The 57,671-nt window shown below is 53.1% G+C and carries 50 protein-coding genes and 2 tRNA genes (1 of these 52 running past the window's edge); 28 read left to right on the plus strand and 24 right to left on the minus strand.

Features of this window, described 5'->3' with window-relative positions; genetic code table 11:
• Positions 1-37: 37 nt before the first annotated feature.
• Together HOV93_RS10095 and HOV93_RS10100 are read right to left on the minus strand one after the other, a co-directional pair.
• Complete coding sequence (locus HOV93_RS10095; RefSeq protein ID WP_207396378.1) at positions 38-1,237, minus strand: ribonuclease D; 1,200 nt, start codon at positions 1,235-1,237, stop codon at positions 38-40.
• A gap of 127 nt (positions 1,238-1,364) precedes the next feature.
• On the minus strand, positions 1,365-2,999 hold the full coding sequence (locus HOV93_RS10100; RefSeq protein ID WP_207396379.1) for a sodium:proton antiporter: 1,635 nt from the start codon (positions 2,997-2,999) through the stop codon (positions 1,365-1,367).
• 290 nt (positions 3,000-3,289) lie between these two features.
• Between HOV93_RS10100 and HOV93_RS10105 the strand changes: the two genes are divergently transcribed.
• The 3 genes from HOV93_RS10105 to HOV93_RS10115 all read left to right on the plus strand — a co-directional run bounded on the left by HOV93_RS10105 (position 3,290) and on the right by HOV93_RS10115 (position 4,815).
• Positions 3,290-4,006: a (5-formylfuran-3-yl)methyl phosphate synthase gene (locus HOV93_RS10105; protein WP_207396380.1), complete on the plus strand. Its 717-nt coding sequence runs from the start codon at positions 3,290-3,292 to the stop codon at positions 4,004-4,006.
• Between the two features lie 167 nt (positions 4,007-4,173).
• Positions 4,174-4,383 carry a hypothetical protein gene (locus HOV93_RS10110; protein WP_207396381.1) on the plus strand — a complete coding sequence of 70 codons (210 nt, stop codon included), beginning with the start codon at positions 4,174-4,176 and terminating at the stop codon, positions 4,381-4,383.
• 117 nt (positions 4,384-4,500) lie between these two features.
• Positions 4,501-4,815 carry a polyhydroxyalkanoic acid system family protein gene (locus HOV93_RS10115; RefSeq protein WP_207396382.1) on the plus strand — a complete coding sequence of 105 codons (315 nt, stop codon included), beginning with the start codon at positions 4,501-4,503 and terminating at the stop codon, positions 4,813-4,815.
• On the opposite strand, the gene HOV93_RS10120 is transcribed toward HOV93_RS10115, so the two are convergent.
• From HOV93_RS10120 to HOV93_RS10145, 6 genes are all read right to left on the minus strand, one after another.
• Entirely contained in the window at positions 4,816-6,348 is a 1,533-nt protein-coding gene (locus HOV93_RS10120; RefSeq protein WP_207396383.1) for an ABC1 kinase family protein, read from the minus strand.
• 133 nt (positions 6,349-6,481) lie between these two features.
• Positions 6,482-7,087: a chemotaxis protein gene (locus tag HOV93_RS10125; RefSeq protein WP_235990120.1), complete on the minus strand. Its 606-nt coding sequence runs from the start codon at positions 7,085-7,087 to the stop codon at positions 6,482-6,484.
• Positions 7,088-7,097: 10 nt separating this feature from the next.
• A complete protein-coding gene (locus HOV93_RS10130; protein WP_207396384.1) occupies positions 7,098-10,085 on the minus strand; it encodes a chemotaxis protein CheA in 2,988 nt (995 codons plus the stop codon).
• A 57-nt stretch (positions 10,086-10,142) separates the two neighbouring features.
• Positions 10,143-10,970, minus strand: a complete 828-nt coding sequence (locus HOV93_RS10135) for a CheR family methyltransferase (protein WP_207396385.1) — start codon at positions 10,968-10,970, stop codon at positions 10,143-10,145.
• A 101-nt stretch (positions 10,971-11,071) separates the two neighbouring features.
• A complete protein-coding gene (locus HOV93_RS10140) occupies positions 11,072-12,793 on the minus strand; it encodes a methyl-accepting chemotaxis protein (protein ID WP_235990123.1) in 1,722 nt (573 codons plus the stop codon).
• A 147-nt stretch (positions 12,794-12,940) separates the two neighbouring features.
• Positions 12,941-13,459: a chemotaxis protein CheW gene (locus tag HOV93_RS10145; protein WP_315853387.1), complete on the minus strand. Its 519-nt coding sequence runs from the start codon at positions 13,457-13,459 to the stop codon at positions 12,941-12,943.
• A 526-nt stretch (positions 13,460-13,985) separates the two neighbouring features.
• Here HOV93_RS10145 and HOV93_RS10150 point away from each other — a divergent pair.
• The gene (locus HOV93_RS10150) at positions 13,986-14,348 is read left to right on the plus strand and encodes a response regulator (RefSeq protein ID WP_207396388.1); all 363 of its coding nucleotides are present in this window, start codon (positions 13,986-13,988) and stop codon (positions 14,346-14,348) included.
• Between the two features lie 97 nt (positions 14,349-14,445).
• Here HOV93_RS10150 and HOV93_RS10155 read toward each other — a convergent pair whose 3' ends face one another.
• Positions 14,446-15,585 carry an STN domain-containing protein gene (locus tag HOV93_RS10155; protein ID WP_207396389.1) on the minus strand — a complete coding sequence of 380 codons (1,140 nt, stop codon included), beginning with the start codon at positions 15,583-15,585 and terminating at the stop codon, positions 14,446-14,448.
• 120 nt (positions 15,586-15,705) lie between these two features.
• On the opposite strand from HOV93_RS10155, the gene HOV93_RS26375 reads away from it, so the two are divergent.
• From HOV93_RS26375 to HOV93_RS10190, 7 genes are all read left to right on the plus strand, one after another.
• On the plus strand, positions 15,706-16,368 hold the full coding sequence (locus HOV93_RS26375; protein ID WP_207396390.1) for a tetratricopeptide repeat protein: 663 nt from the start codon (positions 15,706-15,708) through the stop codon (positions 16,366-16,368).
• 350 nt (positions 16,369-16,718) lie between these two features.
• Positions 16,719-17,633, plus strand: a complete 915-nt coding sequence (locus HOV93_RS10165; RefSeq protein ID WP_207396391.1) for a DUF1559 family PulG-like putative transporter — start codon at positions 16,719-16,721, stop codon at positions 17,631-17,633.
• Between the two features lie 31 nt (positions 17,634-17,664).
• Positions 17,665-18,099, plus strand: coding sequence for a hypothetical protein (locus HOV93_RS10170; RefSeq protein WP_207396392.1), 435 nt, complete (start codon positions 17,665-17,667; stop codon positions 18,097-18,099).
• A gap of 171 nt (positions 18,100-18,270) precedes the next feature.
• Positions 18,271-19,848 (plus strand): glycerol-3-phosphate dehydrogenase/oxidase, encoded by a 1,578-nt coding sequence (locus tag HOV93_RS10175; RefSeq protein WP_207396393.1) that lies wholly within the window; start codon positions 18,271-18,273, stop codon positions 19,846-19,848.
• A gap of 24 nt (positions 19,849-19,872) precedes the next feature.
• A complete protein-coding gene (gene glpK / locus HOV93_RS10180; protein ID WP_207396394.1) occupies positions 19,873-21,366 on the plus strand; it encodes a glycerol kinase GlpK in 1,494 nt (497 codons plus the stop codon).
• Complete coding sequence (locus HOV93_RS10185; RefSeq protein WP_207396395.1) at positions 21,363-21,584, plus strand: hypothetical protein; 222 nt, start codon at positions 21,363-21,365, stop codon at positions 21,582-21,584. The genes glpK and HOV93_RS10185 overlap by 4 nt, the downstream gene beginning before the upstream one ends.
• 126 nt (positions 21,585-21,710) lie before the next feature.
• Positions 21,711-22,958 (plus strand): rhomboid family intramembrane serine protease, encoded by a 1,248-nt coding sequence (locus tag HOV93_RS10190; protein ID WP_207396396.1) that lies wholly within the window; start codon positions 21,711-21,713, stop codon positions 22,956-22,958.
• A gap of 65 nt (positions 22,959-23,023) precedes the next feature.
• Here HOV93_RS10190 and HOV93_RS10195 read toward each other — a convergent pair whose 3' ends face one another.
• On the minus strand, positions 23,024-24,190 hold the full coding sequence (locus HOV93_RS10195; RefSeq protein ID WP_207396397.1) for a thioredoxin family protein: 1,167 nt from the start codon (positions 24,188-24,190) through the stop codon (positions 23,024-23,026).
• Positions 24,191-25,177: 987 nt separating this feature from the next.
• On the opposite strand from HOV93_RS10195, the gene rho reads away from it, so the two are divergent.
• Complete coding sequence (gene rho / locus HOV93_RS10200) at positions 25,178-26,515, plus strand: transcription termination factor Rho (protein WP_207396398.1); 1,338 nt, start codon at positions 25,178-25,180, stop codon at positions 26,513-26,515.
• A gap of 23 nt (positions 26,516-26,538) precedes the next feature.
• Here the strand turns inward: rho and HOV93_RS10205 are convergent, their stop codons facing one another.
• The 6 genes from HOV93_RS10205 to HOV93_RS10230 form a co-directional block, all read right to left on the minus strand.
• On the minus strand, positions 26,539-27,279 hold the full coding sequence (locus HOV93_RS10205; RefSeq protein WP_207396399.1) for a prolipoprotein diacylglyceryl transferase: 741 nt from the start codon (positions 27,277-27,279) through the stop codon (positions 26,539-26,541).
• Complete coding sequence (locus tag HOV93_RS10210; protein WP_207396400.1) at positions 27,276-28,775, minus strand: radical SAM protein; 1,500 nt, start codon at positions 28,773-28,775, stop codon at positions 27,276-27,278. The genes HOV93_RS10205 and HOV93_RS10210 overlap by 4 nt, the downstream gene beginning before the upstream one ends.
• 17 nt (positions 28,776-28,792) lie before the next feature.
• On the minus strand, positions 28,793-29,089 hold the full coding sequence (locus HOV93_RS10215; RefSeq protein WP_207396401.1) for a hypothetical protein: 297 nt from the start codon (positions 29,087-29,089) through the stop codon (positions 28,793-28,795).
• Between the two features lie 98 nt (positions 29,090-29,187).
• A complete protein-coding gene (locus tag HOV93_RS10220; protein ID WP_207396402.1) occupies positions 29,188-29,661 on the minus strand; it encodes a hypothetical protein in 474 nt (157 codons plus the stop codon).
• Positions 29,658-30,311, minus strand: a complete 654-nt coding sequence (locus tag HOV93_RS10225) for a hypothetical protein (RefSeq protein WP_207396403.1) — start codon at positions 30,309-30,311, stop codon at positions 29,658-29,660. The genes HOV93_RS10220 and HOV93_RS10225 overlap by 4 nt, the downstream gene beginning before the upstream one ends.
• Before the next feature lie 76 nt (positions 30,312-30,387).
• The gene (locus HOV93_RS10230) at positions 30,388-30,933 is read right to left on the minus strand and encodes a hypothetical protein (RefSeq protein WP_207396404.1); all 546 of its coding nucleotides are present in this window, start codon (positions 30,931-30,933) and stop codon (positions 30,388-30,390) included.
• 196 nt (positions 30,934-31,129) lie between these two features.
• Here HOV93_RS10230 and HOV93_RS10235 point away from each other — a divergent pair.
• From HOV93_RS10235 to HOV93_RS10255, 5 genes are all read left to right on the plus strand, one after another.
• A tRNA-Ser gene (locus HOV93_RS10235) sits at positions 31,130-31,212 on the plus strand.
• 324 nt (positions 31,213-31,536) lie between these two features.
• Positions 31,537-32,529 (plus strand): DUF1559 domain-containing protein, encoded by a 993-nt coding sequence (locus HOV93_RS10240; RefSeq protein ID WP_207396405.1) that lies wholly within the window; start codon positions 31,537-31,539, stop codon positions 32,527-32,529.
• 56 nt (positions 32,530-32,585) lie between these two features.
• A complete protein-coding gene (locus tag HOV93_RS10245; RefSeq protein WP_207396406.1) occupies positions 32,586-33,008 on the plus strand; it encodes a hypothetical protein in 423 nt (140 codons plus the stop codon).
• A gap of 208 nt (positions 33,009-33,216) precedes the next feature.
• Positions 33,217-33,289 (plus strand) — tRNA-Arg (locus tag HOV93_RS10250).
• A gap of 774 nt (positions 33,290-34,063) precedes the next feature.
• On the plus strand, positions 34,064-34,705 hold the full coding sequence (locus tag HOV93_RS10255) for a helix-turn-helix domain-containing protein (protein WP_207396407.1): 642 nt from the start codon (positions 34,064-34,066) through the stop codon (positions 34,703-34,705).
• Positions 34,706-34,733: 28 nt separating this feature from the next.
• Here the strand turns inward: HOV93_RS10255 and HOV93_RS10260 are convergent, their stop codons facing one another.
• Positions 34,734-35,162: a YciI family protein gene (locus tag HOV93_RS10260; RefSeq protein WP_207396408.1), complete on the minus strand. Its 429-nt coding sequence runs from the start codon at positions 35,160-35,162 to the stop codon at positions 34,734-34,736.
• A gap of 141 nt (positions 35,163-35,303) precedes the next feature.
• Between HOV93_RS10260 and HOV93_RS10265 the strand changes: the two genes are divergently transcribed.
• Positions 35,304-35,690 carry a VOC family protein gene (locus tag HOV93_RS10265; protein WP_315853385.1) on the plus strand — a complete coding sequence of 129 codons (387 nt, stop codon included), beginning with the start codon at positions 35,304-35,306 and terminating at the stop codon, positions 35,688-35,690.
• 50 nt (positions 35,691-35,740) lie between these two features.
• Here HOV93_RS10265 and HOV93_RS10270 read toward each other — a convergent pair whose 3' ends face one another.
• The 3 genes from HOV93_RS10270 to HOV93_RS10280 form a co-directional block, all read right to left on the minus strand.
• Positions 35,741-37,567 carry an SLC13 family permease gene (locus HOV93_RS10270; RefSeq protein WP_207396410.1) on the minus strand — a complete coding sequence of 609 codons (1,827 nt, stop codon included), beginning with the start codon at positions 37,565-37,567 and terminating at the stop codon, positions 35,741-35,743.
• A gap of 44 nt (positions 37,568-37,611) precedes the next feature.
• The gene (locus HOV93_RS10275) at positions 37,612-39,147 is read right to left on the minus strand and encodes a mechanosensitive ion channel family protein (RefSeq protein ID WP_207396411.1); all 1,536 of its coding nucleotides are present in this window, start codon (positions 39,145-39,147) and stop codon (positions 37,612-37,614) included.
• A 126-nt stretch (positions 39,148-39,273) separates the two neighbouring features.
• The gene (locus HOV93_RS10280; protein ID WP_207396412.1) at positions 39,274-39,888 is read right to left on the minus strand and encodes a cob(I)yrinic acid a,c-diamide adenosyltransferase; all 615 of its coding nucleotides are present in this window, start codon (positions 39,886-39,888) and stop codon (positions 39,274-39,276) included.
• 96 nt (positions 39,889-39,984) lie between these two features.
• Between HOV93_RS10280 and cls the strand changes: the two genes are divergently transcribed.
• Together cls and HOV93_RS10290 are read left to right on the plus strand one after the other, a co-directional pair.
• Positions 39,985-41,421 carry a cardiolipin synthase gene (gene cls, locus HOV93_RS10285; protein WP_235990126.1) on the plus strand — a complete coding sequence of 479 codons (1,437 nt, stop codon included), beginning with the start codon at positions 39,985-39,987 and terminating at the stop codon, positions 41,419-41,421.
• Positions 41,422-41,583: 162 nt separating this feature from the next.
• A complete protein-coding gene (locus HOV93_RS10290) occupies positions 41,584-43,314 on the plus strand; it encodes a hypothetical protein (RefSeq protein WP_207396413.1) in 1,731 nt (576 codons plus the stop codon).
• On the opposite strand, the gene HOV93_RS10295 is transcribed toward HOV93_RS10290, so the two are convergent.
• Together HOV93_RS10295 and HOV93_RS10300 are read right to left on the minus strand one after the other, a co-directional pair.
• The gene (locus tag HOV93_RS10295; protein ID WP_207396414.1) at positions 43,311-46,754 is read right to left on the minus strand and encodes a serine/threonine protein kinase; all 3,444 of its coding nucleotides are present in this window, start codon (positions 46,752-46,754) and stop codon (positions 43,311-43,313) included. The genes HOV93_RS10290 and HOV93_RS10295 overlap by 4 nt on opposite strands.
• 164 nt (positions 46,755-46,918) lie before the next feature.
• Entirely contained in the window at positions 46,919-48,016 is a 1,098-nt protein-coding gene (locus HOV93_RS10300; RefSeq protein WP_207396415.1) for an FHA domain-containing protein, read from the minus strand.
• Positions 48,017-48,378: 362 nt separating this feature from the next.
• On the opposite strand from HOV93_RS10300, the gene HOV93_RS10305 reads away from it, so the two are divergent.
• Entirely contained in the window at positions 48,379-49,626 is a 1,248-nt protein-coding gene (locus HOV93_RS10305; RefSeq protein ID WP_207396416.1) for a CBS domain-containing protein, read from the plus strand.
• Between the two features lie 200 nt (positions 49,627-49,826).
• On the opposite strand, the gene HOV93_RS10310 is transcribed toward HOV93_RS10305, so the two are convergent.
• A complete protein-coding gene (locus HOV93_RS10310; protein ID WP_207396417.1) occupies positions 49,827-51,146 on the minus strand; it encodes an AAA family ATPase in 1,320 nt (439 codons plus the stop codon).
• A gap of 348 nt (positions 51,147-51,494) precedes the next feature.
• Here HOV93_RS10310 and HOV93_RS10315 point away from each other — a divergent pair, with 348 nt between their 5' ends.
• Positions 51,495-51,689 (plus strand): hypothetical protein, encoded by a 195-nt coding sequence (locus HOV93_RS10315; protein ID WP_207396418.1) that lies wholly within the window; start codon positions 51,495-51,497, stop codon positions 51,687-51,689.
• Positions 51,690-51,749: 60 nt separating this feature from the next.
• On the opposite strand, the gene HOV93_RS10320 is transcribed toward HOV93_RS10315, so the two are convergent.
• Positions 51,750-51,929 carry a hypothetical protein gene (locus HOV93_RS10320; RefSeq protein ID WP_207396419.1) on the minus strand — a complete coding sequence of 60 codons (180 nt, stop codon included), beginning with the start codon at positions 51,927-51,929 and terminating at the stop codon, positions 51,750-51,752.
• 353 nt (positions 51,930-52,282) lie between these two features.
• On the opposite strand from HOV93_RS10320, the gene HOV93_RS10325 reads away from it, so the two are divergent.
• The 6 genes from HOV93_RS10325 to HOV93_RS10350 form a co-directional block, all read left to right on the plus strand.
• The gene (locus HOV93_RS10325; protein ID WP_207396420.1) at positions 52,283-53,176 is read left to right on the plus strand and encodes a methyltransferase domain-containing protein; all 894 of its coding nucleotides are present in this window, start codon (positions 52,283-52,285) and stop codon (positions 53,174-53,176) included.
• A gap of 294 nt (positions 53,177-53,470) precedes the next feature.
• Positions 53,471-54,868 carry a PAS domain-containing sensor histidine kinase gene (locus HOV93_RS10330; RefSeq protein WP_207396421.1) on the plus strand — a complete coding sequence of 466 codons (1,398 nt, stop codon included), beginning with the start codon at positions 53,471-53,473 and terminating at the stop codon, positions 54,866-54,868.
• Positions 54,869-54,908: 40 nt separating this feature from the next.
• The gene (locus HOV93_RS10335; protein ID WP_235990129.1) at positions 54,909-55,310 is read left to right on the plus strand and encodes a response regulator; all 402 of its coding nucleotides are present in this window, start codon (positions 54,909-54,911) and stop codon (positions 55,308-55,310) included.
• Positions 55,311-55,326: 16 nt separating this feature from the next.
• Entirely contained in the window at positions 55,327-55,653 is a 327-nt protein-coding gene (locus tag HOV93_RS10340; RefSeq protein ID WP_207396423.1) for an STAS domain-containing protein, read from the plus strand.
• 18 nt (positions 55,654-55,671) lie between these two features.
• On the plus strand, positions 55,672-57,402 hold the full coding sequence (locus HOV93_RS10345) for a GspE/PulE family protein (RefSeq protein WP_235990131.1): 1,731 nt from the start codon (positions 55,672-55,674) through the stop codon (positions 57,400-57,402).
• A 14-nt stretch (positions 57,403-57,416) separates the two neighbouring features.
• A protein-coding gene (locus HOV93_RS10350) for a type II secretion system F family protein (protein ID WP_207396424.1) crosses the window boundary here: on the plus strand, positions 57,417-57,671 show its 5' portion. The gene runs 942 nt beyond the window's last position; the window shows 255 of its 1,197 coding nt (coding positions 1-255); it begins with the start codon at positions 57,417-57,419; its stop codon lies beyond the right edge, outside the window.

The raw sequence follows: 57,671 nt of genomic DNA on the forward strand, positions 1-57,671 counted from the left end.
GTCCCGCATGCTTCATCCGTTGAAGTCTTCCAGGAACTTAAGCCTGATCGGAATGCCGCTCGAATGCCAGGGGTTCGTCGGCACGCGGGTCGCCAATTTTGACAACCAACGACCCATCCAACAGGTCTTCAATCGTTTGACCGATGACTTCGGCCCGCCACCCTTTAGCCAGGGGTGGTAACTCTCCGGACTTATCTAAATGATAGGCCACCAAATCTCGCACGTCTTGAATGGTACACGCCAAGCTGGGGGCAATACGGGCCTCGCGGCAGATGCTTCCCAGTGCCGCACTGAGAAATTGCCCAAGCACGGTGTACTGCGAATTGGCGTTGCCCCGATGATTGGTGGGGCAGTCTTCATCCGGCAGTTCGATGGCCCGGCGAACGCAATCGGCCAGGTCATCGATATACGGATCGAGATCGCGGCGATTCATTCCGCGTAATGCTTTGATCTGCGAAACCTTGGCTGACTTGCGTTTGGACAGTTCCACCATCAGGTCGTCACGCAGGATGCGACGAGGTGGGACGTTCTGAGACTTTGCGTGGTGATCTCGCCAAGTCCAGATTTCGCGTACGATGGCCAGCGAGCGGCGATTCAAGTTGCCGATCCCCGAAACACTACGCCATCCGGGTCGCATGGAATACTCTTCCCAGATCGTTTGGAAACGCGACATCTCGGCTTCCATCCAACTGGTTCGGCCCAAGTTCTCAATTTCTTCGGCCAGTTGCTGATAGATTTGGTCCAGATAAATGACGTCGTTCAAGGCGTATTCGATCTGCAGCGTGGAAAGAGGGCGACCACGCCAGTTCGTGCGTGTTTCTCCCTTGGGAAGTCTTTCTCCCAATTGCCGAGTGATGAGATTGCCCAGCGAGATGGGGAACTCCATCCCGATCAGACCGGCGGCGACCTGCGTGTCGAACAGCCGCGTCGGTCTTTTGCCGGTTGCGCGAAAGCAGAACAGGAATTCTTCCCGCGCCGCATGCGCCACGACAGTCACGTCGTCACTGGTAATCAGATCCCAAAAGGGAGTTAGATCGAGCATCCCCTTGGGGTCGATGACGGCCAGCCCCGACTTGCTTGCCACTTGAATGAGACATAAGTCGGGCAGGTACACATCCTCCGAAATAAACTCGGTATCGAAGAAGATATGCTTGTCAGCGGCCAGTTGTTGGCACAGCGTTTGTAAGTCACGGTCGTGACGGACGTAGGTGTAGTCCACCGTCGTATCGCTTCTCATCCGTGGAAAGTTTGAGACTACGCGGTCCAATCCCCGCAGTTACCGCTAACTAGTATCGGATAAACTTTCGCAGGCCGCAAAGGGTGAAAGTGCCCAATGCGACGAAAACTGACAGCGAGACCGACTTCTAAAGAAGAAAGACCAGCGAGACGATGCCCAAAATGGGCAGTAAGATCGGAACGCTGAAGAACAAGACATAGCCAAAGAAACTCGGCATCTTGACGCCACTTTCTTCGGCGATGGCACGGACCATAAAGTTCGGACCGTTGCCGATATAAGTCATTGCTCCCATAAATACCGAACCCAAACTGATCGCAACCAGGTTGATGTAATGTGATCCGGAGGTGTTCTCGATAGCCGCGTTCAACGCCGCCGCATCCATATTCGGGAACGCCGTCTTGAAGAAGACCAGGTAAGTTGGGGCGTTGTCTAATATTGAAGAGAGCCCGCCGGTAATCCAGTAAAACTTCATAGGTGTGTCGATACCCAGGCTTGGACCTTGCTCGTTTAAGATCTCTAAAGCTGGTTGCATACAGATGAAGATGCCGACAAACAACGCCGCCACTTCAACGATCGCGTGGTAGTTGAAACGGTTTTCATTGCGAACTTGCTTGCTTCCCAACCATAAGCTCAGACCAACCAAAGCCAGTTGAACAATCTCGCGGAGATAGACGAACGGATACCAACCAATGCCTGGCAGCGGCTTGGTTGGATCGAGCAAAGCGACTGAGAAGATCACACCCACAAGCAATAAAGCATTAGGCCAAAGCCCTTGAATCCGCAGCGGAGTCGTCCGCACTTCATCACGCAAAACGTTTTCGGCGTCTTCTTTCGGATAGTAGTAAAACTTGTCCACCACCACATACAGGATCAACAACAATATATTGGTTAACAGCCATGGCTTCCACAACGCCGTCATCGTCCAAAGGAAGTTAACCCCTTGCAGGTAACCCAAAAACAGCGGCGGGTCGCCGATCGGCAGCAAGCAGCCACCACAGTTACAGACCACAAAGATAAAGAAGACGACGGTATGCTGTCGGAAGCGGCGTTCCTTGTTGGTTTCCAGCAAAGGGCGAATCAGAAGCATGGCCGCACCAGTGGTACCGATGAAGCTGGCCAATAAACCACCAACGAGCATGAATGCGGCATTGGTGGTCGGGTGGGCCTTCAAGTCGCCCGAGATACGGATACCGCCGGAGATCACATAGAGTGAAAACAAGAGCACGATAAATGGAATGTATTCGCCCATGATGGCATGATCAATTCGATGCCAGGCGGCGCCCATGCTGGCGCCCTCGTAGATGGTCATGTAGTAAATCAACGTGACGACGGCCAGACCTACCGAGACAATCAAGCGATTCGTATTGCTTTCCCACCAATGCTCGGTGAACTTCAAGAGCGGCAAAACCGCGATTGAACCCAGCAAGAGCACAAAAGGGGCAACCGCCCAAGGGTGAGGTAATGGATGACTGCCGTGATCGCCATGAGCTTCGCCTGCATGGGGGTCGGCATGTTCATCATGAAGATCGTGAGCAAGGGCCGCGTCGTGATGGGCCTCGGCAGCGGCATGCGTGTCCGCTGCAGCTTTCGGAGAAGTCGTCCAACCGGCGACCGATGCCACGGCATAAGCGACCAGCAAGACAACGATGCCGAGCAGCAAAGGTTTATCCGAGCCTGAGCCGCCTGAGTGATGATCGTCCACCGTCTGGTGTCCTCCGAGAATTCCGTTTATTTCGGTCGATGTGATTCCAGCTTGACCCATGCTTGGTCACCTTCTTCTTGCCTAGGAAAGGTGTTACACAAATTACCGGTACCTGCGGAGACAATCCGGCCAAATATCGCCGATTTGAGGCATGGTAAGTGTGCCAAACGTTAGGTTATGCTGGAGCGATTTAAGCTATCAGAGCTAGGTTTTCATGCCAAGGTGGCACGCTGGCGGGAACCCGATACGGATTATCACGGATTTACCGCTGATACCGTGGGACAGCCCGATTTGCAGATTTTTCCTGTTTAGCGTCGAATTCTTTATTTCCTCACGAAACGACTTGTTGCATGCAGTTACTGGTCAGCGTACGTAGTCTCGAAGAAGCCAACTTGGTCGGTGGCGCAGGGGTCGATCTCATCGATCTGAAGGAACCTCACTATGGCTCGCTGGGAGCAACGTCTTCGGAGATTTGGCAAGCGGTCGTAAGCCAATGGCACAAACGCAGTCCGGTTAGCTTAGCCCTAGGGGAGCTGTCTGGCGTTTGTTCCGTCGACAAAGTGCCGCAGGAGACCCATAGCGTAAAAATCGGCCTGGCCCACTGTGGCCGCACCCCAGGCTGGCAAGACAAGCTATCCGCCGTGATCGAGCAGCTACCCGGGAAGGTCCATCGCGTTGCGGTGCATTACGCCGACGCACACCTGGCAGAATCGCCATCGCTAGACGACGTACTGAATATGGCACTTCAGCTCGATTGCCAAACTTTCTTGGTCGATACTTTCGACAAGTCAGCGGGCTCAGTTTTCAACCATCTGTCCACAACGCAGCTAGAGAAATTGCGTGAGCGGCTGCATTGCGAAGGGCGTCAATTTGCACTCGCGGGATCACTACTTGCACACCATTTACCCTCAGTGGTGCAGATTCAACCAGACATCGTGGCGGTAAGGGGCGCCGTTTGTCATCGAGAGCGAACAGGTGAAATCGATATCAAGTTACTTCGGTCTTTCCGAGAGCAGTTGCGAGTTGCTTTCCAACACAAAACGAGAAAAGTACTTTCTCGCGGTTAGTCATTCTTTGTCCCCACTGGTGGTGGACTTACCGCGAAAGTCTCGACAAGTTGCTTGACTTTTGCATTTCGGGTTTCGATACTGGCGGATCGTTCTATGCTGCCGACTCGGCTTAGACAGAACGTAGATATATTCCGCTTCACTTGCCTTGCAAGGAGAAATCGACAGTGCCAAGTTCCGTTCTCGACGCGATTCGCCTAGGTATTTGGGATTACGAACCGGAGAAAGTGGAGTCGAATCGATTTGATTCGACGGGTGCTCTACCAGGATCGAACGAAAAGTTAGATATCTTGGCACGTCGTCTCGCTGATGGACTCCCCCTGTGGCACCCCGAAGATCGTCGCTCTTACGACGACACCATCAAGGCTGAAGAATAAGCCGGCGAACGATGCCAACAGTGCTGATCGCTTATCCACGGCTTGCATTCCTGGTTTAATCAACGAAAATTGGGCTAGTAACACCGCATTCGGAAGCCAATAACGAAGAGACACATCATGCCTGGGTTCAAGGTTGAAGTTCCCCATCCCCTTGGTCAAGAAGAAGCCGCAAGTCGCGTCAAAAGCCTGCTCGAGCACTTACGGGGACGTTTCGACGGGCAGGTCAAGGACATGCAACAAACCTGGACCGAAGAAGATGTGATGCAATTCTCGTTCAAGACAGCTGGCCTGACCATCAAAGGCGAGATGGACGTGCAGCCAAATTCGGTGGTCGTGTCCGGCGACTTGCCATTTGCCGCGATGTTGTTCAAAGGCCGCATTGAAAGCTCGATCAAAGAAGAGCTTGCCAAGTGCCTGAGCGAACCGGCCTAGTTATTCGAGCCAGACCTTCACTTCGCGATGAGGGTCGGTCAACTCGAAGACATCTCCCGGGACGTACCCTCTTCGGCGGACGTCCCTTACGATTTCGACCAGGTCGATACGTTCTTGTTTGATCCGCCGCAACGTCTCGTCGTCGAGAAACTTCTCCAGGCGATCGATTGCCGCAGCCGCTAACGTGACACTGGCTTTCAATTGACCGTCTCGCAAGACCTGCACTTTCAAGTGCTTGGCTAACGCTTTGTAATCTTGCGTGGGTAGGGACGGCAGGTTCAATTGGCCCATCGCGTGTTGGTGCGTAGCAACATGCGACTGCAGTGCGCGGCACCAAAGCACCTTGGCATCGAGCCCGGCGAGATAGGTGATCATCGCGTGGAACGAGCGAAGCAGGTATAGCAGCCCAGGAGGCCCCGCAATACGAAAGTTCATTCGTTCGTCTCCGAGCAAATCATTCAGCCGTTCGCTCAATCGCCAGTCGCTTGTGTCGTATGGGTGATCGACGCAGAAGGGCTCTAGCAGCACACGGCTCAAAGCTGGCAGACGATCGGCGATCGGCTCAAGCAGTTCGTGGCGGAACCCGAGTGCGACCAGAAAGGGAAGGGGAGCCTCGCTTTGCTGGCGAGTGGCCTGGATGTATCGTAACAGCGTAATCCGCTCGGTCACATTCATGTGGTACACCGACCCAAAGTCGTACAAAACGATCTTCGGACCATCGCTCGTTCGTAGGAAGCGAACATTGCCAGGATGCAAATCGGCGTGCAATTGCCCATGCTCAAAGAGACTCTCGAGAAACCAGAAGAGCAAGCGGCGCCCCAGCACCGTCTTCTCTTCAGGACTCCATTGCGACTGAACCTCTTGCCAGGTCTCGCCATCGATCCACTCAGACACGAGGATGTTTTCGCACGACAATTCTTGCTCGACACGCGGGACGATCACCCACGGACTTCGCCCCGGACCATCAGCAAAATCGGCTTGAGCAGTTGCTTCCTGGCGATAATCGAGTTCAGTCTTTAACCCTTCCAGGATCGTGTGGCGATATCCCTCCAGGTTAAATCCGTCTGACAGATTTCCGAACGGCTTGGCCAGCCAGCCAATCGCGGCCAGATCGGTCATGACGGCATTGTGAATGCCTGGGTATTGAATTTTGATCGCCAGTTTTCGACCATCGTGCCTCGTGGCCGCATGCACTTGTCCCAGAGACGCCGCTTTGCCGTGGGGGTCGATCTCTTGAAATAGTGTATCGGGGTCGATATCCCACGCGGTCTGCAAGATCGGCCGTATGGCCGACCAGGGCAGGGGATCGGCCGACTCGTAGAGAGAACCGAAGGCATCTTGCTCCGATGGATCGGCAGAGAAGGCCATCATCTGGCCCATCTTCTGTGGCAGTCCTCGCATTCTTCCCAGGCGATCGGCAACTAGTTTCTGGGCGGCCAGCTGGGCCTTCTCGTCGTGTGACCAGCGAACCTTAACCGCGTCTTTGGCAAGTTGTGCGTAGTTCCAGGTACGGCGAATCGACTCGACTGGCATGGCTAATCGCCCCCATTGATCATCCAGAAGAAGGGGCCTCTTCCAAGCAGGCCCTTGCCACTTCATCGTCCCTGTTTGCCTGCCAGCGTGAGCGAACAGGCGTCTGTTACGGTTATGTGGACTCTGCCGACAACTACGTGGACGCGCGGAGCGTTTCTCGCATCTTAGGATCTGGCAGGAACAAGATTTTCCAGTTCAACGTTTCTCTGCCTTGCAGGAAAGTGGTCTGACAAATCAGCACGTCGGTGGTCTCTTGAACCTGCTCCATGAGGGCCTGCTGTAGCACGCAGACACCGTAGTCTTGTAGAAAAATCGGAGGAGATGGAACGAATTCACTGTTCACTAGGCGAGCAATCGCATTGAAGTAAGCACAGCCAAGGATGTTGCCGGTTTCATTTAGGGCCGATCGCTCTAGCTCGGACCACTCTGATTCAGTCGAAACATCTTGCTTGAACAGCGATGCCGCCAGGCGTCGACCGTTTTCCTCGTCGAAGGTGAGAATCATCGTTCCCCCGATCTCTCCTTCGATCGTCAGGACGACCATCGTCAGCAAGTCCATCCCAAGATCAAACTCTTGAGATACCATCTCTATTGGTATCTCGCGAACGCAATCTAAGGACAGCGATATCTTTCCGCCAGTCCAGACGCTCATGGCTTGCGAAGCTTCTTCGGTCGCCGCACCCAGTACTTTCTGGAGCATCGGTAGCTGATGGGAATCTGCGCTAGTGATCATATCCATGAGTCGGGTCCTAACAAACAGTTGTTTCCACCTGGCTGCGGATGGCCAAATCAATGACCGCAACCGGATCGAGGATAAGAGCGACACGGCCATTGCCCAGCACACAAGCGCCGGCAATGCCTTCGACGTTCTGATAGTTCTCGGCAAGCGACTTCACGACGACATCCTCTTCACCCAAGATTCCATCCACAACTAGCCCTACCTCTCGGCTGTCATTGCGGATAATGATCATGGTGACATCCCCTTGCGAAGTCATCCGCTGAGTTGGCTCGCTCCATTGGAACGTATTGTGCAGTTCAACCACAGAAACGGGTCGTCCACGAACCATAGCCGTTTCTTTGCCATGAACCGTTCGTAGTTCATCGCGTCGGAAGCAAACAATCTCCACGATCGATTCGACAGGAATCGAAAACAGATCGTCATCAATTCGAGCCATCAGGCTCGGCAAAATTGCCATGGTCAACGGCAGCTTAATGGTAAAGACGGTTCCTTCGCCATGCTTGCTATCGACTTCGACGACCCCATTGATCGATTCGATCTTGGCACGGACGATATCCATCCCCATGCCTCGGCCAGAAATCTCGGTGATCGCCTCGGCAGTACTAAAGCCTGGCTCCCAGATTAACTGGTAGATCTGTTGGTCGGTCATGCGGTCGAGATCTACCTGCGTGACGAGACCTTTCTCGATAGCCTTTTTGGCAATTTTTTCTCGGCTCAATCCGCGGCCGTCATCGTTCACTTGAATGACGATACTGTTGCCGCGATGAAATGCATTGAGCGTGATGGTGCCACAGGTCCCTTTCCCGGCGGCGATTCGATCTTCCGGCAATTCAATGCCGTGATCGGCCGAGTTGCGAACCATGTGAATCAGCGGGTCTCCTAACTCATCGATCATGCGTTTATCGAGTTCGGTCTTCTCCCCGTTAATTTCAAGCGCGATCTCTTTGCCGTTGGTTCGTGAAATGTCTCGCACCACACGGCGAAAACGCCCAAACAAAGGACCGATCGGGACCATTCTCGTATCCATGATCGTCTTCTGAATGCCATCGGTAACGCGGTCTAACTGGTGAACGGCATCAAAGAAGCTGGTCATTCCCGAACGAATGGCATCCATTCGTCGCATCTCTTTATTGATAGCTTCAAGATTCTGCTGAATCTTCCGAACCTGAGCATAGACTGCTCCGATCTCCTTGGCTTCCCTTTTCGCTTTGCCACCACCCGTTTCCCCCAGCAACTTTTGGCACATGAGGTCGGTGGAATCGAGCCACTGCTGACATTGTTTATGCGGGACGGCATCTCGCAGGTTTTCGCCCAACTGATTGAAACGGGCTTTGCTAATTACCAATTGTCCGGCCAGGTTCATTAACTGATCAAGTCGTTCGATATCGACTCGCAGTGTTTCAGCTGGCTTGGCATGGGATGATTCTGCAGGCTTGCCAACGTTTGCCGCAACCGGCTTGGCTTCAAGGACCTTGGCTTCCGGCACCTTGGGGATCGCAATCTCCTGCTTCACAGGCGGTGCAGCGACCTTATCCGTTTCCAATTCAACATGCGGAGCTTCCCTCGGCAAATCGTTCTTCTGCTCTTCTTGCGTCTTAGGAACAACGCTTTGGTCGCGTTCGAGTTGCGTTATCTGAACTTCCATGACACCAGAAACGTTCAACAGACTATAAATCGCTGTGTCTTCTAGTTTTGTAATCAGGCCGATTACGATTCCTGATAGCTCGCTGATGGAATCAAGCTCGCTCCTCTGAGGACTCGTCAGAAGGACTTTGCCATTTCGGGCCAACTTCTCGCAAAGCAGTTGGGCCTTGAGACCGACTAAGGGGACGCTGCTCGCCAACTGAACTTTTGCAATCAATAAGCGATCGGCATCATTTTCGAAGTGGTCGCCGGCAAGTTGCAGAAGCTCTTGCGGATCTAACATATCCGGCTCGTTACTCGGTTCTTCTTCGCCGGCACTTTCGACAGGTTCGCTGACCGACTCGCATTCGGCTTCCGCAGCAAGCAATTCACTGGCACACGTGGCAAAATCAACTTCCACCTGCTCGCCACTTCGAAGACCTTTTAAGTAGGCACGCAGGGCATCGGCGCAACTCAGCAGGGCATCGATCAGGAAAGGATCTAAGCCTTTTTCGGCATCTCGGTGACGTTGCAAAACGTCTTCCATCATATGAGCCAGCTTGGCAGGTCGATTCAGACCGATGGAAGCCGCTGAACCTTTAATGCGATGCGATGTGCACATCAGCGTGCGTACCGACTCTATCTGCGATGAAACATTCGATTCGAGCAACAAGTCGGCCATTTCATCCAGCGACATCTCGGACTCGTCAAGGAAGATCGCCATATATTTCGCGGGAACTTCGGCCTCGTCGATAACATCGGCGAACATTTCCGTGCAATCAAACGCATCAACTTGCGGCGAAGTAGCTGGCAGATCAGAGGCTGGTTCCATGATTGCTTCTTTTTCAGTCATTGGTTTTGGCTCAGTTTCCACAGAGGGTACAGGACTACCAAACGCATCATCGACGTCTCCTTGTGCCCCTTGCTCTTTCAGGGCTCCGCCTGCGACGAGCACCTCAGTGATTGCAGCAATTTGCGGCTCGCAGTCCAAATCATCGGATTGCGTGTCGCGGAGGTGGTCGATTAATTCACTCAAGCGATCTACGGATGCATAGACAACACCGACCACATTTCGTTCGATGGTCAGCTGACCACGGCGGGCAGCGTCGAAGACATTCTCGATGTTGTGCGTCAACCCATTGATACGAGGCAATCCCAACATCGCGGAAAGGCCTTTAATGCTGTGTGCTGAACGAAACATGTCGTTCAGCAATGCCTCGTCGATGGCGATGCCGGAGCCGGCTTCATCCTGAACCCATTGCTCCAATTCCATCAAACGGTCGTTGATTCGATCGATCAGTTGCGTCGACTCATCGAGGAAATCTGTCAACAAATCGTCGGAACAATCATCTTGCATCGCAGTATCGCTGTTCATTATCTTGCCCCAATTTTGCAAAACCAAGTTTTGCGTCTGCCGTTACTCTCGCATCTGCTATTTCCGCAGATAAAGCCAGGGATGAATTCGGTCGAATCCACCCATCAGATCGCCGATTCCTTCGGCTGCACCGGCGACTAAATAGCTGCCTGGCTTCATTACTTGTTCCACATTGTGCATGACGCGTTTCTTAGAATCGGCATTGAAGTAGATCAATACGTTCTTCAAAAACACGAGATCAAACGACGGCTCTGCAAGTCGATCCAGCAGATTATGTTGCCGGAATTTCGTCATCGACCGGAGCTTCGCATTGGGCTCCCAGATCGTTGCTCCGCCTAGCTGGCTGAAATACCGACGCTTCAAGGCGTCCGGTACCAAACGCATCGCGCGTTCGTTGAATTTCGCTTCTTGGGCATCCTGCACCGCTCCGACACCAATATCGGTTCCCAGTATCTGCACCCGCCAAGCGGCAGGATTCCGAAGGCCATCAGCAATACATGTTGCGATCGAATAGGCTTCGTCACCGGTACTACAAGCGGCCGACCAGATACGCAGTGCATTTTTGCCCGTCTTTTGAAACTCGGGCAAAAACGTTCCGCGAAGCCAATTCCAGTTGGAATCGTCGCGAAAAAGGTACGTCTCGTGCGTCGTTACTTCCTGCAGAAACCCATCCCACTCGGCGTGCGAGATAGGAAGTTTCTTCAGAAAGTTGTAGTACTGCTCGAAATCGGTGATTCCCGACTCTTTCAACCGACGGCGAATGCGGTTGGAAAGTAATTGTTTCTTCGCCGGCGAAATTTCGATCCCGGCTACATCGTAGATCATTTTTGCATAACGCCGCATCTGATCGTCGGTGACCTGTGCGGTGGCGGTTAGTGAGCTCATGCGTTGTTTCCTTAGTCAATCGTTCCTGCCCAAAACGGGTGTCAACTCGTCTCGCGGCATCTAGCCACCGGCGAGACGAGTGACAGGGTTTGCTTACTCGCTTAGATACGGAAGCGGCTGACCAATTCGCGAAGCATGGTGGCTTGAGCACCCAATTCTTCGCTGCTCGACGCCATCTCTTCCGAAGCGGCTGCCGATTGCTCGGTGACGCCGGAAACCTGCTGAATTGCTCCAGCAACTTCGTTGGCGTTCTGAGCTTGTTCGACGGTCGCGGTCGCGATTTCCGAGATCTTGTCGGCCGTCGCACTGACACCGGCGATGATCTTTTCCAGAGCAGCACCAGTTTGGGCACTCAGAGTGGAACCATCTTGGACTCGCTGGGTCGACTCTTTAATCAGCGAGGAAATTTCCTTAGCGGCTTCACTCGAACGCTCGGCCAGCTTACGAACCTCGTCGGCTACGACAGCGAATCCCAGTCCATGCTCGCCGGCACGAGCAGCTTCGATCGCTGCATTGAGTGCCAACAGGTTGGTCTGGCTGGCGATTTCCGAGATCACCTGAATAATTTCACTGATCTGTTCCGAAGAAGTCTTGATCAACTCCATGGCTTCGATTGACTTCTGAACGGCGTTGCCACCTTCTTCAGCCATCGTGCTGGTATCGCCGGCCATACGATTGGCTCCACCTGCATTGTCTTTAACCGAGTCGATGCTGCGGGTCAGCTGTTCTATCGAAGCACTCATTTCTTCGACGGAAGCACTTTGGGTTTGAGCACCCTGGGCCAGGTTCTGCGAGTTCTCGGCGATCACCGAAGCACCTTCAGCGAACTGCATACCGCTATCGACGACCTGGCTGATGATGTCCCGCAGGTCAGCGATCATACGATCAATCCCTTCGGCCAGTTGGCCGATTGCATCATCACGGTTCAAGTCGACTCGTTGCGTCAAGTCGCCTTCGGAAGCGGCTTGAACAACAGCCAGAATTTGATCGACGTTGCGTCGCAATTCAGCTTGTTCTTCGCGTTCGCGTGCGGTTCGTTCCTCTTCGGCCTGTTTGGCTTTGACCTGTTCGGTGATCAGCGACCAGGCAATCATCGGACCGGTATAGTTACCATCCTTGTCGTAGATCGCACTGGCTTGCAGGTCGAGGTATTCGCCCTCGATTTCAATTTCCGTGTTTACCGGCAGATTGCTTGCATCGGCCAAGATACGACGCTGATGAGCTGGGTTTTTGTGGAAGATGTCGTACGAAGCGCCAACGATCTTGCTAACTGGAGTCGGCAAGACGTGCTCGATGCTACGCAATGTTTTTTCCGAGGCCGGGTTCATGTAAGTGATCGTGCCGTTCAAATCGGCCAGTAAGATATTGACCGGAGCGTTTTCGACGATTGCGGTCTTTTCTGCGGCCGAAACTTCCAAGCGCAGTTTTTCGGTAACGACTTCCCAGGTAACCATCGGGCCAAGGTACTCGCCCGATTCGTCGTAGGTAGCCGAAACCAGCAAGTCGGCAGTTTGATCGCCGAGTTCAATGTTGGTGCGAACCGGCAGATTTTGTGGGTTGCTGAGAATGCGACGCTGGTAGGCCGGATCCTTGTGGAAGATGTCGATCGACTGGCCGATGACTGCTTCCGGCTTACAGGGAATATGAGCAGCGAGTGAACGCAGCGTGTCCAAGCTGGCAGGATTGACGTAGGTGATCGTCAGGTCCTTATCGGCCATCATGATATTGATGGGCGAGTTGTCGCTCATGGCCTTCGCTACCGAAAGTTCGTTGCGAAGGTTTTGGACGTTTTCGGTCGACTGAGATGTTTTATTAGTGGTCATGGTTTTGTAACTCGTTGATTTGATATTCATGTAGAAAAACTGCCCCTCCGGTGATATCCGCGTGCTCCTGCTAAGTCGGTCAGCCGCTTCACTGGGGAAGCTGGACTTTCCTGTTGACATTGAACCGAGACGATGCTCGGAAGTGGCTTAGCCGATACGCGTTTCGAGTTGCTCGACTTCTGCTTTACCCAAGATCTTGTCGATGTCGAGCAAGATCAGAAGTCGTTTATCGAGCTTTACTAAACCTGTGAGGTACTCACGACCGAGGCCGGCCACGGTCGGGGGCGGAGAAGAAATTTGGTCCTTCGAGATGCGGAGGACTTCGCTGACTGCGTCGACAATAATGCCGACCGTCTTGCCACCGACATTCATGACCATGATGCGGGTCTCGTCAGTGGAATTTTGTTCTTGAAGCCCGAACCGCAATCGCAAGTCCACAATCGGAATGACCGTATTGCGGAGATTGATCAGGCCCTTGATATAGCCTGGGGTCTGAGGCACGCGGGTAATCTCACCCATCAGGATGATTTCCTGAACGCGGGTGATCTCGATTCCATACTCCTCCTTGGCCAATTGAAAACTGACCAGTTGCATGGAATTAAGCCCCTCGCGACGCTGCGACTCGTGGTTCGAACGCTCTTCCGACTTAAGATCTTCAGTTGTCACGGACAAAACTATGTCTCCCGATCAGTGCTGGAACGATTTATCGATCCGCTGCCCCGAGATACTCGGGCGGGACGGCCTTGTCCGCGACTTGTTATCCTTCACCTTCGGATAAACGCCGTAAGCCAGGTGCATCCAGCCGACTGCAAGCCTGTGGCGTTCTCGTATAAAGGTCGGTTAATAAATACGAAAAAGTTTGCTCAGGTCGTAAATTTTTACTCACTGTTTAGGACTTCCTCTCTGACCTAGACGTAACAAGCGGAACAACCCCACCTAATTTAGGGATTCAGCTGCGATACGCGTGAGCCTGCTTCCGCTAAGCCACCAAGATGAGGCGAAACCCTACATGGCAACCATGAATTCCGCTCGAAATGCGGCTGAGCGTATTGTCGAGAATTTTCCCACGTGGGACTTGCCCCCCTAAGAGTGCGACCTATTGTTCGGTAGAAATTTTTAATTTCCCCGAGACCATTCTCCACCGGTCAATCCAGGCCGAGCGGGCAGGCGAAACACAGGAGCATTACAGAATATGTCTACACGCGTACTTGTTGCCGACGACTCCAGCACCATGCGAAAGATCATTCTCCGTTCCCTTCAAGCTGTTGGCGTTCCGAACGCTGTCGAAGCTGCGGACGGGGAAGAAGCTGTCAAGATGTTTAAGCCAGGCGAGTTCGATCTCGTGCTGACTGACTGGAACATGCCCGGTAAAAGCGGCTTAGAAGTGATTCAAGAGATCCGCAAGATTGATCCCGACGTGAAAATCATGATGGTCACGACCGAAGCAGAAAAGTCGCGCGTCATGGAAGCAATTCAGGCCGGTGTTTCTGACTACCTGGTCAAGCCATTCACAGCCGATACGCTTCGCGAAAAGCTAGAAAAGCACGGTTGCTAAGCTCCGACAATCGCGGAACGAAGATTCAATCAACAAGACGACAAAGCCTAACAAGGGTGATGTCGTCTTTTTTATTGTCTCACCTGCGCTCTTATGACTATGGCTTCTTCGAGACGACGATTTTGTCCTCCCGAATCTCGTAGGTGAAATCAGTACCTTTGAAGACCGCATCCAGCAGCCCTGTCATGCCGACGGTTTTCACACTGAACGAGACTCGCTGAGTCAACGCTTCCTTCACACCATCGGGCACATCAAACTTCATGCCCAATTGTTGCTCTAACGCGTTAAGAACCGGGCCCAAGGGAAGTTGTTCGACGTTCAGTGTGTAACGCTTCTCACCTGGCATAACCACGGTATTGCGTGCTGTGCTACCTCGCAGTAATTTGGCGATCTGCTCTTGAACCTGCTGCGGGCCTGTCACAGCCAACTGACGCTTGCCGTCGGACTGCACTTTGATTTCCGGAAAGAGATGCTGGATCTTCTCGATGGCCTCGTCATGGTTGCCTGCATACTGATGCACACGCGTGAGCGAGAGGTCGTCTGGAATGGAAACCAGTTGCAGCTCAACGCCGTCATCGGTTTTGTTGAAACGGTACGATGCGTGGTAGCCAGCCAAAACGATGGAAAGATACTCGGTAGTCTTGAGCGGCGGAAAGTCGACCGCTGGCCATAGGTCGTGTTTGATGACCGCATCCAGATTGCTCCAGCGCAAACCGTGATGGGTGGCTACCTCCGTCAAAATTGCTTCCGGTGTCGATAGTTTGGGCCAGCGATATTTCTTTCGGTCGAGCAGTTTGACCGCTTTCGGATATCCACTCGACTTGGCAAACTGTGCCTGCAGTTCGGCCACTGTCGGCAAGCGACTGGCCGTATCTGTCGGGCCGAGATAAATCACGTCTCCGACACGTGCCATGCCGATGCCAAGCTGGGCGGCGATGCGCTGCAGGCCAAGCTCTAGACGCTCGTTGGTAAATGCCATCTTCATTGTCTGATCGGGATCGACGCGGCGATCCAGGAAAATGGCTACCCGCTGCGTTTGACCGAGGCGCATCAGACCATCTCGAAGAGGGACTTCCTCCCATGTTAAGTCAAACGTCAATTGGAGCTGTTTATCGAGATCGGCCTCGGTTCGCCAATCGATAGTCTCTTGCGCATGAACCTGGGTTCCTAATAGCAAAACTTGGGCTGTCAAGACTCCAATGAGAAGCTGGGTAAGACTGAGCGATGACGGTCGCATCGATTATTTGCTCCGGGGTTACCACGTGATTACACTCGGACATTGTTCAAAGGATTGACCATAAAGGATTTTCGATCTCAGGACGAGAGAAAAGCACTTTGATTGCCGTAAGGCCAACTTGTGAGCGACTCCCCCGATCGTCAACCCGTACTACTTTCCATCTTCCAGAAATACCTTTTGGAGGAGAATACTGCTACGTATATTCACCGCGTAGCAGCCATCTATACGTGCGGAACGCTAGAGCGTCTTTCCCAACATGGTGCAGCCGAAGTACGTCGCGCGGCGGTGATGGCACTTTGTTTTGTCAGTGACTATTCGTCGAATCACACCGTGGGCATGGCACTCAACGATGCTGACCGGGGTGTTCGTCTGATTGCCGAGAACGGCATTCGATCTCTTTGGATTCGTGCCGGCACGCAAAGCCAACGCCATCGCCTAAAGAAGGTGATGACGCAGATCCAAGGGAACTCGTTAGATTCTGCACTGCAGGAAGCGGATTCACTGATTGTCGACGCTCCGTGGTATTCCGAAGCCTACAATCAACGAGGCCAGGTTTACTTCAAGCAGCAGAACTTTGAACGATCTCTCCGCGATAGCCACCAAGCGTTGGAGATCAACCCTTATCACTTTCCGGCAGCCATCTCGATGGGGCAGTGCTACCTTCGCCAGGGTGAAAATGTCATGGCCCTGGATAGCTTTCGCCGAGCACTGCGGTTGAATCCCAACCTGGAATCGATTCGCACTCAGATTTCCTATCTCGAGCGACAGCTGGAAGAAATGTAATCGCAACGGCGATTAAAATTTCATCTTTTCTCTAAGCGCCTCTTGTAAGTCAGAAGTAGTTGCTTAAACTGGACCTCTGCCTGCAAATGAGACTGAGTCTCGCTCCGCAGGCAGGCAATCAGCACGCCAGCTCTTTCCGGGCAAGCCAGCAAACTTCCAGCACCCGTATGCCCCCTTATCTTTCGTCTAAATCCTTAGGCCCAGGGCAGACGGAGCTCTCGAAAACAAATGCTTTGTTTGAAAAGTGCTATGAAAGCGCATTCCAAGCAATCAAAAAAACTGGCTTTAATTTGCACTTATTGCGCGAGAATTACTTCGGTGATTCGACCGATCTTCCAAGGAAAAGAGAAATGAGACGTAACAGCCGATCCCAACCTGCTGGCTTCACGCTGGTCGAACTGTTAGTCGTGATCGCGATTATTGGCATTCTGATAGCGCTGCTTCTGCCGGCCGTACAACAGGCTCGCGAAGCGGCTCGGCGGATGCAATGCTCCAACAACCTCAAGCAAATTGGGCTCGGCCTGCATAACTATCTGGATACCCACAAGCGTTTTCCACCTAGCCGCGTTCGCTGGGGAACTTCGCCAGATCGCATCACCCATGGCTGGTGCATTCTGGTCGCTCCATTTTTGGAATTAGGGACCGTTCAGGATCGATACGATTTCAATGTTTCGTGGTTCGACCCGATCAACGAAGAAATCAGTCAGACATCCCTCGACGTCTTCCGTTGCCCTTCCAGCCCCAGTGGGGCACAACTCCTTTCCAATGCACCGTGGGGAGCGAGTACCGAGAGCATGGTGGGTGAATACCAAGCACTCGCAGGCTACTTTGACAACGTTCAAATTACACCGAACTCCGCCAACGGGATGCTTCACGATTCCAACGGAAAGCCACGTGACGTGACCGATGGATTGACCAACACCCTCTGCATATCAGAACTAGGTGGGCGTCCTGACTTTTTCGCTGCAGGAAAGAAGGTCGGCGCATTCCCGAGTTCTTTTGACTACGTTCAAGAGTGGGGCGTGTGGGCCGCTCCTCAACGTATTTTCTTCACCGGCTACACACACGATGGTATGACGAATTTCGGCCCCTGTGCTCTGAATTGCGCTAACGCTGAAGGCATCTATTCATTTCATCCTGGTGGGGCCGAAGTGCTGATGGGCGATGGCTCGGTTCAGTTCCTCGCTGAAACAGTCCCCGTGCAGAATGTATATCGCATGATCGATCCACAAGACGGAACCGTAGTCGACTCTCCGTTCAACTAGTACACACCCAGTTGCACCGGGAGCAATACTTATGATCCAGAGAATTTCACGTGCTACCGTTTGCATCATGCTGGCGGGATGCTTGACAACCTTTACGGCCTGCTCGACCAAGCCCAGTTACCAAGAGGTCGAGATTTACCCTACCTCAGGCAGCGTGACTGTTAAGGGCGAACCAGCCTACGGAGCGGTAGTCATCCTGCATCCGCAGGGAGACGTGGGTATGACTAAGGGAAACCGCGTGTTTGCCAAGGTCAAAGAAGATGGCACTTTTGCCATGACCACCTACATAACCGAAGACGGAGCACCTGCCGGAGAATATCTGGCCACCGTCATATGGCCATTAGACCCGAACGCCCGTGGCCCAAGTCCCGATCGCCTTCGTGGCAAGTACGCCACGGCCAGCCAATCGGACTTGACGGTCATGGTCGAAGAAGGAGAAAACCAGATTCCCCCCTGGGAACTATAGTCGATCTCGTTTCTCAATACGAAACACTCCGCAAGGACGAGCCTTTCTTTCGTGAAATGGTTCGTCCTTTTTCTTTTGCGGATTCACTTCCTGGGCTTGCACGGTGGAAGTTGCGGCGATTTAGCTCCATAATTTGAGTTACCACTCGCACAACCTCATCGAACGGATCCCATGGAAGACAACCTAAAGCCCATCCTGATCCTGGGAGCCGGCATCAATGGCGCGGCTCTTGCCCGGGAACTACTGCTCAACGGCGTACCGGTCGTCCTAGTCGACCATGCGGACATAGCCTCCGGCACTACCAGTTGGTCGTCACGTTTGATCCATGGTGGGCTACGGTATCTGGAGCACGGCGAGGCATCGTTGGTCTACGAATCGCTCAGTGAGCGAGAACGCTTTCTGAGCAACTCGCCGGAACATGTGTCCGCACTCGAATTGATGATCCCGGTCAAATCGCAGTTCGCCGGACTGCTCTCGTCAGCAACCGGATTCTTTAATTTACCTTTCTTCAAATCCAAGAATCCTTCTCGTGGTGCCTGGGCCATCCGCAGCGGACTCACCATGTACGATTTTCTGGCCGGCAGCCAAAACCTGGGATCGCACAAGCGGATGCCCCAGAAACAATGGCAGCCCATCGGTTTCGATACAAGTTTCATCGACGTCTTCAGTTACTACGATGGCCAAATCGAGTTCCCTGAGTTGTACGTCTCGACACTCATTCACGATTGCCAGCAGATCGCCCAAGAACAGGGGATTCGTTTCACCCTTCGCACGTATCGACGACCCAAACTCAACGGCAAGCATTTCGAGTTCGAGAATCTCCTAGGCTTCGACGCCGCGATCGATCCCTTGGAACCGTCCGCATTAGTCAACGCATCCGGTCCATCTGGAGATGAGACCCTTCAGGAGCTAGGGATTCGCTCGGAACGTCTCTTTGGCGGAACGCGTGGCTCGCATCTGATTTCCCACAAACCGGCGTTGAAGGAGGCCCTAGGCCCGCGTGGCGTTTATGCCGAAGCATTCGACGGACGCCCTGTTTTTATCTTGCCTTGGAACGGAGGCGTATTAATCGGCACGACCGATATCCGACACGAAGGAGATCCTGAAGTAGCGACTGCCAGCCAGGAAGAAATTGATTACCTGTTGCGATGCGTCAATTCTGTCTTGCCAGGGGTCGACCTAAAGCACGAGGACATCGCTCAGCACTATAGTGGCGTTCGTCCACTACCTTTCGTGCCAGAAAGTTCAACAGCTTCCATCCCACGTGGTCACTGGCTGCACGAACACACTTCGGCGCCATGGCCTTGCTATACGGTTGTTGGCGGCAAGCTAACGACCTGCCGTTCGCTGGCCGAGCATTCGGCGAAGACCATTCTAAAACAGCTCGGTCGTGAAGTGGTTGCTGACTCGAAGACTCGCAAGACGTACCAGGGTGATCTCCCGCAGATCGAGCCAGGGCAGAGAGCTCGATTCATTTTGCAAAACCTCACCGGTGTAGACAGTGCCGCCGATGTCCAAACGCTTGCATCGGTAGCCATTGCTCAGTTGCATGCCAAAACGATCGCCGACATCGTCGAACGTCGCTTGATGTTAGTCTTCGATCCTGAACTATCGCGTTATCATTTAAGCGCGATCGCCGATGCCCTGATTGCCGACGGCAAGCTTTCTGCCGACGTGAAACAGGAAACACTTGAAGCGTACATCCAGAGACTACAATCGCGGTTCGGAAAACAGGTTCTTCCTGATTAAACGCCCTTTGCAGGACACCTCAGCATGCCCCAGTACCTATTAGCCATCGACCAAGGCACCACCTCAAGTCGATCAATTCTATTCGATCACGATGCTCGCATTGTCTCGTCTGCCCAGGAAGAGTTCCGCCAGATTTTGCCTGCACCGGGGCATGTCGAACATGATCCGGAGGATATTTGGAAGAGCCAGCTGAATACGATCCAAGGAGCCTTGGGCAAAGTTGCTCTGAAAGAAGTCGCCGCGATCGGAATCACCAACCAGCGTGAAACGACCTTCGTCTGGGACAAAAGAACCGGCAAACCGATCCACAATGCTATCGTCTGGCAAAGCCGCGTTTCGAGCTACTTATGCGATCGACTTCGCAAGCAAGGACTCGAAGAGACGATTCGCCAAAAAACAGGGCTGGTGCTCGACGCTTACTTCTCTGCGACCAAGCTGATGCATCTTCTCGAAACCGTGGATGGTGCTCGACAAGCGGCCGAAGACGGACATTTATTATTTGGTACCGTCGACTGTTATCTGGTCTGGAAGTTGACCGGCGGAAAGCGACATGCAACCGATGCGAGCAATGCTTCCCGCACGATGATGCTTAATTACGAAACGCTTGACTGGGACGACGAGTTGCTTGCCGCGTATAACATTCCTCGGCAGATGCTTCCCGAAGTGGTCGACTGTAGCGGTAAGTTTGCGGAAACCGATCCGACGATTTTGGGAGCCGCCATTCCCATCGCTGGCATGGCCGGAGACCAACAGGCCGCTTCTTTCGGCCAGACCTGCTTCGACCAAGGGATGGTTAAAAACACCTACGGCACCGGGGCTTTCGCGTTGATGAACATCGGCGATAAGCCAGTCCTTTCCCAAAACAACTTGCTGACAACGGTCGGGTGGAAAATTGGCGATCAGGTAAGCTATGCGTTAGAAGGCTCAATCTTTGTCGCCGGGGCGGTCGTGCAGTGGCTACGCGACGGACTGGGCATCATCGAATGCTCGTCAGAAGTCGAACCGTTGGCAGAAACAGAAGAAGACAACGGTGGCGTTTACTTTGTGCCTGCGTTTGTCGGACTAGGGGCACCTTATTGGGATCCGAATGCACGCGGAACGATCGTGGGCATCACGCGTGGAACAACCGGAGGTCATCTAGCCAGAGCCGCGTTAGAGGCGATGGCCTATCAAACGCGTGACATGATCGAAGCCATGCAGCGTGATGCAGGCGTCCCCCTGCAAGTGCTTCAGGTCGACGGCGGCGCCAGCGTCAACAACGCGTTGATGCAATTTCAAACCGACCTCTTGGGAACGACCGTCCGTCGCCCAAAAATCAGTGAAACAACAGCTTTGGGTGCGGCTTTCTTAGCGGGACTGGCCGTCGGTTTCTGGGAGTCCCAAGAAGAACTTCGCGGGCTTTGGAAGTTGGATAAAGAGTTTGCTTCGGTCGCCGATCGCAGCAAGATGGATCAGATGTATGCTCGCTGGAAAGAAGCGGTCGAGCGAAGCCGGAATTGGGAAAGAGCAGGGGAGTGATGGAGCTAGGCCTCTGGATCATGACGATCTTTACCGGGCTGATGGGCATTGGCGGCATATGGGCGGCAATTTCCGACGCCCCATCGGTATTTCAATCTCGCAAGATTGCGTTTCTGGAACATCGCATCGGTCACGCGAGTTCTCGATTCGTGGTTGGAATCGGCGGGCTGCTGTTGATATTGCTGGCGATCAGCTTCGTCATCTTTCCTCCGATGTAAAACCAAAGCGATCAATACGCAGGGCGATTGTGGAGCTAGAATTTTTTGCATGCGACTCAATATTTCGAGTTGGCCAGCGAATAACGTTTCATTCACGCCCTATTCATTCGCTTCCCCTATGGTGAAATGTTTATTCCGCACGGAACCGATGCTCCCATTTATCACGTTCCTGCCGTTACCATCACGGTAATACTCCTAAACATTGCGATCTTCTTCGCGCCACCGGTGGTCGAGCACTTCCAGAATCCGGAGCCTAGCGGCGTACGCAACCGATTGCCTTTGTTGTCTTGGTTTGTCGAAGGAGGCTATCACGGACCAGAACATTACAAGCTTCAGTTCGGCGACGGCATCAAACCCTGGCAAGGGATCACAGCTTCGTTCCTGCACGCCCATGCGATGCATTTGCTAGGCAACATGCTGTTTCTATTTCTGTTCGGGTTCATAGTCGAAGGAAAGATCGGCTGGTGGAAGTTCCTAGCGATCTATATTGGAATTGCATTCATCCGAGGGATTCTCCTGCAGGTCCTGGTCATGCTATTCAACCCGAGTCTGCAAGCGGCTGCTTTAGGGGCATCAGGCGTTATCTTCGCACTGATGGCCATCGCCATAATCTGGGCACCGTTGAATAACATTCAGGTGACTCACGTCGGCTGGCGTTATCGCATTAATCATGAAGTCGAAGAGATGGACGTTCCCGTCTATGCCATGGCCGGCATCTTAATCTTTCTCGACCTTTTTTTCACTTATTTAATCATGAAAGACAGTGCAGAATTCGTCCCGTACACGCCCGTGTTGCATACCTTTGGTGCACTGCTTGGAGCTGGAGTCGGCGTTGCAATGGTCAAGCTCAAGCTCGTCGACTGCGAGAACTATGACATCTTCTCGGTCTGGGCAGGGCGTCACGAAAAGCCTCGCGATGAACCCACAGCCGAAGCGGTAGCCAAGACCGAGACAAAGCTCGTCCAGCAAGGGCTGCAACAGATTCGGCAGATTCTGGATGAGGGAGAAAACCCACAACTGGCCTACCGAGCCCATGTCAGCATGACGCAAAAGTATGCCGCTTGGCACCTACCGGAGCGTGAGTTTCTGACCATCATCAAGCAGCTTTGCGATCAGCAACGAGACAACGATGCGGTACTTGCCATGGAAGAATACCTGAAAGCCAGTCGCCCTAAACAGAATCAGGTTCGATTGAAACTGGCATCGCTATTAACCCGTTCCATGCGGCTACCAGGGCAGGCGCTGAGCACGCTTCTGCCGATTCGCTTCGAATCTTTGTCGCCGCGAGAGAAGACGCTGTACGAAAAGATCGCCACAGAGGCCAAGGCCCTCCAAGCTTCCGGTGTTGTCGATTCCGTCTTGGACGATTGGTAAATAAAAAAAGGCGACCGCTATTAGAAGCGATCGCCTTTGTGTTTTGGTGCCGTATGGCTTGCGTTCTAACGACGCATGTTCTGCGAGGCCATGGCCTGTTGAACCATCGACGAGTATCGCTGCGGATCGTTCCAGAACGCTTGCAAGCTTTCTTCGCTGCTGAACAGGTAAAGCGTGCCGCGGTAGGTCAATCCGAACCGTCGATCACCAGGCACAACCTGACCTTTGCCCAGATACGCAACCGGGTCAATACCCGACATCACTGGGCTGAACTGGTTTGGGTTGGCCAGAAACTTCTGCTGTTCGTTCTGCGACGAGAATAGGTAAACCTGCCCCTGATGCTGAGCACCCCAGCGAGGATCACCCTTCTGCCACTTCATCTGTTCGACCAACGTTACGGGGCAATAGCCATCGATTGCAAACTTAGGCTGCTGCGGTTCAGGCTGCGCGGCAGGAGCTGACGGGGCTGCAGAAGCAGCTGGCGGCTGTTGGGCAAACTGCTGTGCCGGTGCTTGCGAAGGTGCCACGCTTTGCTGTGGTGCATTCGAGTTGAATCGGCTTTGGCCAGGTGCCTGGGTTGGAGTTACCTGCTCAGGGCTCGGTCCACTCGAAACAAAACGCGAACCAGAAGGTTGTTGCGGAGCTACCTGTTGCGGCGGATCCGCTTGTGCCGGAGCAGGATTCGACGTGAAGCTTGAGTAACGCGACCCCTGGGACTGACTAGGTGCGACTTGCTGAGATGCTTGCGGTGCGACCGGTGTGGTATTGGCAGCCTGAGCAACCATACTAGCACCAGGTGCAGCTGGGCTGGAACTGGGATTCAGTTTGGCCGAAACCTGAGCCAGAATACCAGTGTAGCGATCTTGATCCTGCGGGCTGATCATGCGGTACACGACCTGACCGCTCGGAGCGACCACGACGTCTTGCGGCCAGCGGTCGACGCCGAATTCTCGAGCGATCGCTGGCTCGTCGCTTGCATTGATTTTGACTGGAATGTAGTTTTGCTCGACAGCCTGAGCGAAGCTGGTCTGCGAAAAGACATTCGCATCCAGTCGACGACATGGCGGGCAGTTGTCGGCAAAGAAGTGAATCAGAACCAACTGATTCTTAGATGCGGCAACACGCTTGGCGGTTTCCAAGTCGGGGGCCCAGCGAACAGCGTCTTCAGCGAAAATCATCGACTGAAACGCCAGCAAGAGGCCGACTGCGGAGGTACGGATAATAGACGACATGAATGAACGAGCCCCGGTAAGCGAGTTCCAAAAATCAGCTTGGTTCGGTTTTCCATTGGTTGGTATCGGGACAGCCGCTCGTACGAATGCATCAAAAGTAACGAATTTGCGGAATTTACTGGACTATATTACGCATGAGAGTCGTATCGGTCGTTCCCATTAGGCAAATCATGTTAGCGTTAAGTCGCTTGCAGCCAACAACTTGCTTCCGATACTGCTTTTCGCATGTAGAAAATGAGAAACTCTGTCGATTGAATGAGAATGATAGCTTGACACGACCGGGTAAATCCTTATGATGCCAGTAGTTTGATCGCCAACGATCTGTGAGTTGACCTCGCGTTTTTCAGAGTTGTTGGCCATCGTTTCTGCTCAAAGGCGTCGGACTGAAATCTTCAGCAAACGTCAAGTTCTTCGGGCAGTAATGGTTTTCTTTGAGAAGTCACAGTAAGTAGTGTGACACGTTTGAGAACCAAGGAAGCTTCCAGTTCTTCAGGGAACTGTTTCGGTTACCACAAGACTTCACTAGGGTAACTAGTCTTGCCAGAGGACGCTCGATGAGCCGAGGCAAGGGACTTGGGTGACCACCGATTTTCATTTGTGACTCGATTGGTAACGGAATTACCTTTCAGCCTTCATAAAACACCGAGCAGTTCGCCCTCGGCATACTGTTCGGCCAATGTTGCCATCCTCAGGGCATCGTCGCTTTCGGCGAATGGCAACCCGGAAACCTCTCACACATCAGGCATTCTCGTGGGATGCCTCGTCCCTTACGTGCGTGAGGTTGAGCTAGATTCAGCGCGATCGGTTTGCCTGCTTTGGCATCGTTTGTGCTAGTTATTCGCTCCCAAAACACTTAGGAATCTTACAACCCCGTTCAGGTAGAAACTCCCACTGGGGAGTACAACCTCAGGAATCTGTTAACACGATCCAGTGATCTTTCTGAAGACACCGGCTCGAACCTGACTTCTGCGATTAGGTAGTTTTTCAATGTCAAACAAACGGCAGACCCGCTCGAAATCTGGCGGGCGACGACGTGGTAACAGCGGTGGCACCCAAAACGGACCAGGTCCCAAGGGACGCGGTCGCTCTGGGGGCGGTGGTGGTGGTGGTCGACGCCGATCTTCTCCTCCTAGCTCTAACGTGCCACGCAACAATCTCGATAATGAAGAATTTGAACCAGGGGAACCAATTCCTTTGGATCCCGGCTTTGGTCTTCTCGAGATGCACCCCAACGGCTACGGCTTCTTACGCAGCCCCGACAACAATTACGCCCGCGAACGAACCGATCCTTTCGTGCCCGGCACAATGATCGAGCGTTATGGTCTGCGTGAAGGGGTTATGATTCGCGGCATGATCCAGCGTTTTCGCCGTGGGCAAGGGCCTCGCCTGCGAGACGTTTTCGACATCGACGGCTTGCTGCCCGAAGATTACCTGAACGTGAAGTCATTCGATGACCTCACGCCTGTTAATCCATCCGAGCATCTCAAGCTGGAATACGATGGCGGTCCGCTGACCAATCGCGTTGTCGACCTACTATCGCCATTAGGCAAGGGGCAGCGTGCGTTGATCGTTGCTCCTCCGCGTACCGGCAAAACCATGCTGCTGCAAAATATCAGCCGTGGTATTTCTACAAACCATCCAGACGTGAAGTTGGTGGTCCTTCTGATTGACGAACGTCCTGAAGAAGTGACCGAAATACAGCGCAGCGTGAAGGGTGAAGTCATTGCAAGTAGCTTGGACCGCGATATCGAAAGCCATGTGCGTCTTTCGCAGTTGGTGATCGAGCGTTGCAAGCGTCTGGCGGAAGCCGGCCAGGATGTTTTCCTTCTTCTAGACTCGATTACCCGCTTAGCCCGTGCGTTCAACAAATGGGTCGGTGACAACCGCGGGAATAGCGCCATCATGTCTGGCGGTATCAATGTCAAAGCGATGGACATTCCCAAGAAGTTGTTCGCCACCGCTCGTTCCTTCGAAGAAGGGGGCTCGCTTACCATCGTCGGCACCGCACTGATCGACACCGGCAGTCGGATGGACGAGGTGATCTTCCAAGAGTTCAAAGGTACCGGCAACATGGAACTGGTCCTTGATCGCAAGTTGGCCGACCGTCGTGTCTGGCCGGCGATCGATATCTCGCAATCAGGTACCCGTCGTGAAGAGCTTCTGCTATCGGAAGAAGCGCTCAACGCAGTGGTAGCCTTGCGTCGCACGTTGACCTCGATGCATCACATCGAAGCCATGGAGCAGTTAACGCGGCAGCTAGGCAAATACGAGAACAACGAACAGTTCATCAGCTTGATTGCCAACAGCCGCGATCGTTATCAATAACGGCATTGCCAATCGCAGCAAACTCATTCGGAGCCGCTCGCTATCGACGGCTCCGTTTTTGTTGCGCTGAGCTGTTTTTGGTCGCGCCAAATCAAGAATGCAAACAGCGGAATCGCAGCGAGTGCCGCCAGCTGATAAGCAGTGAGCCCAAATGCGAATGTCGGTTCCGGGCGAAGCCATTCGGTAAAAAAGCGGTACGTCATATAGGTAATCAAATAGATCTTGAACAGCTGTCCGGGGAACATTTTCTTTTTCCACAGCACAAAAAACACTGCGGCGCATGCCAGGTGAAAGATCGACTCATAAATCTGGGCGGGATGCCGCAGCAGCTCGCCACCGTCCGGAGCACTGGGAAATGCCACCCCCCACGGCACGCTGCAGGCCTGACCGAAACAGCATCCGGCAACAAAGCAGGCCCATCGTCCGATACCGATAGAAACGGCCACCGGCACGACATAACTATCGCCCGTCTTAGTGCGGATATCGAGGATCCACTTGGCCAACTCCACGCCGAAATAGCCGCCCAACAGGCCGGCGATGATGGTCTTGCCGTGCGCAAACCATGCCGTTCCACTAAGCAGTCCCTCCCAGTCGTAAATGGCGAAGGGGAGTTTCGCGCCAATCATCGCCCCACAGAAGCCGCCCAGCGCAATACCGACCTTTTCCCACCAGGCGAGTTCTAGCTTCTCTTGGAATAGACGCAGCAAGATAAAGCCGACGACAATCGCCGCCAACATGATTGCCATGTAAGCCAAGTGCGTCATCGAGTACTTTCGGCTGCTGTCTTCAGCGGAGGTAGTTCCACGTGTCCATCGCGATACAAAACATTGTAGGCGCAAAACGGCACGACATGACCGCTCGGCAGCAAATGATGCACGCAGCATTTCATCACGCGGCGGACGTCAAAATTGTACACGTCTAGGAAAGAGGTGATCATGATACGAAAAACGTCTTCCGCCCCGATGTCTTCCTGCATGGCCCTGGTAAAGAAATCGACGGCCGCCTCGGCATGCCGTGGATCAGAAGTATTCAACGCTCCGATCAGTTCATTCATCGGACTGTTACTACTAAGCACCGGCAAAGATGAGTCGCCAGAGGAGGGCGGGGGAGCACAGCTTCCGCCGGGGCAGCATGCTTCGCGAACCAGATAGCGTTCCAAGAGTTCCTTGACGGCACCTCGCTGAAAGGAGATGCCCCCGGAAAGCAGATCCAAATGCTCGGCTGCTTTGATGAAACGCATTAGCGGAACGAGTTCCCCATCGCGGCGATAGGCATACGACATCTGATGACAGTTAGGATGGGCACAAGGAAGCGGCATAAAATCAGCCTCGGTGTACATGCCGGAGGTTTGATCGACAATCCCTTGAATGACATCTGGAAACGTAATTCGGTTTTCCAGTTCTTCCGGCAACACATGCCGGCCAGAATAGGTTGCCGGCTGCAAGCTGAGCCCTGTAATCCAACGACGCGATGCACAGTATCGAATCAGGTCGCCTAGTTCGTCATCATTCACACCCGGCTGCAATGTCGACACCAGGTTCACATGCAGCCCGACCTCGCCACATCGCTCGACGGCCTTGAGCTTGGTCTCGACAAGTGCTTCCCCTCGCAGTTGCAGGGAAGTCTGGTCTCGAAACCCGTCGAACTGCAAATAGATTTCTACTCGATCGCGACGTTCGGCCAGGAACTCGAGCACGTCCCGGTCGTTTGCCAGACGAATCCCGTTGGTGTTGATCATCACGTAGTCGATCGGCCGCGACAAAGCGTAGTCAACAATCGCCCGGAACTGGGGGTGGATGGTCGGCTCGCCACCAGAAATCTGCAGCACTTCCGGATTGCCTTCGACCTCGACATATCGATCGATCGTTTGCTGGCACTGCTCAAGGGTTAAGTGCTTCCCGCCAGGGCCGCTCGACGCGTAACACATTGGGCACGAAAGATTGCAGCTCGATGTGATCTCCAACAGGCCAATGCACGTGTGTTGTTCGTGCTCGGTACAAAGCCCGCAATCAAGCGGGCACCCCTTGTTCGGCTCGACCCCAAACTCGCGCGGAATCTTGCCAGGCACATTGAATTGAGCTTGGTCGTACCAGGCAACGTCCGAGCAAACGTAGTCATCTCGACTTCCATGTACTTCACAGCGTTTGCGAAAGTAGACGCGGTTACCGCGGGTAATGATCTTCGCCGGGACCACGGCATGACACTCGGGGCAAAGACTTTGTGTCATGCCGAGAACGGTATAGTCACGAAACTTGGCCATCCAAATCCTTCCGGCAATCAGCGATGAATTAAAACTTTAGGCAATACGGTCGAACAGTAAACAAACGAAACCACAGCTGCCAGAATACTAAGACCAATCGCTCCGATGGCGATCAACGCAACACTAAGTTTCGACAAGCGTTCGGCCAGTTTGGCATGCCGGTTTTTGCTCAGTTTTCGTAGCAGCACGCCATTGACCAATAGCATGGGAAAGACCAGCAGTGCCCAGGTCACGAAGGAACGCCAACCTGCGTCCATCATCAATAAACCACCGACGCCGATAATGAAAAGAGCAAGAGCAAACGCGGCAGTCACGCGTGCTGTTATCTCTATGACTCTTGACCGACTGGCAAGCTTCCCCTTGTGTTTTTCGGACGTGGTCGGCCCCGGCCCTCCTTCAAACGGCTCCATGCTCAATAATCTCCAGTAGCTGCGATCAACATGAAACAAAACACGATGAGCGAGATAATCAACGCGATCCCCAGCATCACCAGAGCGCCTATCGAAATGATCAGCGCTGAAAAGGACATGGCAATTCCACGCAGCCAGGGATTTTCACTTTGATTCCCCTTCAATAACAACACTCCGACACCAATGGAAAGCGGCATCACCACAATTAAGTACGGCAGCAAGATGCCCGGCTCGTCGACATAAATCCCTAACCCAACGATCACAGCCCCAAGGGCTAAGAAGATAAACGCCCAGATTCCAAAAAGGCTACCCAGGTAGCCCTGTCGAGGAGTCGCGACCGGCATGACAAGTTCTGCATCTACCATCTCGTCCCCTTCATAGAGCGGGCGTCGGCAGATCCAACATGCGTTGGCAAACGAATTGTTTTCCGCACCGCACTCAGGGCAAAGCACATGTGGCAAATCGGAACGCGTCATTTCGTCTCCTTTGCCTGGGCATGTGTCAGCCGATCGTGGTACTGTTGAGCAAGTGGCCTGGCCAGCCGAACAATCTGCCCGATGACAATTCCTGTCCCACCCAAACAGGCTAGCGACACCCCTTGTTGCACAAGTGGGACGGCATGGTCGGCATCAAACCAGCTATCATCCACCATGCCGACTGTTCCCAAGTAGGCCGCCATCGCCCCCAGCGTTGCCAACCAGACCAACCGTAAGTCAAATCGCAACCCAGCCATAGCTATGACCAGATATAACGCTCCGACTAGCGATGTCGCCATGGGACCGCCGGCAATACCGACAAGCAATCCAATAGCGAGCAAGTCGACCATTGTGGTTAAAAATGGCAACCAGCCCGGCAGGATGCGTTTCAGCACCAGAAGCAATACGAGCAAGGAAACCACAATCAACAATACGGCGGTGCCTGTTGCGACGCGCTGAAAGGAGAGATTCGCGGCCTGACCTTCTTCACTCTGCGAGAGAAAGTGAGCGACTTGGCAGCCGTAAAGCACAACGACGGCGATCACTCTTAGCAGAAGAACCCGAAGCTCGCTCGCGTAGGTTTGCCAACGACGGACAATAAACCAGTGGCGATCCATAGCTGGTGAGCTGTTTTCTGGAGCAGGATTCATACAAAACTATTTCTGAGTGCCAATTCGTAACAAGACGTTCGCATCTCAATATAGCGGGCAACTAGAGATATGAGCATTAAGTTCTCGACTCCGGCTTGTCATCGGCATATTCAACCTGGGTGCGTGAAGTTCGCAAGGTGAAACGAAAGCAAAGCACGAAGGAAATCAAACCAGTGATCAACCCGATCGGTACGCCTCCATAAAACATGTTCGAGATACCATATTCATCCCCCTTGGGGAAAACGGAAACAGCGATCATTGCTCCTGCCCAACAGACGGCGGAAAAAGCAATGCCGGTAGCAATCCAGATCGGAATCATAATTAGCGCAGACAGAAAGAGCGCACTTGCCTGGTCCCAACCTTCCGGCCATGCACCGGTGGCATGGAATTCTCGCCGCATATAAATAATCGCACGAAGGTTTGCCGGAACCAAAACGAGGGCAGTCAACACCGCAATTCCCGGAAGGAAAATAAAGAGGGCAACGACAATCAGGATCGAAACACCAGCCGCGGCAAGTATGCCAGCATAAGCGGCCGGGGGAATCCCTGTTCGCTTACTCGACAGCGCACTTTCCGTATCGGGTGACTCGTAAGGGTTCGGTTCGTTTTCCGGCTCTGACATTACCTCGCCTGACTCTCCGTTTAGGAGCATGACCACGGGCAGGGTTGGCCCTCGCCCATGATACGCGATAACGGCCCCCATTGCGGTCAAAATCCTGGGCAGCTATTCTCTAGATCCTCACGATCAGTTAAGATGCACCGTGAACCAAGAGCCCCCGTCAGGCCTCCCTTAGGGAAGCTTTGCGGTGCATCTGACTGGAGGGTATGCGAATGGTTAGCGGTCACATTGGAAATGTGATGCCCCCTTGTGGGGTTGCGAGTTCGAGTCTCGTGCCCTCCGCTTCGAGCCGTGATGGTTAGCCCCTCACGGCTTTTCTTTTGCGCTGAGCTCTGCCCCCCCCTAAAGAGCCGAACACTACCCCTAGGGGTGTCACCTTCAAACTGAAATAAATCTTTTTATTTAAAGCGAAGTTAACTATACTCCATAGTGTGCCGGAGATTTTTTGCACGAAGGGTCCCTAACTCATCTAATTCCCTTTCTGTTTCGGCTGCTTAGTTCTTATCTCGTAACCATTTACTGCTTTTCTTTCCTATTGTGCGCACGGATGTCGACACACTTATCTTTTCTCATCTTCCACAAAGCATCTTTTATGCGAGTTCCATTATGTCCTTATCTGTAAGTCCAAATCGTCGTTCAGCTTTCACATTGGTCGAACTCTTGGTGGTGATCGCCATCATTGGAGTGTTGATCGCTTTACTTTTGCCAGCTGTGCAGCAAGCGCGCGAAGCGGCTCGGCGTATCGAGTGCAATAACAAGATCAAGCAGTTGGGCTTGGCGCTGCACAACTATCACGACACCTATCTCAAGTTCCCTGCCGGCGCGCAAATGGGCGACGGCAAGACAACCAGTTGCACGACTTCAGGACGTGGAATTCCATGGACGGTTGCAATCCTTCCATTTTTGGAACTCAACAACCTCTACGACCAGGTCGATATGGCAAACACGTTCGTCTGCACGAAACAAGAAGGGGGAGATGCCGATAATGTTACGGTCTGGGAGACCTCGGTGGAGGCATTCCACTGTCCTTCGTTCCCCGCTGAATCAACCGAAAGGAACCATACAAACTACTATGGAGTGATGGGGGGCGGAGATAGCAGTAAAGGCAACTGCCAATCCAGCAACATAGGCCGACGTTTTTACATTAATGGTGTCTTGTTCCAAAACTCTCGCACGAACTTCGCGAGCATTGTCGATGGCTCTTCCAACACGTTCCTGGTGGGTGAATCGCGATATCAACTGCTCGATGGTGGACGCGGAGACAATCACTATCTGGGCTGGGCATCAACCAATCGTGGTGGCGGCTCATCCGTAACCGGCACTCTTGCGGCAGCCCAAATTCAAATCAACAGTTGTGGTAGCGGCTGCCATGGCGACAAGTACGACACAACATTCGACAGTGCAGGCGGAAGCTACGCAGTGCCAGGCGGCTTGGGGCAAGGTCTGCATCAACGCACCTTCGGCAGTTTTCATCCCGGAGGCTGCCTCTTCTTGCTGGGAGATGCCTCGGTGCATTTTCTGAGTGAAACAATGGACCTGACCGTTTACCAAAACCTTGCCATTCGAGACGACGGTACTGTGGTTTCGGTCAAGAACTAACAGTTCTGCTGCTCCCCATTAGCTCTCACCTTAAGCTCAGCTACCGAAGGACTGTAATGCAATCACTTTTTTCAATTCGTCTCTATTCCGGAAGCGTCATTGCTCTGGCCATACTTTTGATAACCGGATGCGGAACCGAGAAATCGTCGGATGTCTACTCGGTTTCTGGCAACATCACGTATGACGGCCAGCCACTTCCGAAGGGAAATATTTCCTTCGCCCCAGATGCCTCGCAGAATAATCAAGGCCCCGGTGCGACTGCCGAAATCAAGGATGGCGAGTACAAGATGATGCCCGGGAAAGGAATCAGCGGAGGCCCGTACGAACTCGTCATCAGCGGTTACGACGGCGTGCCGATCACTAGTGGTGAAGGGGGGATGGACCCGAACGGGAAAGTCTTGTTCGAGTCTTACAAAATGTCCCTCGATCTTCCTCACAAAGACACGCAACACGATATCGAAGTGCCCAAACAAAAGTAATTACGTCGGGTCAAGCATCCAACCACGCTCAGCAGGCCTCCCTGAATGAATGAGGCCTGCTGACTTGAGTTAAGAGTAGGCACGCTTTGCTTCTAGGCCAAAGTTTCGCATGATCCTTAAGCTCGAAATGAGTATCAAAACCCTATCCCGCAAGCTGGCTCTTCCGCTGGAAAGCCGAATCACGTAAAACTGGTCTCTGAAACGATTTGCCCTCGTAGCTCAGGGGATAGAGCGACGGTTTCCTAAACCGCAGGCCGGTGGTTCGATTCCACCCGGGGGCACTGGACTATCTATTGTCCCGTCCAGCCAGATGATGCAATCTGCTTCAGAATAAACTCTGGTTGGAACTTAGCACGAATCTTTGGATTTGCCGGGCAAGCTAATTCAACCATGGATAGGTTGGGATTTTGGCCCAGCCCCCCTCTGAAAGCGGTCTTTCTGTGCGTAACGAAAAACGCTCCCGGCGCACGACACACAGCATCGCTATCGTGCACCGGAAGTGTCCTTGGAGTCGGCCCGCTTCAGTCAAAAGTTGATGACTGCACGTCTGCCCTCGCCCACTCATTCCTTTTTTACCTTACTGACCATTCGCACAATCCAACAGGAACGCAACCTGCACTCGCGTACGCACATATTCTCTTTAGCGCAGCGAAATGTAATTTTGCGACTATTTCTGAGAAATGCAGAAATTCATGTCAGTTAAGTCACCGCTTTTACGCTTCTGTATTTAGAGACTGAACGCCAGATCGAAGATGGCTCATCGTTTGTGAATATTAGCCAAGTGGCTGATTTCGGTTTCAGCGGTGGCGAATATCTCGTTACGCCTCGTTATGGGAAACGTCGATGCAACCGCATTCCATCGCGAGAAGATTGATTTCAGCAAGTGCTAATAAAAAGCAAAACAGCTACACCACGACTGGCCTATGTCAGCCCCCACTTGGCAGGTTGTCACCATTGGGGACCATGAATAAAGTAAATTCTAACATCGAGAAGATGCGGAATGATGAACTCGCTTCGCTCGATTGATGGCAAATTAAGAAAGTGCACCAAGAACCATGAATCGAGCTTTCGCGTGTAATCGAGATTTTATGCGTCATCTTCGTCTTCAAAACGGATGGACGCAGGCCGATTTAGCCAAACGAGCAGGCTATAGCGAGCGATTGATTAGTAAAGCCGAAGCGGGTGTGCCAATTGCGATGGACACCATTGTTGACCTTGCTGACGCATTTAGCGAGATCAATGAAGTACGAGTCTATTGGGAAGATTTGGCAAGCGACCCAATTAAGCTGGCTCATCGGTATCTCGAAGCGCTCCATTTTTATCAGAAAGACGTAGTCGATCATCTCTCCGACTTCATGCACGAAGACGTTGTATTTCGAATTGCCGGAGAGCCCTCGAAGATTCCATTTGCTGGTGAACATGTTGGAATTGATGCCGTCCGCAACTCATTTAACATCTTCTTTTCCGTATTAGAGGTTCCTGAAAACTACGACTACAGCAATGACTATCAAATCATTGGACAGGGCCCTAACGCTATTATCTGGGGCGAGTCGTGGATCCATCCCATCGGCAAGCCCCTTGAGAGGCCCATACGCGTCTCAAATTTACTTATGTTTCGCCGCGGCAAATTAGTCTTTTTAGATGACTGCTTCGACACAGCAGCCGGGGCTGCCTGTTTGAATGACGCCTCAGTTTGATGACATAGCCTTACTCGTAACGGCGATATTACTCGCGTTCAAGTTGGGCCCGCATCTTGTTTTCGGCATCGCGAATTTCACCCGTTGGGTCTTGCTCGGCAAAGTCTTCAGCTTCAAAGATCGGACGAATCTCAATCTCCGAGTCTTCCCCTTCGGCCGGACAAGGACAGCGCTTGAGCCAATCGATGGCTGTCTGCAGGGAGTCGACTTTCCAAATCCAGTAACCAGCGATTAGTTCCTTGGTTTCGGTGAATGGGCCATCTATAACCGTACGCTGATCTCCTGAGAATCGCACTCGAACCCCTTGAGAACTGGGCTTCAAGCCTTCGCCGGCTTGCATCACACCGGCTGCAACCAACTCTTCGTTAAACTTTCCCATGGCCTGTAAAAGTTGGGGGCTAGGCATGATTCCAGCTTCCGACTGATTTGACGATTTGACGACTACCATAACTCGCATGGAAACTTCCTTTACTTTCAGGATGAAAACCTTACCGGAAAATTCTAAACTCACCCGGTAGTCGAGCGACAGCCTGGCAATTCGACCATGAGTAACAAATTTCCGGCAAATGTTTTCCTCACATTACAAGGGACTTCCATCGTGACCCAATTCAAGCCCGACGGATATAACTCAGCATCTCCCTATTTAATTGTCAAAAGTGCCGACGCCACCATCGAATTCCTGCAACAGGTTTTCTCGGGACAACCGCTTCGGCGTATCAATCGAGAAGATGGAAGCGTCATGCATGCGGAAGTACGACTGGACGATACTGTCATCATGATGGGGGAACCCGCCGAGCATTGGCCGGCGATCGGCTCGCATGTGCATGTCTATGTGCCGGATGTCGACGCGACGTACCAAAAAGCTCTCGCAGTAGGCGGAACTGCAATCATGGAACCGGTTCAGAAAAGCGAAGACGACGACAAACGGGGCGGGGTGCTTGATCCCAACGGCATCAGTTGGTGGATCGCCACAGAGCCCAACTAGTCTGCCTGCCTCACTTGTCATCATGGATACTTTGGCGATCGCAACAAGCTTTACCCGTACCACCACGGGATGAGTATCACGCACAAGATCAGCACCAGAAATGTGAACGGTGTGCCGATTTTCAGATAGTCGCTGAACTTATACTCGCCAGGCCCCATTACCAAAGTATTCACCGGTGAAGCGACCGGCGTCATAAACGCGGCCGAGGCAGCAATCGCCACGGTCATCACGAAAGGATAGGGGGAAACATCCAACTGCTTGGCAATACTCATGGCAATGGGTGCCATGAGAATCGCGGTCGCGGTGTTCGAGATTACCAGGCTGAAGCCAGTGGTTAACACAAACAGTACCGCGATCAGCACATGTGTTCCGGCCCCGTTCAACGCACTCATCAAGAAGTCGACGGCCATCTCGATCCCATGAGTTTTCTCAAGGGCAACCGCGAATGGCATCATGCCGACGATCAGGAAAATACTTTGCCACCGGATCGACTTGTAAGCGGTTTCGACATCTAAGCAGCGAAATAATCCCAAGAACAGACAGGCAATCAAAGCAGCAATCGCATTGGGTACGATGCCGGAGACCATCAGCACGATCATGACCGCTAAGGATGCTACCGCCCATGGCGCTTGCGAGAGGGCAGGCGCGACATCATCACTTTCCACCGGTAACGAGAGCACTAAAAAGTTCTGCTTTTGTGTCCGCAGATAATGTATCTGTTTCCAAGGTCCGATCACTAGCAAGATATCGCCTGGACGCAGTTTTTCGTCGGCAACAGCCCCTTTGATCGCTTCCCCTCCACGCCGTAAGCCAATCACGCTCAGCCCGTGTACGGTACGAAAGTTCTCCTCAACAATCGTGCGACCAATCAGGCCCGACTCCGGCACAACGGCGACTTCTGCCATGCCCACATTTTTAGACTGATGGCTAAAATAGGAGTCGTCAATCGGCAGCACGTTCAGCTCTAAATCGTCGACAAACTTTTCCAATTCGTTCTCTGGGTGAACCAAGTCCACCAGCATTACATCGCCAGGACGAATCTCGGTCTGAGAAATCGGATTGAGCAGATACGTCTTCCCACGTCCCTGACGTTCGATACCAATCAAGTTCACACCACTGCGTTGCCGCAAGTCGAGTTCCCCCAAAGTTCTTCCCACAAGCTCAGAAGAGTAGGGGACCTGCAATCGAAAGGCGCGCCCCTGAAGTTGATACTCGTCGATAAACGATTTGAGCGTTCGACGACGAGCACGGTTCGATGTCGTGGGACGAGAATTCGTCAACCAATGTCTTGTCAAAAGCATATAGCCGACGCTGAACACCAAGACCGACAATCCCATGGGAGTGAAGGAAAAAAAGTTGAAGCCGCCGAGCCCTTCGCTTTTGAGTGCACTATCGACAATCATATTGGGCGGGGTCGCAACAAGGGTCATCATGCCACTGATCAACCCCGCCACGCTTAGCGGCATCATCATTCGCCCAGGGTGAATATTAAGACGCGACGTCACGTTCAAAACGACCGGGATGAAGATCGCCACGATGCCGGTAGAGCTCATCACGCTTCCCAGCAAGCCGACGCTCAGCATCAGCAAGACAACCAGTTTTGCTTCGCTGCTGCCCGCACTACGAGCAAGCCATTGGCCAACCTGCAGCGCGATGCCGGTCTGGGTAATCCCTTCGCCAATGACAAATAACGCAGCAATCAGCACGACGTTCGGATCGGAGAAGCCTGCGAAGGCTTCCTGCACGCTTATAATGCCCAGTACGGGTAGCGCCACCATAGCCGACAAGGCCACGATATCCATTCGTGGCCAGTCGATGATGAACAGCACGATGCATACCAAGAGCAACCCTAGTACGACCGCCAAATCCCATGGCATCGCTTTTTACCCTTTCCCGCCACCACTTGTCGAAGCTGTTGGATCTAACCTTCCTGCTTGACCGGATGTCCTTCTTTGTTGACGGTATAGAAGTGCACATCTTGCTGCGGGTATGGAATTGAGATGCCAGCTTCATCGAAGCGACGTTTCACCTCTCGCGTGACTTCTGTCTTCACTTGCCACCAGTCCGCGGTCTTGGCCCAAGGTCGACAAACAATATTCACTGACGACTCACCAAGATCGTGCGTGATCACCTGCGGGTCAGGTTTCTTCAGCACTTTTTCGTGACTGGTCACGGCCGCCATGATGATCTGTTCGGCCTTCTCGAAGTCGTCGTCGTAGCCTATGCCAAACTCCATGTCCACGCGGCGGGTATGATTGGCCGTGATATTTGTAATCACGTTATTCCAGATCTCGTTGTTGGGAACGTAGATCGTTTGGTTATCGAATGTTTTAAAACGCGTTGAAACCAGGTTCATTTGATCAATCACGCCGGTGGTGCCCCCAGCGGTGACCACGTCGCCGACATCGAATGGGCGATTGACCAGAATCATCAAGCCGCTGGCAAAGTTACTGAGAGTGCCCTGAAGCGCGAGACCAACGACTAAACCGGTAGCCCCAATCGCCGCGATGATGGGCGTAATATCAACTTCCAGTGCGGTCAAGGCGATCGCGAAACCAACAACCAGAACGATATTCTTGATCATCCGTGCAATCAGGTTCTCAGCGAGCCTACTCAGTCTTAGCTTCTTCTCGAGAAGCCAATTAGTCACCCCCTGAATGAATTTGGCAATGATCCAACTGATGAACAGAATCAAGAGAAACTTGCCGACATTCCAAGCCAACCGTTGACCACCTTCCTTTGAGGCCATCCACCCAACTACTGCCGCGTAGGTAGCCGTGGCGTCGGACGTATCAACTTCGATCCCCGAAACGGCAAGGATATACTTGCGATACTCCTCGACGTCGCCTCCCTTTTTCTCAAGCGACTGCAGGACAATTTCCAGCCGTTCGCTCAGCCCCGCTCGTTCCTCTTGCAGCGTATTTACATCTTTTAACAATTGGTCTTTCTTGGTATTGGCTGCGGTATTTACATCCATGGGGTCCCCGTCGGGCATCGCTTCTTCTGATTGCGGCTCTTCCGATTTCGGACCGGCATCCTCTTCGGGCTTTTCTTTCATGCCCAATTCGGCCTGAGCAGCGTCGGTAACTTCTTTCTCCGTTTCCTCTGCTTTCGCCTTGGCTTTATCCTTTACCTTCTGGGCTTGATCCAACGAATTCTTCGCCGCGTTCTCGTCGCCGGCTGCTATCGCTTCGTTGGTCTTCTTCACCCCCAAACGTACCGCAGAGATTTGCTTTCCCTTGGCAACCAAAAGCTTGAACCACGTTTCCGCTTCTCCTTCAAGCTCTTGTTTGGTTAGCGGCCTGACCAATGTCCTGAGTTGATCTAGGGGGATGGCGAGATTGACGGTGGTCACCGGCACGTACTTCGCTTCCGCCGGCTTTTCGTCTTGTGCCCCCAGTGGAATCGTGGTGGCCGTCGCCAATATCAAACCGATTGCCATGCTTCGAAACGACATACAGCATTCCCCCTCAACACGTTTTGGATGTTTGCCCCGGCAGCGTTTTCGCGAATCCAAGATATTTCCGAGGCATCTCTTCATCTTCGGAGTCTTCGCATGGCGTTGCAACCCATGGCATGCGACTCAACCGTCGCTCTCGGGGCGGGCACCCTTCCAAAGTTCTTCTTTGGTTGATAAATGAGCCGTTATCCATCGTGTATAGGCGAAGAGGTAATCGCTCAAGCGATTCGAAAAAGCTAAGACCCACGGCTCAATCGGTGAAAGTTCATGCCGGCGAACCAGGACACGCTCCCACCGGCGGCAGACGGTTCGTGCGACATGAGCATGTGCGCCGAGCATGCTATCACCGGGGATGGTGAACCCGTCGATCGCATCAAACAGCTCTCGATACTGGTCAATGCGATCTTCCAGAAACGTCACCCGGGAATCGGTCGCTGCGTCATAACCGTCAGCATCAGTCGATGGCGGTTTCGCACTCGCCAGGACAGCACCCGCATCGTACAGAGAATTCTGGATCTTCCGAAACATTTCATCTGTTTCGGCCGCGATCTTAGCACTAGGACGCGTGCTAGGTGCGGTCGCATAGGCTCGGACCACTCCCAAAAAGCTGATCAACTCGTCCGATTCACCGTACGATTCGACTTCGAGCGATGATTTTGATACCTGAACTCCGCCGGCCAACGCGGTCGAGCCTCTGTCGCCGGCTCGCGTATAGATTCGATGGATGTGAATCGACATGGAGTTACTCCGCGGGTAAAACTGAGGACCTGTCCGTATCCCCATCATCGCAAATGGGCCCGTCTTAGAGAATGACGGCCACCTAGGAACCGTCGCTTGTTCGATCTGCACTCCTTTACGATGGTCAGTTTACTTCTGACTTTGATCCATATTCTGGGTCTATTTGCCGCGATTGATGCGATCATGAAGTCACGGACTTCTCAAGGCGCGATTGCCTGGATGTTGCTGCTGATTCTGGTCCCCTACATTGCATTCCCCTTCTACTGGATCTTTGGCCGCAGCAAATTTCAGGGGTACGTCAACACGCGACGAATTCGAGCCAAGGATATCAAGAACCACACTCAAACGTTTCGTGCGGTCAACCCCGACGTAATCGCGGATTTTCATGGGCAGCCGGGAAAGCTCGTCTTGGAACGCCTGGCCGACTTTCCCTACACGCATTCGAACTCGATCCAACTGTTGGTCAACGGAGAAGCCACTTTTGATGCAATCTACGAGATGATGTCGGCGGCGACCGAGTACATTTTGTTTCAGACTTATATCTTTCGCGACGATGGGGTCGGCAAACGGTTTTCCGAGTTGCTTACGCGAAAAGCGAAAGAAGGAGTCGCCGTTTATTTTTTGTACGATGAAATCGGCAGCTATCAACTGACTCATAAGTTCCTGCATGAACTGCGCGAGGCTGGCATCAAGGTTCGTGCTTTCCATACCACCCGCGGCAAAGGAAATCGCTTTCAATTGAACTTCCGCAATCATCGCAAGATTGTCGTGATTGATGGAAAAGTTGCAGCGGTCGGGGGAATTAACTTCGGAGACGAATATCTCGGCTTGTCCAAACGTTTTGGTGCCTGGCGAGACACCCATCTCAGGATTCACGGTCCAGCCGCACAAGCGGTGCAGTGGTCGTTCCTGGAAGATTGGTACTGGGCTTCCGGCGACACCTTGAACGTCAATTGGGAAGAAGAACCGGCGGAAGATGGCAACGAAGTCGCGTTGGTTATTCCTATGGGGCCGGCCGATCCCATCGAGACGTGCGGGCTATTCTTTGTTCATGCGATCAACTCAGCCCAGCGACGAATCTGGATTGCCTCCCCATACTTTGTCCCAGACAAGCAGGTCATCTGCGCCTTGCAGCTAGCAGCACTGCGAGGTTGCGACGTGCGGATCATGCTGCCAGAGCGGCCAGACCATTTGTTGGTTTACCTTTCCAGTTTTCATTTCATATCTGAAACGGCAATTGAGGATCGAATCACCTTCTACCGCTATCAGCCTGGCTTTTTGCATCAGAAGGTATTACTGGTCGACGATGAGATGGCCGCAGTGGGCACCGCCAACCTCGACAACCGTTCGTTTCGTCTCAATTTCGAGATCATGGTGGCAGTCGTTGGCAGCCATTTCGCTCAATCTGTCGAAGCGATGCTGCTGGAAGACTTCAAGCATTGCCGAGAAGTCGATCCGCAAGAGATTCAAAAACGCTCGTTCTGGTTTCAACTTGGCGTAAGTGGCTCGCGGTTGATGTCGCCGATTCAATAGCTTCTGCTAGCAGCACTATTAACCGCAACATCGGCAAAGTTTACTTAACCGGAACCCATCTAACGTCCGAAAACGAGAAGGACGCTTTGCCTGCATCACCAGAAGCAGGGCAAGCGAATCGTAGCTTGTGGACCTTCCACTTAGATTTTGCGGACAGATATCATGCCAGCATCGCTTCGCCCCAACTTGCTCGCGACTCTGACCCTCGCGACAACCGTCAGCGTGACCGGGTGCATTTTCCCGTTTACACGGTCAGGCGATACCAAACTGGCAGAACTGGTCACCGAAGATTCGCAGCCACAACCCAAACAGGAAGTCACCGTCGCGTCTAAGCCAGAAGGGGATAAGAAGATGCCCCCGTTCGCGCGTTTTATAGGGGGAATGTTTGGTAGTCACGACGCTCCCCAGGCCGAGCCTGAGCCCGAGCCAATATCCGTGAACGGCTCTGTGACAACTCAGCAAGTTGCAGAGGTCCCGGTCCGAAAGCCTTCTCCTCAGCCGAGCGTAATCCAGCCAGCTCAAGACCTAGTTCAAGCGGCACCGAAAACGCCCATTTTCAATCCCCCAGCTAACCAAATGCCGGTTGTGGTGACGCCGGAAACGAATCCCATGGTAGATAAGCCGGATGTCGTTTCCAAATTCACCCAAAAGGCAACGCAGCTGATCGAATCTCCGTGTCCCGAGGTCGTCGTCCAACCGGCCTCACAGCCGCAACCGCAAGCAAAGCCGGAGATGACCCCAGAAGTTACACCTGTCCCGCAGGTCGCCCAGTCAACACCAGCGCAATTGGGAAATGAAGCGTTGGACTCTCATGCACGTGTACCATGGGCAGAGAAAAAGCTGCTTGAAAAGGCTATGGCCAACAGTTCGACTAGCAGCGTAACGCTTGAGCACTCCCTGGAACTGGCGTTAGAAAACGTGCGTCGAGAACGTCTTGGCCAGGCCCCAGCCCCGGCGGAGAAACCGGTAACTCCCCAACCAGAAATGACCGCCCACACCGATCTCAAAGAAGAGCCCTCTGTCTCCTCTCAACCCGAGTCCGCACCCAAAACGCTGAATGTCGCCGCCAACCCGCTTCGATCTAGTCGTAATACGGACTGGTCGGGAAGCTATCTCCGTGATAATAAGCCGCAAACGGTTGTGAACAACACACATGCAAAGTACCCGCAGACCGACTCGAAATGGTCGCCAAAGCTGGAGCCCAGCCAAGCCGCTTCGGAAGAAGTCGCCAAGCAGGAAGAACCTGCTGTCGAGCCCGAGGTTACGGTCAACCCTTATGCGAAAAGCTTGAAAGAAGCGATCACGGCAATTCCGGCGACTGGCCCTCAACTTGTCGAAAATACGACCGCAGCCGCTAAGACCGCTGAAGAGCAACCGACAACAACCGACGATATTCACTTTCAATCGTCGCTACTTAACAAGTTGCAAGCAGCCAATCGCCAAGCGAAGTGGGATTTCGATACCGCGCCTGAGCAAGTGAAACCAACCGCAGAGGTTGCTACGACACCTGAGAATGCTATGCCGCTAATCGTGGAAAAAGATGCTGTAGATCCGATGCTGCCTCTTGTTGCCGCTCAGGAACCAGAACCGCCCACTGCGGAACCGAAAACGACCATCAATCCTTCGGTAGCCCAAACGGAAACGAAAGACGAACCTCAGGCGATCAAGCCATTCATCATTGCGGCCCCCACCCAAGCCACAAAGGTCCGAGGTGGTTTCGTCCGAGCAGTCGAGCCCAAACCGCTGGTCGTCGAGAACCAAGACAGTAACTGGCAGCACGCTGCCCCTGCACAGGCCAAGCAATTGCCCAAGCTTGCACCTGTGGTGCGAGCGAGTGACTACCAAGACCCAGCACCGGAAGACAACGGCGCCAAGACATACATCATCAACTAAAGCTCAGCCCAGTGCACATCCGCGCGGGTAAGCAAACGATCCGCGACCGGAACGTAATCGGGGCGGTTTTCTATCAGCAGTCGGGCAGCATCACGCAAAGGGATATTGCCGCCGGACTCCATCCAAATCACCTTAGGAAGCTTAGTTCCCAGCGGAGAACTGCCGGCCAGGTGAGGCGCCGAAGTCGTCACGTTACTATTGTCGGCCACCGACTCCGGCAAGAACATTAAACGCGAGACAGCCGGGCCTAACTGTGTAAGCCGACAGTTGGACGCGGCGACTCGCTGTTTCCAGTCGGGACCGTCTTGCAGTGAATTGAGGAACTGATTTTCGCTTCCTTCTTCCGATGCACTGCGACGTGCCATGTCTTTACCGCATTCCATCATGACGTCGATAAGCTTGTTGACACCATTTCGTTCTTCGTGCAACAGGTTACTGAGCCCGCCATGCTCGGCATTCAGGACATTATCGATTTGATGCTCCAGGACCAGCAGCTTTTCCAATAGCTTTGGGTCTTCTGAGACGGATGTATCATCGAGTGCTAGCCGTTCGCAGACTTTCGTCTCGGCCATCTCCAAGCTGACGATCGTGTTCTTGATCCACATGTTGTCACGCATAATGGCCGTTCGCAGATGCTGAAACACCTGACAGGTTGCCAGTACCGTAACGCCGTGCGTTCGAAGCAAAGCGTAATTGAGCCATTTCGCACGAAGTTCTGCCAAACTCAACTCACGATCGCCACCGCGTCTGTTGCGTTTTGTCGCTTGATGAATTACGGGAAAGAGAGACGCTCTTACCTTTTCAATCTCTTGCTCGGTTCGATCTCCCATCGCTCGAACCTTGTCTTCCAGTTCGCTCAAGCGTTGGTCAACAACGCTCGAAAGCTGCTTCACCCCACGTACCCGGAAGGATGGCTCGTTGAGAATATCGTGAATCTGATCTAGCACTTTCGTTTGGTAATGTGCTGCAATTTGACGGATATGCGGGGCGATTTCAGAGTGCAGAGAAACGGCGATCAGCTTGCCAGGCTCAGCCTCCATGTTCGAGGCACCGATCAATTGATCGAGCGAGTCGAGCATCTGAATGGTCATCTCGGCAGACGTCGGTAGAATGCGTGAATCGCTAATTTCGTTAGCGATCCGACCAATGCTTTCGCTGAAATAGTCTTCCGGTCGCCCTCCGATTTCGTCTTCCACGACTTGAGTTACCATATCGATCACGGTCTCGAGACGAAACTCGCAGTCTTGAAAGATCTTAGCCGAGCGAAGGTCGAGAATCTTTTGATACTGGTCTGCACGATTGTTTGCCTGTTGATCGGTATCGTTCAAGTGAGCGAGCTTTCGCTGCTCTTTCTCGTTATGACCAGATCCATGCCAACGATGCAGTAGTTCCATGGAATAACGCGCCGCCGCTAGATCGAGATGCCCGCTGGAACATAACGCCTTACCGGCAAATGCCCATGCTGAAACGGCCGGACCTACCTCGCTTCCGGATTCTTCCGAATCTCGGCAACGCTGGGCCGCTTCACGCCCTTCATACACATTCATGTACAACAGGTCGGCAAGATCATGGATATCGACCGGTAAGTTTCGCATTTCTGGTGAACTGCCGGTCTCGAACAAGGTGATCTGTTTCGAAATTTTGTTGGCCCAGCGCTGCGGAGGAATTTTCGTCACAGCATCTCCGGGATACTCGCCGGTCGCCTGGAAGTGAAATAGCTCGCGCAGACAAGCATACGTATTACAGCGTGCAAGATCTTGTTGCTCGGTTCCGTTAGGCGTTGCATGAATCAGCCAGAGAGAGACATCGTCTGCACTGCCGCCAAACTCTTGAATGACCTCTTGTGCGAGAGCAAACGCATCCCAAACCATGCCGCTACCTGTGCCTCCGCTACTGCTCATGACAAGCACGATACGCGGTTTTTCCTGCCAGGCGAAGTGTTCGCTATTGGGGTCGATGTTGCCCCGAGCCAATTCCACCGCATCGGCAACCGCATCGCGAACCTGTTCACGTAAACGGCTCGCATGATCGGCAAAGGCCAGTCGCCCCAAGGGACGCATGCCTTCGGTTTTCAATGACAAAGGAATGTTGTAGAGCCAGCGTCGACTCATTGACTTGGTCAACTGACGCGAGAGGTTGCGATACGCTTGAGGGCGTCTAAGCGGCATTTCCACAGTGGAAAGAGAAGGGGTTCCAGCCGCGGCACCAAGTTGCCCCGTGCTTTGCACCAGGTCGGTCGTATCCGTATCAATCGCTACGCACCGACACCAATGCTGTTCGGCTTGTGGACCGACAAGTTCCAACCGGCGGTCGACGAAATGACGGATAACACGGCTTCCCAAACCACCAATTCCAAGCACCACACTCGGACGCAGCTCTCGCTGGGCGCGATCGTCTGCCACCGGTGGCAGGACATTCTGCTTGCGAGGAGCGATGTCCTCCCAGACATGGCTCGAACGCGCCTGCCACTGCTGACTGTCGCGATCCATCCGGATGGTTTCTGGATCGAAATCGCCAGACGACTGCTTGGCGCTGCTTGACTTCGTGTCGTTGCAGTTGATGGTCTTCGTGTCGGTCTTGGAGGACTCGTCCTGCCCGACCGCACCACTGCGTACCTGGGGAAGGTGAGCGATGCTATCGGCCTCAATCAAGGCCTTGACCATTTCCGCACAGCTGCGATAGCGCTCGGTCGGCTTCTTTGCGAGTGACTTGGAAAGGATGTCTCTATCTCGCGGTGGAAGCGTGTTTAACCGTGGCGGGCTGTTGAGATGCTGGGCAGTCAATTGGGCCAGGTTGCGACCCGGGAAGGGCAGGGTGCCGGTCAACATCTCTTGATAAACGATAGCCAGGCTGTATTGATCGCTCTGTCGCGACGGCTGGTCGTTGAACACCTCAGGCGAAGCATACAATGGCGTAAGGCCGGCCATCATCGAGGCCGTCACATCTTGAATGGATTTGACCAAACCAAAGTCGGCCACCTTAGCATGTTTGCCGATAATGAGCAGGTTTTCGGGCTTCACGTCCAAATGCTGCAGCGAATGGACTTCGGTCATGTAGTCCAATGCTTCCGCCGAGTCGGCCAAGTAACGCAGCAGTTCTTCGCGAGGGATACCAGGAAGCCCCTCTTTGCGACATTCATCGAAGCGATCCTTCAAGCAACAGTCTGCCAACTCGGTAACGACCACCAGTTGCGACTCGATGACTTCGATGCGTTCCAAAGAGAGTAGGAACGGATGACGAAGGTCTTTAATACGGTTGAGCGCCTTCAGCTCGCGCGAAGCGCGCGCTTCGTCATGGAAACCGAACACCAACTTGACGGCCTTGGAAAGACCGCCGGGGGCATCGGCTCGCCATACCTCACCGTAACCACCTGCTCCGATTCGTTGTACGAGACGATATCCGTCTATTTCCCGTACGGTTGCACTTGTCTCAATCGACACGATTAGGGACCTTATCTCGGGTCTGCGAATGCGATCATCGCAAAGGGACACCCAGTTGTATATTGGCACGCAATACTGCGTTGAGCTTTTGCAAGGAACCTCGCTTCCAAGGAAGCGAGGTTAGTTAAATGGACATCCTGTCCGACGAACAACCCGGCATGGCATTAAGCGGGAAAGCGTACTACCGCATGGAATCCCATCTGCTGCAATGCTTGGTTGTCCGGTCCACTGGAAGCTGCTTGGGCAAGTGCCTGGCAGCCAGTGGACGTGATCTCCTGAATGAATTCGTGAATATTATTAGCGACCGCCGGACTGCGCGAGGCTGCCGACAGAGCACTCGAGGATACGCCAATCATCGAACAGTGCGCAAGTACTTCCGAAACGATCGGTGGTTTGAATTGATCGATCCCCACCGCCGCAAGTTGTACGCCCATGCCGCGAAGACCTTCGACAAGCGTGTTGTCGAACAAGTTGGCCTCCCAAACGTCGACCTTCGCTCCGAGAATGACTTTGAGCGAAGCTCCGAAGGTTGTTCGCATCCAGCCAACTGTTTCCAGCAGATCTTGCCGCTGAAAATCAGTTGAATCGAGTTCCAATAGCAGGAACTCGCCAAGATCCTGGCGTTCCTGCAGGGCGAACATCGCCGAGACATGCTGGAGCAGACGCAGTGGATTCTCTAAGACAAGTGAATCTTTCAGCAGGCGAGTCTCTTCATGACTTTGATATGCTTTACGGAAGAGCGGACACCAGTGGCCAACCGTCTTCTGGTCTTCAATCGCTTGTACGGAGGTTAAGCCGGGATCGATGCGATTGAGCCCTGACCATTGATTTACGGTCCTGAGGGCCTGAATCAACATCTGCGGATCTTGAACTGGTCGGGCAGCTTGGGCGCGATCTTCCATCGCCAGCGTTACTGTCTGACGCGTTGTCGCCGAAGCAGGGCAGTGAAAGTCGAATTCGAAGTCGGCGATCGAAACCGTATCTCCGTCGACCATGACATGTTCGTCAATCTGCTCGCCGTTGATGTAAACGCCATTGGTGCTGCGCAAATCGCGTATGAGATAGCCGCTTCCATGACGGACGACTTCGGCATGTTCTCGAGAAACGCGACCAGACTCGACTGTCAGATTACAGGTCGCGTTGCGTCCGATGATGAAGGGAAACTCATCAATCACCGACTTAGTTGACCGCCCGGTCACATGATCGAGGTACTCGAGAAAGATCGAGTCTTTTTCAATTTGAGGAAGCAGCTGCGTCTGCATTCGTCCTACCCTAATGCTGGCGTCTACTCGAAAATCGACGTTAGACTTCGCAAAGTCCGTACGTCGAACGGGACTAGTCTTGGGAAAAGCTGCCGCGTTGCGCTAATTGCATCACTCCGCGGGGGTTGGTGGAAAACTCACCTGCAAAACAACCATAGGTCACGATTGCTCGGCGTGACTGTGAATTCCCTGCGTGTGATCGGCAAAATTTCCTACTACGAGGACAGGGTTCCTCGTAAAAAAAAGTATCTGGAATTGATTTGACCTCTTCTCGGGCGGAATTGAACTATGTTTTCCATAGCCGCGCGACCACCATGCGCCGTCGGCTTTCATTTTTTCTTCTCTGGGTAGCAGGTAGTTTCATGGTTTCACGCGCACTGCGAATCGTCGTTGTCTCTGAGGACCGTCAGCACCTTCGCGATTGCTTTGACTTCTTTGTTGCCTGTGGATACGAGGTCGAAACTCGCTGCGATTCCGTTTACCGTGAGTCTGATTCTCCCCAGAAGAAAGATGTCCTGATCTACGATTACGATGGAAGCCAATCGACCATCAGCCACAACAACTTATTCAAGATCGCGGTCGTTCCGGCGGATAAGCCAGAGCTTGTAGAAAGAGTCATTTCAGAAGCCGCCGATGACGTTGTCCTGAAGCCGGTAACCCCAGCCAAACTGCTCGTACGGGTAAGGGCCGCCGCGGCAATTTTGGAAGCCCGAGTAGCCATTTCCCAGCAATTTGGGCGCAATCCGCGCAATACCCATCCGAGCGAGGGCGCTTTTCTAGGAACTTTGCAATACACCATCGAGCAGATAGCCGTTCATGGCCATTGCGTCTGTGCAACGCTGTTCTCTGTCTCTAATACGCATTCCGAACGTTACCGGGAATGGCAGGCAAGCCTCGAGGCAACGGCCCTTCCCGATTCGCGCATTTTCGAGCTCTCAGGCAATCGGGTCGCCGTGGTTACTCCCGCTTCTTCGCCTGATCAGGTCACCCACTGGGCGGCCGATCAGATGGCGCAAGCATCGGTCCGAGACACCTCGCAGGCTGATATCTCGCCATTGAGTGTTTCGGGGAGCTTCGTGAGCACACGCAACGAGTCTTCTACCAGCGAGCAAGTTTCGATGCTGTTGGCCGACCGGCTGAACCTGGCACTAAGCCTCGGCGAAGGGTTACTTGTCGACGATTCACTGGAAAATCAGTGGCTACCACATCAACCAACCGGAAGCATCTTCGACGGCATGACCGCTGAGGATATCATGCAACCCACCACGGTCCGTCTGAATGCTTCCGATAACGTTGAAAACGCGCTGGAAGCGATGCGTCTGTGGAATGCCGACATTGCTCCGGTCTTCCAAGCCGATGGTACACCGTGCGGTCTGATCCGTACCGATGATCTTGTGGAAATTGAAGACAAGCAACAGGCCATCGGGCGATATTGTCTGCCGAATGTTCCCCACGTTCGCTGCGACTCGACATTCAACGAATTTGTAGCGTTGTTTTCCTCGAACGATTCCTCTTGGCTGCAAGTCCTTCGCAGTGGCAATCCGGTCGGCGTTATCCATTGCGACGACTTGACCTCGATGAATTCGCCTGTGATGGTTTCACTGCCGTAGTCGCGTTATTCAAATCTCAGTCAATGGCGTCGATCAAGCCTTCGGCGGCACGCTATACGCGTAAGCCTTTTCAGCAGAAGTGACCACGGTTCTACCCGCCATGTGTCAGCACTGCGCTGAGTATCTCTACGATCGTCGCAAAGTCAGTCAGGCAAATCCCAGCAGTGCGGTTGCTCTCGTATCGCTTAACCACTGGCCGCTTAATCGTCACCGGCAACCACGGTGAAATAGCTACCCACAACTAAGTCAAAATACTCGGGTCGCATCTCCATGGGAAATCCTTTGTAGACGCAGTAGTTTCGGATTTGCGTCAAAAGATCACGCGGCTGGCAGCGTCGTAGTGGGCGATTCTTGGGCGTGTAATGCTTGTCGATCAGATGCGTTACCGACTCTTCGTCGTAGCGGCAGCCAAACTGCTTGGTGAAAATCTGAAATAGCGTGTGAAATTCCTCCTGCGAAGCATCCTCGATTTCAATTTTGTAAGGAATACGGCGTAGAAAGGCATCGTCCGTCAGGTCCGAAGGCTCTAGATTGGTCGAGAAGATGATCAACTGCTCGAACGGTACCTGGATCTTTTTTCCATTGGGCAACGCAAGGTAGTCGACTCGGTTTTCCAGGGGCACAATCCAACGATTCAATAGTTCCTGTGGCTGCATGCGTTGGCGACCAAAGTCATCGATTAGCAGACTGCCACAGTTGCTTTTCATCTGCAGCGGAGCTTCACAGATGTTATTGATCGGGTCGAATCGGATCTCGAGGCTGTCCATCGTCAGCTCACCACCAACAACGACCGTCGGACGCTGAATCTTTATCCAGCGATGATCGAAGTTATCGTTCTTGATGATGCTGTTTTCTGCTTGATCGACCGTTTCATGGAAAGCAGCGTCGAACAACTTGATGAACTGGCCATCCTCCACGACCGTCCGCGGAATCCAAATCTCTTGCCCATAACAGGCCGTAATGCGTTTGGCGAGCGTTGTCTTGCCGTTGCCTGGGGCACCATAGAGGAAAAGTCCCGCCCCAGAATTCACAGCGGGCCCCAATCGATCGAACATCCCAGGCTCGACAGAAAGTCCCTCGAAAGCGCGTCGCAGGTCCTCTTCCTTTGGCGTCTCGTTACGTACCGACTGGGCTTCTACCGAGGTAACGTAGTCGTCCAAAGAAACCGGTGCCGGTCCGAAATAGGCACACGAATGCATGTAGGTTTGTGCCCGGGTACGGCCTTGGTCGGTCAGGGTATAGGTGTAATCGTTCAGCGGAGCGGAACCGCAATGGGTGATCAATTGACGCGTACGTAGCGAAGTGAGCAGGCCTTCGGCAACGCCAAATGGAATGCAGATGTGTTCGGCCGTCTTACGACCACTCATCGATCCGATGTTCAGATAGAGCTTCAGGATAATCGACTCGACTAACGTCGGTGATAACTGAGTGTCCTCTAATGTCTTGGGTTCTTCGGGACGAAATCCATCATCCGCTAGCAATGCAGCAAGAAGACCTGACTTGAGTTCGGTACCGGACATAGTATGACATCTGCAATGTTCGAGGGCGGAGACTGCTTCGCCCGCTGGGGGCGCGTAGCACTCAAAAGTCTAGGACGTAAGGACCAATTGGCCCGTTGGAAACGAGGTTTTTGAGTTATTTTCCAAAAACACGAAAATGCTCATCCGCCAGCTAGCGCCCGCCGTTTTTACGTCTCATAACAACATCCCAAGCAAATCTCCGCGCTAGCAATCAACATGTGGTGTCCTATGACCTAGACTTTCTTCTGTGACGATAATAATAGGTGCAACGGACGCGCAGGTTCATATTTCTTGCCGAGCCTATTCATGGTAGGGTCTGCAAATCACTAACTCACGCGAGTCAAAGCCATGGCCAACGAAAAAGCCAAACTACTCCTAGAAAATTCGAGCGACTACTTCGAGCGAATTTCCGCCGTCCAGTCCGCCTTGCAATTGGGCATGCCGATGGAGGAAATTGAAGACTACCTCGATTGGCTGAGACTTCTTCGTGCCGAGAAATGCGACATGGCAGCTGCTGGTTCGGCGGGCGCGCCGGGAATCTAGCCGCCGGGGGCTGGTAGAAATGGCCCCGAGAGAAAGACCGTCAGCAACTTGTTTCGCTGGCTACTGCTCTAACTTCTTCAACATCTCGATTGCTTGTCGAGCATTATGCACGCCACCGATTCGCTGGATGAATAGCTGAACTCCGAGAAGTTCACTCGGCGATAGCAGGTCTTGCCCGAACTCCATCAAAATCTCGAGTTCATGAGCAGGCAGGTTTTCGATCTCGACTCTTGAAAGCATGAAAGTATCCGTTCCAAATCCACAATTCTTAGCAGCAACTAACGTGATGTATCGGAACGAAACTGTTCGGTAGTTAGCATCGGGAGGCCAGCTTCGGCCTCGAAACGCCAGATTCTCGGGGGGTGATGACCATTTATCGGACTGATCGGTAAAACCTGTGCTTCCTGATAGCACGCCTGCAAAGCTCTAGGACGTTCGGAGCCCCTTGTATTCGCTGTTTGCCGCTTTTATGGCTTGTCCTGCATCGTTGAATTAACCACTCTAACCCGAACTTTTCCGCCTTGCGGCACCTTGGCGGGGGCACTACGATTGCCGCCCGCTAGTTCTCTCCGTTCTGAAAGGATTCCGACGCAGTGAGTTCCCCTGAAATCCTCGGCCAGTTTATTCCGCTGCACTATCACTACGACATGCTTCGCGACAACTACCGCATGACCTCGTTCCAAGAGGCGATTGCGGAAACAGTTCGCCCCGGAATGACCGTGGTCGACTTAGGAGGGGGTACCGGTGTGCTGTCTTACTTTGCGGCCATGGAAGGCGCTAAGGTCTACTACGTCGAGCGAAATCCCGAACTCGTTGAAGTTGCACGGCGTTTTCTGCGGATCAATAAAGTCGAAGATCGAGTCACCATCGTTCACCAAGATGCCTCCACGTTTGTACCTCCCGAGCCAGTCGACGTAGTTACCTGCGAGATGCTGCATGTCGGGCTTGTCCGAGAAAAACAAACCGAAGTAATCGAGGCCTTCAAGCAGAATTACACACAAAAGCACGGAACAAAGCTTCCTCGCTTCATTCCCGAAGCCACGCTGCTGGCAGTTCAGCCGGTAATGCAGACCTACCAATTTGCAGGCTTCCACGCTCCGGTTCCGCTGTTTCAGCCACCGTCGGCCGAAGTCGCCGGCACCCAGGAACTCGGCTCGCCAGAAGTTTACCAGACGGTGATCTACGACGAGCAATACGCACACGAGGTCTCCTGGAAGGGGATTCTTACCATGCAGCAGGGGGGAACGCTTAACGCCTGGCGATTGGTCACTAAAAACGTGCTATCGATCTCCGTTGAAAAGCAATCAGAAATCTGCTGGCACAATCAGTACCTTGTCGTTCCGCTGCACGAACCGCTTGAGGTCGAACCTGGCGACCGAGTGGAACTGCAAATCCAATACGCCTACTGCATGGAACTTTCTGATCTCTGGAACGGTATTTCTCAACGAATCGTTCCACAAACGATGGTCCGACGTGTTTCGGCCTAGGCCAAAGTTGGCCTGGTATCGATTATTTCGATTATGAAGGGGATACGCATCGCTCGATGTAACGATGCGTCGATGGACTTCGTGTTGATCTGACCTAGGTTTTGTTAGCTTTCCCGCTCTGCGGACCACTCTGAATTGCGCAACAGTGGCCAAGAAGCGATGGATATGAGCCGCAACCCTTTCAGATTGACGTAAACAATGACCGCGAATCGACCAGGAATATTCGCCCTCTTTGCCTGGTTAAGTCCCCTCGTATTGGGACTGACTCTGGTAGCTACATCAGTAGCAATCGCTATGGATCCTGCCGAAGCTTCCCTTTCGGTGGTACTGGCTATCGCTGGCATTATTGTTGCGCTGGTATTGGGCATCGTCCAGAGAACCTCTTACCGCCAACTTTCTCAGACGCTGTTCGACCAGCTCGAAAAGCTGGCAGCAATGTCCTCAGACGACTTGGACCTCGAGCGTTTTCAACAGCAACTCGCACAGGCTAATCTTTCTGCACGGGCTCAAAGGATTCTGACGGAAATATATCAGTGTATTGATCACGACCGAGAAAAGATCTTCGACTTCCAGCAGAAATCTGCCAGCAGTGAAGTCAAAGCACATTTGGCGGAAACACGAGCCGCACAAATCAACTGGGTCATCGAAGGCCTAACCGAGCCAATCTTGATGGTCAATCAATATGGTGAAATCACTTTGATGAATCCTGCGGCAGTCAAGCTGCTAGGGCTCGAGGACGTGACCGAAGGTACGCCACTTGAAAAGGGGATAAGCTGCGATTCGCTCGTTCAGCTATTGCATGAAACCAGACGACGTAAACTAAAATCGACCCGTCTGGCAGAGCTAGAACTGGAAGATCCTGACAGTGAAAGGCACTGGTACCGTGTCACAGTAAACACTGTCTCAGAAGGAGAGCACGAAGGGGCTGCGGAATCGGGCTTCGGAGCAGTCGCCGTCATGCGAGACATCAGCGGTTACAAGGCAATCCAGCGACGAAACGCCGAATTCGTCTCAGCGGTTAGCCACGAAATGAAGACCCCCCTTGCCGGCATCAAGGCCTACACCGAGCTTCTCGCCGATGGAGAAGCAGAAGACGAAGAAACCCGCGACGAATTCCTCGGCGTGATTAGCGGCCAGGCCGATCGCCTGCAACGACTGATCGACAACCTTTTAAACCTGGCACGAATCGAAGCAGGCGTGGTGAGCGTCAGCAAGAAGCCTCGCTCTTTAAACGACTTGCTCGAAGAGGCCGCCGCGATCGTTCAGCCAACGGCCGAACAGAAGCAAATCACCCTCAAGGTCGAGCTTAGCCCGATGTACTTGGGCGTCCTGGCCGATCGCGACATGATCCTGCAAGCAGCGATCAATCTGCTGTCCAATGCAATCAAGTACACGCCCGATGGCGGCACCGTGAAACTACGCAGCCGGATGTCCGATCGTGAAGTTCACTTCGAGGTGGAAGACACTGGAGTGGGACTCAGCACGGAAGACTGCGAAATGGTCTTCGAGAAATTCTATCGAGTGAAGAAAGACCAAAAGATGGCCTCGGGAACCGGCCTCGGACTTCCACTCGCCAAACATATTGTCGAAGACGTCCACAGCGGGACACTCACCGTCAAAAGTGAATTAGGCAAAGGAAGTACCTTCATGATTGCCTTGCCCACCGTTCAAGTGATCGAACACGCGAGCTAATTGCAAAAACACCATACAAGCAGAGAAAGGAATGATTCCCATGCCCGTTAAAGTCTTGATTGCCGACGACGAAATGCACATTTTGCGTGCCGCTGAATTCAAGCTGAAACGAAGCGGCTTTGAAGTTACGTGCGTGGAAGATGGACAGGAAGCATGGGAAGCCATTCAAGCGGAACGTCCCGATATCCTGATTACTGACTTCCACATGCCGCGGATGGACGGCCTGGCGCTTTGTCGAACAATTCGCACCCATAGTGAAACAGCCGACCTGCCGATCATTATGCTGACGGCTAAAGGATACGACCTTTCCGGCGACGATGGAACGTCCGAACTCGACGTCGCAGCTGTTTTGGCCAAGCCCTTCAGCCCCCGCGGTCTGGTCCAGTGCATTCAAGAGGTCCTTGAGACCGGCAAGTATGTCCCCAGTGTCGCCACCTTTTAGTAACACCAACTAACGTATGAATCTGTCGACTGAAATTTTTGGTGCCGTCATGGTGGTCCACACTCCCGAAGAACTGGGAGAGGACCAGTCCGACAACGTGCGCGCGTTTCTCGAATCACGCGAACGCCAGAAGCTGATCGTCGATCTCGACGGAACGGAAACAATCGATAGCATCGGTCTGGAAACCCTTCTCGACGTGCAAGATACGCTGCGTGAAAAAGGGGGAGATCTGCGAATTGCGACAACAAACTACGCCAATCGCAAGATTCTGGAAGTCACGCGGATCGATTCGATGCTGGAAGTTTTCGACAGTGTGCTCGATGCCGTCAAGAGCTTCGCTTAAGCGAAAAGGAAGGATGCCATGGAATCGATGATGAGCACAACGTCAAACGCCCCGCCTCGGCTTGGTAATCTTTTGATTCGCCGAGGGTACGTAACCGTTGAACAGTTGGAACAAGCGCTCGCCTATCAGAAATTAAGAGGCCAGGGCAAACTCTTAGGTGAAATCCTCGTCGAGCTCGATTTTTGCTCCGAAGATCACGTCATCGAGTGTCTAGCAACCGAATACGGCGTGCCTCATGCGCGGCTAGAAGCACGCCTGTACGACCCGAAGGTGGTCGACCTGCTTCCACGAGAGTACATCGAAAAGCACGGAATCTTTCCGCTGTTCAAAATTCGTGGTGTACTGAGTGTCGCTCTCTCAGAACTCTCGAACCTGTTTCTGATTGAAGAGATCAAGACTCAGACCGGCCTGCAGGTGCAAATTGTCGCGGCGTCTACCAAAGACATCCGCCGCATGATCTCGCAACTGCCTGACTCGCGTGTGTTCGTGATCGATGACATCATCGAAGACAACAACGAGACCGAAGTCACGCTGATCGAAGATGCGATCGAAGATATTGGCGACGTCGAGGAAATCGCCGGTCAGTCTCCGGTGATCCGCCTGGTGAACTATGTCGTCTACAACGCGGTCAAAGAAGGGGCGAGCGATATCCACATCGAGCCTGCCGAACGCTGCATGCGAGTGCGTTACCGCATCGATGGCAAGCTCCATAAATCGCTCGAGGTTCCAATTCACTTGCTCAACGCCGTGAGCAGTCGTATCAAAATCATGGCCGGGCTAGACATCAGCGAACGCCGCTTGCCGCAAGACGGCCGCGTGAACGTGATGCTCGACTCACGCAAGATCGACCTTCGTGTGAGTACCTTCCCCGGCAATCGCGGCGAGAAGACGGTGATTCGTGTTCTCGACACAAAGAAAGTCACACTCGTTCTTAAGAACCTGGGTTTCGCGGAAGACATTCTCACGCGACTCTCGTCCAATGTGCATGCCCCCAACGGCATCGTCCTGGTTACCGGACCGACCGGTAGTGGTAAGTCGACGACGCTTTACGCGGCACTCAACGAGATCGCCACCATGGAGAACAACATCTGCACGGTGGAAGACCCGATCGAGTATCACTTGCCACTGATCAACCAGTTTCAAGTTCAAGAGCGTGTCGGGCTCACGTTTTCGGTTGCCTTGCGTACGTTGTTGCGACAAGACCCCGACGTGATCATGGTGGGTGAAATTCGCGACGAAGAGACAGGACGAACAGCCATTCAAGCGGCCCTTACTGGTCACTTGGTGCTCAGCACGCTGCACACCAACAACGCTCTTTCGGCGGTTACCCGACTGGTCAACATGGGCGTCGAGCCCTATTTGATTGGAGCCGCGTTAAACATGGTTCTGGCCCAACGTCTCGTCCGACGTATCTGCCCGAAGTGCAGCGAATCGTACGAGCCCGACCGCAACCTTCGCCGAGCACTCGACCGCATGGGATTCGAGGTCGACTCCTTCCGCCGCGGTGTCGGCTGTCGGGCCTGTCGCAATACGGGGTACAGCGGACGTATTGGCGTTCATGAACTACTGACCATCTCGGACGAACTGCGCGATGCAATCGTCAATGGTGCTTCGCTCGCCGAAATGCGTAAGATCGCTCAACACAATAATTCATTGATCGGTATGCAACTGGACGGCTATCGCAAGGTGAAAGAAGGAATCACGACGGTAGAAGAAGTGATTCATGCCACCGGGGACATCGTCTATTAAGTAAGCAACAAGCTATGCAAACCTTCGCCTATCAAGCCAAAGACAAGCTCGGAAACATTCACGACAGTTCCATCGATGCCGATAGCGTCGATGAAGCACGCGGCGTGCTAGCCGGCGATGGTCTGCAGTTAATCTCGATCGAAGAAGAAGCTTCCGGCGGGTTTTCGCTCGGCGGCAGCCGCATCTCGAAGCATGACATCATTTACATGACCAGTCAGCTTTCGGTGATGGTCGAAACAGGCATTAACCTTTCGACCGCTCTCGCGGGA

The organism is Bremerella alba (genome assembly GCF_013618625.1).
Classification (GTDB): domain Bacteria; phylum Planctomycetota; class Planctomycetia; order Pirellulales; family Pirellulaceae; genus Bremerella; species Bremerella alba.

Excerpts from the sequence above, each read along its gene's own strand:
- HOV93_RS10095 (WP_207396378.1), bottom strand. The coding sequence starts at position 1,237 with ATGAGAAGCGATACGACGGTGGACTACACCTACGTCCGTCACGACCGT.
- HOV93_RS10100 (WP_207396379.1), bottom strand. The coding sequence starts at position 2,999 with ATGGGTCAAGCTGGAATCACATCGACCGAAATAAACGGAATTCTCGGA.
- HOV93_RS10105 (WP_207396380.1), top strand. The coding sequence starts at position 3,290 with ATGCAGTTACTGGTCAGCGTACGTAGTCTCGAAGAAGCCAACTTGGTC.
- HOV93_RS10115 (WP_207396382.1), top strand. The coding sequence starts at position 4,501 with ATGCCTGGGTTCAAGGTTGAAGTTCCCCATCCCCTTGGTCAAGAAGAA.
- HOV93_RS10120 (WP_207396383.1), bottom strand. The coding sequence starts at position 6,348 with ATGCCAGTCGAGTCGATTCGCCGTACCTGGAACTACGCACAACTTGCC.
- HOV93_RS10125 (WP_235990120.1), bottom strand. The coding sequence starts at position 7,087 with ATGGATATGATCACTAGCGCAGATTCCCATCAGCTACCGATGCTCCAG.
- HOV93_RS10130 (WP_207396384.1), bottom strand. The coding sequence starts at position 10,085 with ATGAACAGCGATACTGCGATGCAAGATGATTGTTCCGACGATTTGTTG.
- HOV93_RS10135 (WP_207396385.1), bottom strand. The coding sequence starts at position 10,970 with ATGAGCTCACTAACCGCCACCGCACAGGTCACCGACGATCAGATGCGG.
- HOV93_RS10140 (WP_235990123.1), bottom strand. The coding sequence starts at position 12,793 with ATGACCACTAATAAAACATCTCAGTCGACCGAAAACGTCCAAAACCTT.
- HOV93_RS10150 (WP_207396388.1), top strand. The coding sequence starts at position 13,986 with ATGTCTACACGCGTACTTGTTGCCGACGACTCCAGCACCATGCGAAAG.
- HOV93_RS10155 (WP_207396389.1), bottom strand. The coding sequence starts at position 15,585 with ATGCGACCGTCATCGCTCAGTCTTACCCAGCTTCTCATTGGAGTCTTG.
- HOV93_RS10165 (WP_207396391.1), top strand. The coding sequence starts at position 16,719 with ATGAGACGTAACAGCCGATCCCAACCTGCTGGCTTCACGCTGGTCGAA.
- HOV93_RS10170 (WP_207396392.1), top strand. The coding sequence starts at position 17,665 with ATGATCCAGAGAATTTCACGTGCTACCGTTTGCATCATGCTGGCGGGA.
- HOV93_RS10175 (WP_207396393.1), top strand. The coding sequence starts at position 18,271 with ATGGAAGACAACCTAAAGCCCATCCTGATCCTGGGAGCCGGCATCAAT.
- glpK (WP_207396394.1), top strand. The coding sequence starts at position 19,873 with ATGCCCCAGTACCTATTAGCCATCGACCAAGGCACCACCTCAAGTCGA.
- HOV93_RS10190 (WP_207396396.1), top strand. The coding sequence starts at position 21,711 with ATGTTTATTCCGCACGGAACCGATGCTCCCATTTATCACGTTCCTGCC.
- HOV93_RS10195 (WP_207396397.1), bottom strand. The coding sequence starts at position 24,190 with ATGTCGTCTATTATCCGTACCTCCGCAGTCGGCCTCTTGCTGGCGTTT.
- rho (WP_207396398.1), top strand. The coding sequence starts at position 25,178 with ATGTCAAACAAACGGCAGACCCGCTCGAAATCTGGCGGGCGACGACGT.
- HOV93_RS10205 (WP_207396399.1), bottom strand. The coding sequence starts at position 27,279 with ATGACGCACTTGGCTTACATGGCAATCATGTTGGCGGCGATTGTCGTC.
- HOV93_RS10210 (WP_207396400.1), bottom strand. The coding sequence starts at position 28,775 with ATGGCCAAGTTTCGTGACTATACCGTTCTCGGCATGACACAAAGTCTT.
- HOV93_RS10220 (WP_207396402.1), bottom strand. The coding sequence starts at position 29,661 with ATGACGCGTTCCGATTTGCCACATGTGCTTTGCCCTGAGTGCGGTGCG.
- HOV93_RS10225 (WP_207396403.1), bottom strand. The coding sequence starts at position 30,311 with ATGAATCCTGCTCCAGAAAACAGCTCACCAGCTATGGATCGCCACTGG.
- HOV93_RS10230 (WP_207396404.1), bottom strand. The coding sequence starts at position 30,933 with ATGTCAGAGCCGGAAAACGAACCGAACCCTTACGAGTCACCCGATACG.
- HOV93_RS10240 (WP_207396405.1), top strand. The coding sequence starts at position 31,537 with ATGTCCTTATCTGTAAGTCCAAATCGTCGTTCAGCTTTCACATTGGTC.
- HOV93_RS10245 (WP_207396406.1), top strand. The coding sequence starts at position 32,586 with ATGCAATCACTTTTTTCAATTCGTCTCTATTCCGGAAGCGTCATTGCT.
- HOV93_RS10255 (WP_207396407.1), top strand. The coding sequence starts at position 34,064 with ATGAATCGAGCTTTCGCGTGTAATCGAGATTTTATGCGTCATCTTCGT.
- HOV93_RS10260 (WP_207396408.1), bottom strand. The coding sequence starts at position 35,162 with ATGCGAGTTATGGTAGTCGTCAAATCGTCAAATCAGTCGGAAGCTGGA.
- HOV93_RS10270 (WP_207396410.1), bottom strand. The coding sequence starts at position 37,567 with ATGCCATGGGATTTGGCGGTCGTACTAGGGTTGCTCTTGGTATGCATC.
- HOV93_RS10275 (WP_207396411.1), bottom strand. The coding sequence starts at position 39,147 with ATGTCGTTTCGAAGCATGGCAATCGGTTTGATATTGGCGACGGCCACC.
- HOV93_RS10280 (WP_207396412.1), bottom strand. The coding sequence starts at position 39,888 with ATGTCGATTCACATCCATCGAATCTATACGCGAGCCGGCGACAGAGGC.
- HOV93_RS10290 (WP_207396413.1), top strand. The coding sequence starts at position 41,584 with ATGCCAGCATCGCTTCGCCCCAACTTGCTCGCGACTCTGACCCTCGCG.
- HOV93_RS10300 (WP_207396415.1), bottom strand. The coding sequence starts at position 48,016 with ATGCAGACGCAGCTGCTTCCTCAAATTGAAAAAGACTCGATCTTTCTC.
- HOV93_RS10305 (WP_207396416.1), top strand. The coding sequence starts at position 48,379 with ATGGTTTCACGCGCACTGCGAATCGTCGTTGTCTCTGAGGACCGTCAG.
- HOV93_RS10310 (WP_207396417.1), bottom strand. The coding sequence starts at position 51,146 with ATGTCCGGTACCGAACTCAAGTCAGGTCTTCTTGCTGCATTGCTAGCG.
- HOV93_RS10315 (WP_207396418.1), top strand. The coding sequence starts at position 51,495 with ATGGCCAACGAAAAAGCCAAACTACTCCTAGAAAATTCGAGCGACTAC.
- HOV93_RS10320 (WP_207396419.1), bottom strand. The coding sequence starts at position 51,929 with ATGCTTTCAAGAGTCGAGATCGAAAACCTGCCTGCTCATGAACTCGAG.
- HOV93_RS10330 (WP_207396421.1), top strand. The coding sequence starts at position 53,471 with ATGGATCCTGCCGAAGCTTCCCTTTCGGTGGTACTGGCTATCGCTGGC.
- HOV93_RS10335 (WP_235990129.1), top strand. The coding sequence starts at position 54,909 with ATGCCCGTTAAAGTCTTGATTGCCGACGACGAAATGCACATTTTGCGT.
- HOV93_RS10340 (WP_207396423.1), top strand. The coding sequence starts at position 55,327 with ATGAATCTGTCGACTGAAATTTTTGGTGCCGTCATGGTGGTCCACACT.
- HOV93_RS10345 (WP_235990131.1), top strand. The coding sequence starts at position 55,672 with ATGGAATCGATGATGAGCACAACGTCAAACGCCCCGCCTCGGCTTGGT.